Source organism: Streptomyces sp. NPDC085937, from assembly GCF_044540535.1.
Taxonomy (GTDB): Bacteria; Actinomycetota; Actinomycetes; order Streptomycetales; family Streptomycetaceae; genus Streptomyces.
The window spans coordinates 113,271-170,210 of the sequence record NZ_JBITSH010000007.1; the positions used below are offsets into that span (position 1 = coordinate 113,271).

The window sequence follows — 56,940 nt, forward strand, 5'->3', positions numbered from 1 at the left end:
CCGTTGACCACGACCACCCGGTCGGCGGCGTGGTTGACGATCCACGCGAGCTGCTCGGCCGGAAGGCGCAGGTTCAGGGTGTGGAGCACGGCTCCCATGGAGGGGATCGCGAAGTACGCCTCGACGTGCTCGGCGTTGTTCCACATCAGGGTGGCGACCCGCTCGTCGCCCGTGACACCGAGGTCCTCGCGCAGGGCGTGCGCCAGCTGGGCCGCGCGGGCGCCGATCTCCGCGTAGGAACGACGCTGCGGGGCTCCCTCGCCGGTCCAGGTGATCACCTGCGAAGTGCCGTGGATCGACGACCCGTGGGTCAGGATCCTCGAGATCAGCAGCGGTACGTCCTGCATGGTGCTCAGCACGGCGTCCTCCTGGGCGACATTGCCTGGCGTCGGTACGGGTTGCGCTGATTGTGCGCACATACCGCGCGGTATGTCACTAGGGGAGCGGATGATCGATCACGCTCCGCCGGACGACGTTCTCCGTCAGGTTCCCCTCCTGTTCCCCCTCAGCTCCGAACAAGCCCCAGCTCAGCGTCCTCACGCAGCTTGCCGAGCGCCCTCGACACGGCCGACTTCACCGTCCCGACCGAGACGCCGAGCACCTCGGCCGTCTGTGCCTCGCTGAGATCCTCGTAGTACCGGAGCACGACCATCGCCCGCTGCCGTGCCGGCAGGCGCATGATCGCCCGCCACATCGCGTCGCGCAGCGCCTGCTGCTCGGCGGGGTCGTCGCCGCCGGGCAACGGGTCGGGCTCGGGCAGTTCGTCGCAGGCGAACTCGTCGACCTTGCGCTTGCGCCACTGCGAGGTGCGCGTGTTCACCAGCGCGCGGCGCACATAGCCGTCGAGCGCCCGGTGGTCCTCTATCCGCTCCCAGGCGACGTAGGTCTTGGCGAGCGCGGTCTGCAGCAGGTCCTCCGCGTCGCTAGGGTTACCGGTCAGCGACCGGGCGGTCCGCAGGAGCACCGGCTGGCGGGCCCTCATGTACGACGAGAAGGACGCGTACGGGAGGGTCTGCGTCGCCGGAGCAGCGGCGTTCGAAGCTCTGGTGCAGACGGGTGTGGTCATGTCGTCCACGCTATGAGCGGGCCCCGCCCGGCGGATCGCCCGCAGGTCCCGAAGCCGGATCCCCCTCAGGTTGTAGGGGTGGGGTCCGCCCCACCTACTGGAGGTGGACGAGCGGATGAGGGGTCCTGCGGGTCCCCCCTGACGTACGGCGCGCCGCCTTGAGGACCGGCCGCCCGGTGCGGCGGCGCCGAAGCGCCGCCGCGACCGACGTCCTCCCCCCCCTGTCCGGCATCCCCCTTGTCCCCCCGGATCTCCCCCATGCCTACGCGGTCAGAGCGCCGGCCACCAGAAGGGGGCGAAGCTGATGGCCACGTTGTCCTCGCCCTGGTTGACGGTCGTGAACGCGGAGCCGTTGACCTGGGCGGTATTGCTCTCGTTCTCGGCGCCGGCCCCTACGGCCTGCTGCTGTGTGGTGGCGGAGTTCCCGAAGTTGTCCCCGCCGACTCCGGTACCGAGGGCGCCTACGCCGTTGTCCGCCGTCGCGACTCCCGCGAAGAGCGCGGCGGCGAGCGGGAGAGCGGCGGCTGCGGCGATGACACGGGCGGTACGGATGCTTGCCATGTTGTGTTCCCTCCAGAACCAAGGACGCACCGGGTCAAGGCCGTCCATGTGTGCACTACGACTGTGAACTGCTGTTTTCACCAGGGAAGTTGGCCCCCCGCCCTGATGCTGTGCACGACGTCGCAAGATCAGGATTGCCCACCGGACGCCGCGGAACCACCTTGTAAGCCGTGATTCGCACGCAAGCGTGAGAAGTCGCCGATAAACCCCGAGTCGACCCTGATTCGGGGCCTGCCCGACCCGGGGTGGCGACGGCCCCGGCGCCCCAAGGGAGGAAGCGTTTCGGCGTCCGCCCGGCGGGAGCTCTCACCCTCGGGTGGCACCCCTTGCCCCCTTCCCTTCTTCGAACGCGTGTACGAACATAGAGCCATGGCCACCACCGACCGGCAGGCCACGACGCTGGCCCTCGCACACGCCCTGTCAGCCGCCGAACGCGGGCTGGCCGTCATCCCGCTGTCCCGCACCAAGCTCCCGGCCCTGCGCTCCCCCCACCGCGACGACCCGTCCCGCCCGCCCTGCCACGGCGAGTGCGGCCGCTTCGGCCACGGCGTGTACGACGCCACCACCGACCCGGCGCGCATCCGCGCCCTGTTCGCCGCCGCGCCCCGCGCGACCGGCTACGGCATCGCCTGCGGCCTGCCCCCGCACCACCTGATCGGCGTCGACCTCGACACGAAGAACGGCGCCGACCCCGGCGCCGCCCTCCGCGCCCTCGCCTCCCGGCACGGCTTCACCGTCCCGCCCACGGTGGTCGTCCTCACCCCGAGCGGCGGCCGCCACCTCTGGCTCAGCGGCCCGCCCGACGTCGTCGTCCCCAACTCCGCCGGCCGCCTCGCCCCCGGCATCGACATCCGCGGCGCCGGCGGCTACCTCGTCGGCCCCGGCTCCCGTACGGAACACGGCACGTACACGGCCGCCCCCGGCACCGCACACCTCGCGCCCGCCGCCTGCCCGCCCGCCCTGCTGCGCCTGCTCCTGCCGCCGCCCAGCGCCCACCACCCGACGCCCCCGTCGGCCGGTGACCACGGGCAGGGTCTGGTCCAGTTCGTGCTCGCGGCGCACCAGGGCCAGCGCAACACCCGGCTCTTCTGGGCGGCCTGCCGTGCCTACGAGGACGGCATCGGCCCCGAGCTGGCGGATCCCCTGGTCGACGCGGCACGCGCCACGGGCCTGTCCGAACGCGAGGCACGCGCGACGATCGCGTCGGCCGCGCGCCTGACCGGCCGCTGAGGCGACCGCCCCTCCCCTCCCCGTCCCCCCCACGCCCTTCCGCGCACGCGCCCGAAATTCGAAAGACCCGCATGCACCAGCGCCTTAAAGTGCCGACCATGGCACTCTCCCGCGTCGTCCTCGCCTCGGGCCGCTCCGTCGACCTGACCGAGCTGCACCTGTCGGCGACGTACGGGAACGTGCGCGAGGGATACCCGTGCAAGCCGCTGAACGACCTCGCGATCGCCGGGCTGCTCCGGTCCGCCGAGCGCTTCCACCCGGGCGCCCCGGTACATCTGATCCCGCCGCCGCGCGAGTACCCCGACCAGTTCGCGGGCGCGTTCGGCCCGGTGGAGGTGCTGCCCGCCGTGACCTGCGTGGGCAGCTTCCGGTCCGAACCCCTCGACCCCGGACACGACCGTGCCCTGTACCGCTCCCGCCTCACCGTGGCCTGGTTCCAGCCGACGTCGCGCATCCCCTCGGGGTACGACGCGGAGACGGAGCTGCTGGACGTGGACTGGGAGCAGCTCGCCACCGACGAGGAACTGTGACCGTACCCACCCCTTCCGCCGCCGGAAGGGTCGCCCTGCTCCGCTGGCAGTTCGACCTGACCTGGTCCCTGTTCGAGTACCACCTGGAACGTCTGGAGCCGGAGGACTTCCTCTGGGAGCCCGCCCCGCTCTGCTGGACGCTCCGCCGGTCGCCCGAAGGCGCGTGGGTCCCCGACTGGGCGGACACCGAGCCCGACCCCGTACCGGTGCCCACCGTCGCGTGGGTGAGCTGGCACATCGGCTGGTGGTGGAGCGTGACGCTGGACCACGCGCGCGGGGAGCGCCCGCGCGAGCGGACCGAGATCGTCTGGCCCGGCGCGGGGGAACCCACGCTCACCTGGCTCCGCTCCCTGCACACGGAGTGGCTCGCCCACCTCGGCACACTCACGGACGCCGACCTGGACACCCCGGCGCCCTTCCCCTGGCCCGACGACCCGTCCCACACGAAGGCGCACATGCTGGCCTGGGTGAACGCGGAGCTGATGAAGAACGCGACGGAGATCGGGCAGCTCCGCATGGTGCGGGCGGCGTCATGAACCGTGACGCCCCCACCCGGCGGCCGTGGTCCCTGCTCGACCTCGACAGGGCGTTCCGCGCCTGCTGGGCCGCCGACACGTGCTCCCGCGACGACCTGCCCGACTGGCGCCCGGACAACCCGTCCGTGGGCCACTGCGACATCACGACGCTGGTCGTCAACGACCTGTTCGGTGGCGATCTCCTCGTCGCCGACGTCCGCCGGGCCGGCTCCCCGCACGGCTACCACTGGTGGAACCGCCTCCCCAACGGCGTCGACCTCGACCTGACGCTGGAACAGTTCCAGGCGGGCGAGACCCTCTCCCCACCCCGCACGGTGACACGCCCCCCGGGCCCACTGCCCCGCCGCCACCCCGAGTACGAACTCCTCCGCGCCCGCCTGACAGAACACTTGGGACCGCTGCCGTCGGCGGGTGGCGGGTAGGCTCGGCCGCGGGGCGGCGGATGGGGGATTTCCCGTGAACCAACGGTGGCCGGAAGGACGGTACGCCGACCCGGATGCGGCGAGGGCGCGCTACGAGGCCGACATGAGCGCGGCCCGCCGCTCGGCCGGGGAAGCACTCCGCGCCAACCTGCCCGCAGCCCACCTGGGCCTGGCAGTGTCCGTGATCGCGTGTCTCCTCGCAGGAGCGGCCTGGTCCCCCGCTGGGGCATGGACCGTCGCCGGCGCCTTCGCCGCGCTGTTCACCATCGTCCTGACGACGAGGCTCGTCACCGGAAAAGGAATCCGGTCCGCCGTGCGCACCGCCTACACGGCCACCTTCGGCTGGGCGAACTGGCTCTGATCGGCGCTCCACGGCCGGCCGCCCGCCGATGTTGTCACCCGGCCCCCATCGCGGAGACCAGCGCGGCCCCGGCGCCGAGGACGACCAGTTGGACGATGCCGGGGATGCGCCACCCCAGGGCGAGGAGGCCGCCGCCCGTCAGGACAGCGCCGCCGCCCAGGAGCCACATCGCCTGCGCCGCCGTCTGCGACGCACCCGACGCCCCGGAGCCGCCGCTCTCGTAGCCGTCGGCCCAGCCCGCTACTCCGACGCAGTACACCGACCCGGCGATGAGCATGAGGTCGACAACAAGCAGCGCCACGCCGACGCCGATCTGCGGACCGGCGGAGGGCCCATCCACCGGGTGCGTTCCTGCTGGGCTCATGCCGTCAGTGTGGTGGCGCGGTGGGCGTCGCACATGAGTTCAGGTACTCAGGTGTGCCGCTCTCATCGGCCCTCGGTCACCGTGCCCTCGAGGAAGGTCCGCACCGTCGCAGCGAACCCGGCAGGGTCGGTCTCGTGAACGGTGTGTCCTGTCGCGAGCTGTGCGAACCGGGTGTTGGGGCGGCTGGCTGCCATAGCCCTGTTAGCGACGCTGGGTGACGGGAATTTCTGTCTCGCGCGCACGCACGTGTGGTGACGGGCCGTCGCAGGGCCCGGCACCACCAAACCACCGCACTTGAGAGGAGGACTCGTGAGGTCAGTCTCACGTCTGGTGTACACACCGCCAATACGCCGCCACCGCCGCCTGCTGGACCGCCGACCGATGGCGCTGAAACTCGGAACGCCGCTCCCCCTGCGGGCCGAGCGCGAGCCGCCCGTCCACGACGCCCACTGTGCGCCGGCCACCGCGCGCGCCATCGACGCCGAGGGCGTCACCCCCCTGCACACCGCGCCGAGCGCGAGTTGCGCACGGTCAAGCGGCGCGTGGCGGAGCACGAGAGTGGGCCGAGGGGGCCTGATGCCTGGCCGCAGGTTGGCCGCACGCGCTGGTCGGAGGTGGGACACCGGCGATTCAGGGTGAGACAAGGTGCACGCAGAGAGGGTGCCCCGGTGGACGGGACACCCTCTCTGACCTGCACTGTCCATGACCTGCGCGGAGGCGGTGGGATTTGAACCCACGGTGACATCGCTGCCACGACGGTTTTCAAGACCGTTCCCTTAGGCCGCTCGGGCACACCTCCCCGCGCCGGCCGGTGATCGGCGGCGCGGGGACAAGGGTAACGGGTCCGACGGACGCAGGTGGGGTCAGCTGTCGCCCACGCGGGAGCCCAGCGTGAGTTCCGTGGTGCGCTGCTGGCCGCCGCGTTCGTAGGTGAGCGTGACCTCGTCGCCGGGCTTGTGGGTCCAGATCTCGCCGATCAGGGTGGGCCCGGAGTCGATGACCCGGTCGTCGAGCTTGGTGATGACGTCACCGGGCCGCAGGCCGGCCTTGTCGGCGGGGCCGCCCGGGTCGACGGGCTCGGTGCCGCCCACGCCGTCCTCGGTGATCTTCGCGCCGCTCGCCGTGTCCTCCAGGGAGACGGACGCGCCGATCTTGGCGTACACCGGCTTGCCCGTCCTGATCAGTTCCTGGGCGACGTACTTGGCCTGGTTGATCGGGATGGCGAAGCCCAGGCCGATCGAGCCGGCCTGCCCCGTGCCGAAGCCGCCGTTGCCGGTCGACTGGATCGCGGAGTTGATGCCGATCACGTTGCCCTGCGCGTCCAGCAGCGGGCCTCCGGAGTTGCCCGGGTTGATGGACGCGTCGGTCTGCAGGGCGCTCATGTAGGAGGCCTGGCTGCCGCTGCCGTCGCTGGACGCCACCGGACGGTTCTTCGCGCTGATGATGCCGGTGGTCACCGTGTTGGACAGGCCGAAGGGGGCGCCGATCGCGATGGTCGAGTCGCCGACCGCCACCTTGTCGGAGTTGCCCAGGGTGAGCGGGTCGAGGTCCGACGGCGCGTTCTTCAGCTTGATGACGGCGACGTCGTACCCCTGCGCGTTGCCGACGACCTCGGCGTCGTACTTCTTGCCGTCGGGGAACGTCGCGGACAGCTTGCCGCCGTCGACGGCGTCCGCCACGACGTGGTTGTTGGTGACGATGTGGCCCTGCTTGTCGAAGACGAAGCCGGTGCCGGTGCCGCCCTCGCCGCTGCTGCTCGCGGCCTCGATGGTGACCGTGCTGGGCAGCGCCGCCGCGGCGACGGCGGCGACCGTGCCCGGGTCGCGCTTGACGTTGCCGCCGCTGGTGGACGACGAGACGGTCGTCGAGCCGCCGCTGTCGTTCTCCCGGGCGAGCGTGTAGCCGAGGCCGCCGCCCAGACCGCCCGCGACCAGCGCGGCGACCAGGACCGCGGCGACGACGCGTCCGCGCCCGCCGCCGCTCTTCGGCGCGGGCTGCTGGTACGGGGTGCCCCAGCCGCTGCCCCAGCCACCGCCGTGGCCCGCGGAACCGTGTCCCGCACCGCCGTCGCCGCCGTACGCCGGGGTGGACGGCGGCGGGGGCGGGGGCCAGGAGGCGTCGGGGGCGGAGGAGGACTCGCCGGGGGGAGGACCGGCCGGGGCGCCGCCGGCGGGGTCCTGGTGTGCGGGGGAGCCCTGGGTGGCGTAGGGGCCGCCGGCCGCCGGAGCCGCCCCCGGGTGCGCGCCCTGGGGAGCGGAGGCAGCGGGAGCATCCGCCGGCGGGGGCGGCGGAGCGGACGGGGCCGGGGGTACCGCGCTGCCCTCGTTCTCGGTGCTCACAGCTTCTCTCCTCGATCCACGGCTGTCGTTCTCGGTCGCAACGGCTGACGTCGGTCGCACGGGGGCTCGCATGTCACGCGCGCCTCGCGTACGGCGCGACGCGGATGCAGCTGTGCACGTCTCCTTTGTATGACGTCAGCTTTTCCCACACGCCGTCAGGGCACCGTAAGCCGTTCCTGTGGGTCCGGGGCCATTCTTTATATAGGGCATTACTCACGTAAGGCGCGCCACCTGATGGCTCCGACCGGACTGCCGTGCCGTTCACGTCACACCGCCCGCACGTCGGCCGACGAGCGGTGGCACCATGACGCGGTGACCCACGCACGACAGCACCTGACCCGAGTCGTCGCGCACCGCGGAGCCTCCGAGGACGCCCCCGAGCACACCCTGGCCGCGTACCGCAAGGCGATCGAGGACGGCGCGGACGCACTGGAATGCGACGTACGCCTCACCGCCGACGGCCACCTTGTCTGCGTACACGACCGTCGGGTCAACCGTACGTCGAACGGGCGCGGTGCGGTCTCGGCGCTCGAGCTCTCCGATCTCGCCGCCCTCGACTTCGGCTCCTGGAAGAGCCGGGACGCGGCCGGCGGGCCCCGCGTCGAGGAGCCCGACTGGGAGCACCGCCCGGAGGACCGCGAGGCGACCTCCGTCCTCACCCTGGAGCGGCTGCTGGAGCTCGTCTCGGACGCCGGGCGCCGGGTGGAGCTGGCGATCGAGACCAAGCACCCCACGCGGTGGGCGGGTCAGGTGGAGGAACGGCTGCTGGGCCTGCTCAAGCGCTTCGGACTGGACGCGCCCGCCGCCCGCGAGGACTCGCCGGTGCGCGTGATGAGCTTCTCCGCCCGGTCCCTGCACCGCGTGCGGGCCGCCGCCCCGACGCTTCCGACGGTCTACCTGATGCAGTTCGTCACACCGAGGCTGCGCGACGGGCGGCTGCCCGTCGGGGTGGACATCGCCGGTCCGTCGATCCGCATCCTGCGCAGTCACCCCGAGTACATCGAGCGACTGAAGCGATCCGGCCGTCAGGTGCACGTCTGGACGGTGAACGAACCACGGGACGTGGACCTCTGCGTCGACCTGGGCGTGGACGCCATCATCACCAACCGCCCTCGCGCGGTGCTCGACCGGCTGGGCCGCTGACCAGGCAGGAGCCGGGCAGGAGCCAGGCACGATGCCGGACCGGAGGTGCCGGCGCGGCTGTCGGGGCGGTAGCCGCAGCCGCCCCGTCCGCCCCATACGTCTCAGAACTCCCGCACACCCCTTGACCCACGGGACCTGCCGCACACATCCTCACATCTCGGCCACACCGACGACATCAAGCCACACGACTACGGGGAGTGCTCCGGCGCGTTCGGTACGTGTTCACCCGTTCCGAGTGCGTCACCGCGCACGGATCGGCCGGTTTCCGGTTCAGGCCGTTGGGGCATCCACACCGTGGCGTGGGGCGAAGGAGGTCTCGGGGGTGGCGTTGGTGGTGGCACAGGAGGTGCCCACGTCGTCGAGCATGGCCGTGCCCCATGGCCCTGCGGGCGTGGGCAAGGCGAGGCGCCGGATGCGCGCACAGCTGCGCGACGGAGGCGTGCCGGAATCGGTCGTCGACGATGCCGTACTGATCCTTTCCGAGCTGTTGAGCAACGCGTGCAAACACGGGCGGCCTCTGGGCGACGCTCTCGCCGGGGACGGCGACGTGCGGGCGGCCTGGCGGGTGGATCCGCGCGGCCGGCTCGTCGTGGAGGTCACGGACGGCGGCGGCCCGACCCGCCCCGCACCGGCCACCCCGTCGGTCACGGCGCACGGCGGGCGCGGGCTGAACATCATCACCGCGCTGTCCGACGACTGGGGCGTACGGGACGAGGTGCCCGGGGAGGTCACGGTGTGGGTCGTCGTCCACGACGACGTGCACGACCCGGACGCCGGGAGCTGTCACCGCCGTGAGGACTTCGCCGCGCGGGTGACCGCCCCGCCCGTCTCGCACATCGCGGGCCTGGACTTCGCGGACGTCTTCGACGACCTGGACTGAGGCGGGCACGGCCCGGGGGCGGCGGGCGGGAGAGTGCGGGGACCTGAACACCCCGGTTGTCCACAGGTCGGCACGTCGTCCACAGGTTCCCGTCGGCCGTGGCACGAACGGCTAGGCTCGCGCCCGTACCAGACGAGCCGTAACCGGGAGACACCCACGATGGCCAAGAAGCGACCTCAGACAAAGGCCAAGCGCCCGCAGCTCACGGACGGGCAGATCCCGGTCGTCGGCGCCCGCGAGCCCTGCCCCTGCGGCAGTGGCCGCCGCTACAAGGCGTGTCACGGCCGCGCCGCCGCGCAGGCGGTGACGGAGCTGGTGCACCGTCCCTTCGAGGGCCTGCCGGGCGAATGCGACTGGGTGGCGCTGCGCGAGCTGGTGCCCGCCGCGACCGTCGAGCTGACCCTGAAGGACGGCCTGCCCGAGGGCGTCCCCTCGGTCACCCTCGCCACGGTGCTGCCGATGGCCTGGCCGGCGCTGCGCCGCGACGACGGTTCGGTCCTGCTCGGCCTGCAGAACGACACCTCCTCCGGCGACATCAGCCGCGACCTGGCCGACACGCTGCAGCGTGCCCTCACCGCCGACCCGGGCACCCCGGTGCAGGCGCGGCGCGCTCCCGCCGACGGCCCCCGGCTGCAGGACCTGCTCGCCCCCGAAGGACCTTTCGAGCCAGTGGTGCACGAAGGCTTCGAGTTCTGGGTGCCGGACCCGGAGAACGCCACACCGGACGTCACCGCCTCCCTGGAGCGGGCCAACGCGGCGGCCATCCCGACCGTCAAGCTGACGGGCGTGGACTCGGCGTACTGGTGCGAGACGCCGGAGAAGAACCACCTGCGGTGGGTCATGCCGCACCCCGAGGAGCAGCTTCTGGACGCTCTCGCGCGGCTGCACGCGGCCGGGCAGTCGTCCCTCGGCGAGGGCACCCGCCTGGTCGGTTCCTTCCGCGCCCACGGGCTCACCGTGCCGGTGTGGGACCTGCCCAGCGAGATCCGTGCCGAGGACGTGGAGAAGCCGGCGGCCGAGTTCGCCGAGCGGCTCGCCACCGCGCTGGCCGCCGACGCGCCGCTCACCGCGGACGAGCGCCGGGCCCGTGGCGGTCTGACGAACCGCCAGGTCACGCTGAGCTGAGGGGCCGCCGTACGCGGCGCTCCACCCGTGTCCCGGGCGGCCGAACCGCCCGGGACGCACCACCCGCCCCATGCGCAACTCCCGGCGGGGACAGGCCAGTCGGTGACCGGAAACGCCGAGTTCGAATTTGCGAACCGCCGATCTCTTGTTACCGTTCCAGTAGCCCGGTTGCTGGTGCATCCCCCGTCGCCAGCAACCGGGTCTTTGCGTGCCCGTCACCGGTGCCGCGGAAGGGCCCTTGGGCGTCCGTCGCCGCCCGCCGGACGGGCTCACCGGCCGCCTGCGCGAGCGGTCCCGTCCCGACACGTCCGGTCACCGGACCTCCTCCGTCGCAGAGTTGCTCCCGGACCGCAGCAGCAGCCGCCCGTCCCCGTCCCCCGCGCCGTCCCCGTCCCCCGCGTCGCCCGCGGACGCGGCGTACCGCGCGAACTCCGCGACCGCCGTGTACACCAGCGGCGCGCCGGCGATCCGTACGCGCGGGGTCTCGCACAGGGACGGATCGTCCCCGGCGGACACCACGCACCGGCTCCGCACGCTGCGCCCGTCCGGGCCGAGGAGGGCCAGCGCGGCGTCCAGGGTCCTGCCGGTGAGATTGCGGTGGTAGGCCCGCGCCCAGATGTCCTCCCCGCGCACCACCACACAGGTCTGCGCCTCCACCCCCTCGGGCGAGGACAGGGCGGGACCGCAGCGCAGGGCGGTGGACAGATGCCCGCCGGGCGGCACGGGGTCCGCCGTCGACGCGCGCGTCGACGCGTCGGCGGGAGGTGCGGCAGCCGCGGCCCTTCCGGGCGCCCCGGGTACGGAGGACGGGCCGGGGACGTCGGGGCCGACGGCGGCCCGGCGTGGGGTGTCCGGACCGGCGGAGGTCCCGTGCACCGAGGCCTCACGCAGGACGTCCGGGCCGGCCACCGCCTGACGCCTCGAGTCCTGCCCCGCGGACGCCGCCGCGAGCGGCAGCACGAGGGCGCAGGCCGCCGCGACGCCCGCGAGGGCCGTCGGACGGGCTCTTCGGGACGTCCGGACTCGGCCCCCGGCATGACGCGGCATGCCCCGGGAAGATAGCGGTCCGGAACGGGCCGCCGGTCGCGGCGCGCGACGGCAGCCCCTACATCTCGGGCGCGCTCACACCCGTCCGGGTGAGGGCGTCGACCACGGCGTCCACCACGGCCTCGACATCGGGCACCCACGGCGCCGCCGAGCCGGGCAGCGGCGCCCGCTCCCAGCGGACCTCTCCCTGCGCGGTGGTGGACGGCGGCAGGGCGAGGTAGCCGCCCTCGCCGTGGAAGCGGAGCGAGCCGGGGACGAAGTCCTTGGCGTACAGCAGCTCGCCCAGCTGCTCCAGGGAGTAGGGCTTCACGAGGATTGCCCAGCGGGCCGGCGAGGCGACGACCGGGCCGAGCCGCATCCCCCGGCGCTCCAGCGCGGCGAGCGCGCGGGCGGCCGGCGGGGCGGGCAGGGACACGGCGCACGGCGCCTTGCCGCCGGTGGCGAGCACGACGGGCGCCGTCGGCCGGTTGGTCCACCACCAGCGCACCATGCGCGGGTCGGTGGTGGCGGCGAGGAGGCCGGGGTCGAACGGGTGGGCGCCCGGGACCGTGCACTCCGGGTCGGGGCAGGCGCAGCGGGACCCGTTCTGCGGGTCGGCCGCCACACCGGGGAGTACGGGCCACTGCCACTGCGCGGCGAAGGTCAGGGCCGCACCGATCAGATCGGGCCCTCCGTCACCGCGGCGGGACAGGAGCCTGCGTCGCCTTCCGAGGATCTCGCGCATGAGCGCTCGTTCCTTTCCGTTGCACGCCTGGCAACACCGTGGACCACATCACGTCATGTGTCGATCACTTCACTGTGCGTACCTGTTGGCGCATCACACCCCCGCGCCGGGCAGGGGGAACCCCTATGGGCCGGGCATGGGCTGCCTCCGCGGCCGTTCCACCCATACAGCGTCTATCAGAAGTACGGGTACGGCGTGGGGTGGCGAAGTCTGGCGTTTGCCGTCGCGCGTGTTTCTCTCCGCCTCCGCCACGGGAGGATGGGGCACGGTCGTCGGTGGTTAAGACGCCCGGGTCCGTCGCCAGGTTCCCGAGCGGTTCCCAACCGCCCCTGGCCTTCTCCGAGTACGTACCCATCACGACCGCTGTGACGCTCCGTCGAGCAAGGCCAGTCGACCGCAGTGAGCCTCCCCCTGAGGCAGTTTCAAGCCAACCTCGAATTTCGGCAAGAGGTCCAACGGGAGTTCCTCCCGCCTCACGGACACCAGTAATCCCAGCAGGACAATGCTGGACATCTCCTCACGAGTACGTGTACATGTGGAGACACTGCCGGCGACGCAGAATGACATGGGGGTTTGCGATGCTTTTGAGCAGTACGTACCGGTCGGAAAGCCGGACGCCATGAACGCCCCGCACCCTCCGAAAGTGGCCGGAATCGATTCAACGGTTCCCGCCCCCGCACACACTGTCGCGCCCGCCACGAGTACCTCCCCGTCCTCTGCGGCAAACCCCCAGAACGCCCCAGGTGCGCTGCTCCAGGACCGCCTCGCCGGCTGGGTCTCGGACCTCACCACGCTGCACGAACTCACCGAACGGCTGGTGCGCGCCGGCACGCTCGACGAAGCGCTGAAGGAACTGCTGCGCGCGGGTGCCGCGCTGGTCGGCGCCCGGCGCGGTCTCGTCTCCCTGGAGCCGGCCGACGGCCACGGCCAGGCCGCCACCGTCGGGCTCGGGCTCGGCCGCGCGGACCTCGGCCACATCGAGACGGTGCCGCGCAGCTCCCTGCCGTACGGCCGGATCCTCGACGGGCTGCCCGGCGGGGACGACGGCGTCGCCGAGCCCGACCTGTTCGCCGAGAAGGGCCTCGACCCCCGGCACCGCGAGGTCGCCGCCCGCCTCGGCTACGCCGCCAGCTACACCCTCCCCCTCGCCACCGGGCCCGCCGGACGCCTGGGCGCGGTCGTCTGGCTCTACGACGAACCCGCCGAGCCCGCGGAGCGGCAGCGCCACCTCGTCGGCCTGTACGTCCGTCAGGCCGCGGAACATCTCGCCCGGCTCCTGGAACTGGAGCACACGCGCGCCTGCATGGCCACGATGACCGAGGAGCTGCTGCCCTCCCGCCTCCCCCGGGTGGCGGGCGTGCAGCTCGCCGCCCGCCACCGCACCTGCCCGAGCGGCGGCGGCGACTGGTACGACGCGCTGCCTCTGCCCGACGCCGCGCTCGGCCTCGCCGTCGGCTCGGTCACCGGCTCCGGTCCGAGCGCGGTCGCCGCGATGGGACGGCTGCGGGCCTCACTGCGCGCGTACGCCGTGATGGAGGGCGAAGACCCGGTCGCGGTCCTGTCCGACCTGGAGCTGCTGCTGCGGCTGACCGAGCCGGCCCGCTCGGCCACCGCCCTGTTCGGCTACTGCGAGCCGGCGCTGCGCCGGATCACGCTGGCCGGGGCGGGCCACAGTCCGCCGCTGCTGCTCGGCGAGCGCCGCACCGAGTTCGTGGAGACGTCCGTCTCGGCGCCCCTCGGCATGCTCGCCTGCTGGGAGGCGCCGAGCGTGGAGGTCCAGGCCGAGGCGGGCGAGACGGTGCTGCTCTACACCGACGGCCTGCTGCACCGCACCGGCGACCCGACCGACCGTGCCTTCGCCCGGCTGCACGCCGCCGCGGCCGGGGTGCCCCGGGCGCTGCGCCGCGACCCCGGCGCCGTCGCCGACCACGTGCTGCGGGCGGTGCTGCCGGAGGGCGCGGACACCGAGGACTCCGCGGAGGACGTGGTGCTCCTGGCGGCGCGCTTCGACTAGCCGGCGCCGGCCGGCGCCCCTCACCGCGCGTACGCCTTCGGTAACAGGCCCTTCCCCGGTTCGTCCGTTTCCGCCCGACCGTACGATGGGGGGTGGTCCAGTGCCGTATCGAGGAGGATGACCGTGGCGGAGGAGCTGCCGGAGACCCCGGAGACTGCCGACGAGGAGCCCGTCAAGCAGCGGAAGAACGGCCTGTACCCGGGCGTGTCCGACGAGCTGGCCGCGAACATGCAGAGCGGCTGGGCCGACACCGAGCTGCATGACCTGGAGCCGGTCGCGCAGGCCGCCGAGACGGCCGCCCGCCGTGCGGCGCTGTCGGCCCGTTTCCCCGGCGAGCGCCTGGTGATCCCGGCGGGCAATCTGAAGACCCGGTCGAACGACACGGAGTACCCCTTCCGCGCGTCCGTCGAGTACGCGTACCTCACCGGCAACCAGACGGAGGACGGCGTCCTCGTCATGGAGCCGACGGCCGACGGCCACCAGGAGACGATCTACCTCCTTCCCCGCTCCAACCGTGAGAACGGCGAGTTCTGGCTGGACGGGCAGGGCGAGCTGTGGGTCGGCCGCCGTCACTCCCTGACCGAGGCCGAGAAGCTGTACGGCATTCCTGCCTCCGACGTCCGCGAGCTGGCGGGCGCGCTGCGCGAGGCCACCGGCCCGGTCCGCGTGGTGCGCGGTTTCGACGCCGGCATCGAGGCGGCGCTGACCGACAAGGTCACCGCCGAGCGCGACGAGGAGCTGCGGGTCTTCCTCTCCGAGATGCGGCTCGTCAAGGACGAGTTCGAGGTCGGCGAGCTGCAGAAGGCCGTCGACTCCACCGTGCGCGGCTTCGAGGACGTCGTGAAGGTCCTCGACAAGGCCGAGGCGACCAGCGAGCGCTACATCGAGGGAACGTTCTTCCTGCGCGCCCGTGTCGAGGGCAACGACGTCGGCTACGGCTCCATCTGCGCCGCCGGCCCGCACGCCTGCACCCTGCACTGGGTGCGCAACGACGGCCCGGTCCGCCCGGGCGACCTGCTGCTGCTCGACGCCGGTGTGGAGACGCACACCTACTACACGGCCGACGTCACGCGCACCCTGCCGATCGACGGCCGCTACACCGAGCTGCAGAAGAAGATCTACGACGCCGTGTACGACGCCCAGGAGGCCGGGATCGCGGCCGTGAAGCCGGGCGCCAAGTACCGCGACTTCCATGACGCCGCGCAGCGCGTGCTGGCCGAGCGGCTGGTCGAGTGGGGCCTGGTCGAGGGCCCGGTGGAGCGGGTGCTGGAGCTGGGTCTGCAGCGCCGCTGGACGCTGCACGGCACCGGTCACATGCTCGGCATGGACGTGCACGACTGCGCCGCCGCGCGGACCGAGAGCTACGTCGACGGCACGCTGGAGCCCGGCATGGTGCTCACGGTGGAGCCGGGTCTGTACTTCCAGGCCGACGACTTGACGGTGCCCGCGGAGTACCGGGGCATCGGCGTGCGCATCGAGGACGACATCCTCGTCACCGAGGACGGCAACCGGAACCTGTCCGCGGCGCTGCCCCGCCGTTCGGACGAGGTCGAGGTGTGGATGGCGGGCCTGAAGGGCTGACGCCGGCGGCGAGAAACGCGTAAGGGTCCCTCCCGGCATCGGGAGGGGCCCTTCGCCTGTGCGCTACACGGCCGTCAGCGGCGCGTCCTCACGCCATTTGAGGATCTTGTCGAAGCTCACCACGGCACCGCCCCGGCCCGGCTTGTTGCCGATGTGGACATGGTCGGCCAGCTCCTGGATGAGACACAGGCCCCGGCCGTGCTCCGCCTCGGAGGGCGCGGGTCTGGCGGGCGTGCGGGAGCGGCCGGCCGCGACGGCCGGGAAGCCGGGTCCCGCGTCGGCGACCTCGATGCGGCACTTCTCGCCGTCCAGGTAGGCGGTCACCCGGAACGCCTCCGAGATGCCGTCCCGCGCGGTGTCGCCGCCGTGCTCCACGGCGTTCGCGCAGGCCTCGCTGAGGGCGACGGACAGGTCGTAGGAGATCTCCGGGTCCACGCCCGCGGTCTCCATGGTGCCGAGCAGCAGGCGCCGGGCGAGCGGCACGCTGGCGGCATCGCGCCGCAGATGGAGTGACCACCAGATGCTCATGCTCCAGCCTCCTGGCTGCGGCTCGACATACCGTTACGTATTGCCCTGTGTGCCCGCCTGTAAGCGCAAAGTTGACGTGACACCGCCCATTTGGCGGGTGTACGGGGGAGCCGATCGGTGTATGTGGGACGCCGCACCACACAGGTGATCTTACGGTCGTACCTCATCTTGCGGACCTGCCGTACGGCGCCGGGGGTGCTGGTGCGATGATGAGGCCGCCATGTCTGCCCCCCACCGGCGCACGATGCGCTCCGGACGAGGACTCCGGATCCTGCGGGCCGCGGTGTTCGCCGCGGTCTGCGTCGTGCTGGCCGGCGCGGGCCACTCGCTCGCCTCCTGCGACACCGTCCCGCTCTGGACGCTGGGCGCGGGATTCCTCGCGGCCGTCGCGGTCGCCGCGCCGCTCGCCGGACGTACCCGTCCGCTGCCGGTGATCGCGGCGCTGCTGGCCTGCGGGCAGACCGCACTGCACACGCTCTTCGGCCTCGGCCAGCACGGCGCGCCCTCCGGTGGCTCCGCCTCCTCCGACGCCGCCCTGATCGCCCAGGCCGCGCGCCTGCTGTGCGGGCCCGGCGCGATCAGCCCGGCCGAGGCCGAGCGGGTCCTCACCGACGCCCGGATCGCACCGCACGGTCACGGCGCCCACGCGGCGGACGCCGTGGCGGCGGGACCGGCCGGAGCGCTGCTGCCGTCGCTGCCGATGCTGCTGGGGCACGTCCTCGCCGCCCTGGCCGCGGGATGGCTGCTGCGTCGGGGCGACCTGGCCCTGCTGCGCCTGGCCGAACTGTCTGTGCACGGCGTCGCCGAAGGCGCCCTCGTGCGGTCCCTGCGCGCGGCGCTGGCCCTGGTGCGGACCCTGCGCGCCGGGCTCCCCGGCGCGCCCGAGGCGGGTCCGGTCACTCCGCGCACCGCGCTGCTCGCACCGCTTCCGCCGCCGTGCGCCGCCCTGCATCACACGGTGATCCGGCGGGGCCCGCCGGCGGCCGTCTCCGCACTCGCTCTCGCCGCCTGACGCGGGGCGACCCACCGGCCGGGGTTCTCTGGCCGCGCTGAGGGACGTCCCGTGCGGCACGCGCGTGCGCCGGTCCCCCGTGTGCGCCCGGCCGTCGTCCCGCCGAAGGGAGCGACCGGCCGTCCGCGCCACGTATCCCTCACCGTCAGTGAAACCTCAACGAAGCGGAGCACCCTCTGCCATGAAGGCTTCCCGTATCGCCGCCGCCGGCGCCGTCGCCGGTGCCGCCGTCCTCGCCGTGTCCACCCCCTGCTTCGCGCACGTCAGCGTGCAGCCCGAGGGTGAGGCCGCGAAGGGCGGCTACGCGGTCGTCGGCTTCAAGGTCCCCAACGAGCGGGACAACGCCTCGACCACCAAGGTCGAGGTCACCTTCCCCACGGACCACCCCCTGGCGTCCGTGATGCCGCAGCCCGTCGACGGCTGGGACATCAAGGTCACCAAGTCGCGCCTGGCCAAGCCGCTCGAGATGCACGGCAAGAAGATCGACGAGGCCGTCTCCAAGGTCACCTGGACCGCCAAGGACGAGGGCATCCGGCCGGGCTTCTTCCAGAAGTTCCCGGTGTCCGTGGGCACCCTGCCCGAGGACACCGACGAGCTCGTCTTCAAGGCCCTGCAGACGTACTCCAACAAGGAGGTCGTCCGCTGGATCGAGGTGCCGCAGGACGGTCAGGAGGAGCCCGACAACCCGGCTCCGGTGCTCGCCCTGTCCGCGCCCGCCGAGGACGGTCACGGGCATGGCGCCGCGGCCGACGACAAGGCGTCCGGCGACGCGGAGAAGGCCTCCGCGCAGACCTCCGCCGCGTCGGACGACGACGGCTCCGGCGGCACCGACACCACCGCCCGCGTCCTGGGCGTCGTCGGCATCGTGATCGGCGCCGCGGGCGTCGCCTACGGCGTCCTCGCCGGGCGCCGGCGCACCGCCTGAGCCTCCCCTCTCCACGGCGCGCATCGGGGCCGGCCACGGACCCGCGGCCTCCCGGTGCGCGCCGCAGCACCCACCTTTCAGGACCATTCATGCGCAAGAAGACCTTCGCGGCGGCGGCTCTGCTCGCCGTCGCCTCCCTGACCCTCACCGCCTGCGGCGGCGGTGACGGGGACAACGGCGACCCGGTCGCCGTGGTCTCCGAGGAGACCGGCGCCCGCCAGGCGGCCACCGTCCTCGACAAGCCCTTCGAGAAGCCGGACCTCGTCCTCACGGACACCGAGGGCAAGCAGTTCGACCTCCGCAAGGAGACCGCGGGCCGGCCCACGCTGATCTACTTCGGCTACACGCACTGCCCCGACGTCTGCCCGCTGACGATGAACAACATCGCGGTGGCCAAGAAGCAGCTGCCGAAGGACCAGCAGGACCAGCTGCGGGTCGTGTTCGTCACCACCGACCCCGAGCGGGACACCCCCGCCGAACTCGGCACGTGGCTCAAGGGCATCGACACCCAGGTCGTCGGCCTGACCGGTGACTTCCCCACCATCCAGGCCGGTGCCCGCACCCTCGGCATCTCCATCGACCCGCCGCGCAAGGACGACAACGGCAAGACCGTCTCCGACCACGGCACGCAGGTCATCGCCTTCTCCCCGAAGACGGACGGCGGTTACGTCCTCTACGGCGAGGACGCCACCGTCGAGGACTACACCGAGGACCTCCCCAAGATCATCAAGGGGGAGAACCCGTGAGGCACCGCACGGCCGCCGGGCCGGCCGTGGCCGGGGCGCTGGCGCTGGCGCTGGCGCTGACCGGGTGCGCCGGTTCGGACGACGGCACGGCGCGGCTGTCGGTCGCGTCCGCGTACATGCCGCAGCCGGTCTCCGACCTGGCCGCGGGCTTCCTCACCATCACCAACGAGGGCGACGCCGCGGACCGGCTGACCTCGGTCAGCAGTGACGTCGCCGGCCAGGTCACCGTGCACGAGACCGTCGACGGGTCCATGCGGGAGGTCGAGTCCCTCGACATCCCGGCCCACGGCAGCCTCGTGCTGGAGAGCGGTGGCAACCACCTGATGTTCGAGCAGCTGAAGCGCAAGCCGACGCAAGGTCAGAAGGTGGCCGTGGAACTGCGCTTCGCCCACTCCGACCCCGTCACGGTCGAGCTGCCGGTGAAGCCGGCCACCTACCGCCCGACGACCGGACACTGAGGGAGACACCCCTGTGACCCAGACCATCGCCCCCCGCGTGCGGACCCTGGTGCTGCTGCTCCTGGCCGTCACCGGCGCCCTCCTCGCCGGGGCCGCTCCCGCCTCCGCGCACGCCGCGCTGACCGGAAGCGACCCCGCGCAGGGGGCGGTGGTCGACACCGCGCCCGCCCAGGTCTCGCTCACCTTCTCGGAACCGATCGCGGTGAGCGACGACTCCGTGCGGGTCCTCGATCCCAAGGGCGAGCGGGTCGACAAGGGTGCTCCCGCCAACCCCAGCGGCACCACGTTCAGCGTGCGGCTGCTGAGCGGGCTGCCCGACGGCACGTACACGGTGGCCTACCAGGTGGTGTCCGCCGACAGCCACCCCGTGGCCGGCGCGTTCACCTTCTCCATCGGGGCCCCCTCGGAGACGACCGTCTCCGTCTCCGCGCAGGGGTCCGACGACGGCCTCGTGGGCTGGCTGTACGGCTTCGGCCGGTACGTCTCCTACGCGGGCTTCGTCGTCATGGTGGGCGGAGCCGCCTTCGTGCTCGCCTGCTGGGGGCCCGGCGCCCGGGTCCGCCCGGTCCAGCGTCTGGTGGTCTCCGGGTGGCTCGCGCTCACCGCGGCCACGCTCGGACTGCTGCTGATGCGCGGTTCCTACACGACGTCCGGCAAGGTCGGCGACATCTTCGACCTCAGCCTCCTCGGCGACGTGCTCCAGACCAAGTCGGGCGCGGCGCTGGTGTCCCGGCTGCTGCTGCTCGCCGCCGCGGCGCTGTTCATCGCGGTGCTGTTCGGGGCGTATGCGCGGACGGCGTCAGCCGGCGGCCCGGACGACGGTCCCGCGTCGGCGACGGCCTCCGACGACGACTCCGGTCCCGCCGCGAACTCGGACGGAGCCTCCGCCGCCTCCGCAGGGGAGGGGCTCGGTGGCGACGACGGCCCGGACGGGCGGGACCTGACCTTCGGGCTGGCCATCGGGGGGACGGTCGTGGCGGCCGGGCTGGCCGCGAGCTGGGCCATGTCCGAGCACGCCTCCCAGGGGCTCCAGCCGGGCGTGGCCATGCCGGTCGACGTGCTTCACCTGCTGGCCGTCGCCGTCTGGCTGGGCGGGCTCACCACCCTGCTCGTCGCTCTCTACCGGGCACCGGCCGCGTCACCGGTCGGCCGCGACGCCGTCCGGCGGTTCTCCCGCCTCGCCTTCGGCAGCGTGGTGACGCTCGCCGTCACCGGCGTCTACCAGAGCTGGCGGCAGCTCGGCTCCTGGTCCGCGTTCACCGACACCCGGTACGGGCAACTGCTGCTCGCCAAGATCGCGCTCGTGGCGGTGATGGTCGCGGTCGCCTTCGTCTCCCGCCGCTGGACGCAACGGCTGGCCGACGCACGGATACCCGTGGGGACCGAGCAGGAGATGCAGCCGGCCGGTGCCGTACCGGCGGAGGCGTCCGACGCGGAGAAGACCGGCTCCGACAAGGAGAAGGACGCCGTACGGGCCGCGCAGCTCGCCCGGCAGCGGGCCGCGACGGAGGCGGCACGGCAGAAGCGGCTGCGGGACGCCGACCCGAACCGCTTCGGGTTGCGCCGTTCCGTCCTCGCCGAGGCGGGCGTCGCCGTCGTGCTGCTCGCCGTCACCACCGTGCTGACGCAGACCGAGCCGGGCCGCACGGAGCAGGAGGCCCGAACGGCCGCGGACACCTCGGCCTCCGCCTCCACGGGCACCGGTCAGGGCAGTGGCGCGGTCAGCCTGACCATGCCGTTCGACACCGGCGGCGCCAACGGCAAGGGCGTCGTCTCGGTCGACCTGGACCCCGCCCGGGTCGGCGACAACGACATGCACGTCTACGTCGAGGGGCCGGGCGGCCGGGCCGTCGACGTGCCCGAGGTGAAGATCGCCCTCACGCTCACCGCCCAGGACATCGGCCCGCTGCCCGTCGCCCCCGACCACATCACCACCGGACACTGGTCGGCGAGCGGAGTGCAGATCCCCATGGCGGGCGACTGGAAGGTCGAGGTCACCGTGCGGACCTCCGACATCGACCAGGTGACCGTCTCCAAGAACGCTCAGATCGGCTGAATCACCCATGGCTGACCACTCCCTGTCGCAGACCCGCACCCCCGAGGAGGGACACCGGACCGAGTCCGACGGCACCGCCCCCGGGGCGGGCATCTCGCGGCGCCGCCTGCTCGGCACGGCCGGCGCCACCGGGCTCGTGCTCGGGGCGGCCGGCGGAGCCGTCGGCTACGCAGCGGCGCCCTCCGGAGCCACCCCGCTCACCTCGGTCGGTGCCACGCGGGTGCCGTTTCACGTGAAACACCAGCCGGGCATCACCGACCCGCTCCAGGCGCACGGCCATCTCGTCACCTTCGACCTGGCACCCGGCGCCGGCCGCAAGGAGGCGGCCGCGCTGCTGCGCCGCTGGTCCGACACCGCCCGCCGGCTGATGGCCGGTGAGCCCAGCGCCCAGGGCGACACCGACGTGGCCCGCGACGCCGGGCCCTCCTCTCTGACGCTCACCTTCGGCTTCGGGTACAGCTTCTTCGCGCGCACCGGGCTGGAGAAACAGCGTCCGGCCGCCCTGGACCCGCTGCCCGCCTTCTCCTCGGACCGGCTCGACCGGACCCGCAGCGACGGTGACCTGTGGGTGCAGATCGGCGCCCATGACGCCCTGGTGGCGTTCCACGCCCTGCGCGCGGTGCAGAAGGACGCGGGAGCGGCGGCCCGGGTCCGCTGGCAGATGAACGGCTTCAACCGCTCACCGGGCGCCACCTCCCGGCCCATGACCACCCGCAACCTGATGGGTCAGGTCGACGGCACCCGCAATCCGAAGCCCGCCGAACCCGACTTCGACGAGCGGATCTTCGTACCGGAAAAGGGCGAGCCCGCCTGGATGGCGAACGGCTCCTATGTGGTCGTACGCCGGATCCGCATGCTGCTGGACGACTGGGAGAAGCTGTCGCTCGCGGAGCAGGAGGGTGTCATCGGACGGCGCAAGTCGGACGGTGCGCCGCTCACCGGAGGCGGCGAGACCTCCGAGATGGATCTCGAGAAGACCGACGGCAAGGGCGACCTCGTCGTCCCCTTCAACGCGCACGCCAGGATCACCCGGCCCGACCAGAACGGCGGAGCGGCGATGCTGCGCCGCCCGTTCTCGTTCCACGACGGCATCGACGCGGACGGGGTGCCGGACGCGGGGCTGCTGTTCATCTGCTGGCAGGCCGATCCGTTGCGTGGCTTCGTGCCGGTGCAGCGCAAGCTGGACCGGGGTGACGCGCTGACGCCGTTCATCCGCCATGAGGCCAGTGGCCTGTTCGCCGTCCCGGGCGGCGCGGCGGAGGGCGAGTATGTGGGTCAGGCGCTGCTGGAGGGGTGAGAACCGCCCGGAGTCACCCCTGAGAGCGCTCCGGGATTCGCGGCCGGTGTGGGCCCATTAGGGTGAGGTCATGCCAGCGAGCTATGCGTATCTCGGTCCAGAGGGCACCTTCACCGAAGTCGCCCTGCGCACGCTTCCCGAGTCGGCCACGCGTGAGCTGGTCCCGTACGTGTCCGTGCAGTCCGCGCTCGACGCGGTGCGTGCCGGCGAGGCAGAGGCCGCGTTCGTCCCCATCGAGAACTCGGTGGAGGGCGGGATCACCACCACCCTCGACGAACTGGTCGCGGGCAGCCCTCTGATGATCTACCGCGAGGTGCTGCTGTCGATCACCTTCGCGCTGCTCGTCCGCCCGGGCACCAAGCTGTCGGACATCAAGACAGTGACCGCACACCCGGCCGCCCAGCCCCAGGTGCGCAACTGGCTCAGGGCCCACCTCCCCGACGCCCTCTGGGAGTCGGCCGCCTCGAACGCGGACGGCGCGCGCCTGGTCCAGGAGGGCCGGTACGACGCGGCGTTCGCCGGTGAGTTCGCGGCGGCCCGGTACGGCCTCGAGCCGCTGGAGACGGGCATCCACGACGCGGAGAACGCCCAGACCCGGTTCGTGCTGGTGGGCCGCCCCGCCCGCCCGGCGGCGCCCACGGGCGCCGACAAGACCTCCGTGGTGCTGTGGCAGCGTGACGACCATCCCGGCGGGCTGCGCGATCTGCTGGGGGAGTTCGCCACCCGGGGCATCAACCTGATGCTGCTCCAGTCGCGGCCGACCGGTGCCGGCATCGGCAACTACTGCTTCTGCGTCGACGCCGAGGGGCACATCTCCGACCGGCGGATGGCCGAGGCGCTGATGGGTCTGAAGCGCATCTGTCTGCAGGTGCGCTATCTCGGCTCGTACCCGAGGGCGGACGTGCAGCCCGGTGAGGTGCGGCCACCGTTCCCGGGGACGTCGGACGAAGAGTTCGTGGGCGCGGCGGACTGGGTGGCGCGCTGCCAGGACGGCCGGTTCTGAGCCGCCTCGCCTCCATGGTCGGGCCTTCTCCGTGGCCCCGTCCGCATGGACTCGTCCGCATGGACCCGTCCAAGCGGGCATGGCCCGTCCGCATGGACCCGTCCGTATGGACCCGTCCAAGCGGGCATGGCCCGTCCGTGCGGGCCCGGACCGGTCCTACCTGCCGATTGTCGTTATCCACAGAAGTTATCCACAGGTCCGCTTCTCGACCTGGGGACAAGTCGACACCGAGTCGCCCTTCGGTCGACAAATCGCCCTACGGGCCATGATCACGTTCATTCGCCCGCAGCTCACCCTTCGTCCACTCTTTTGCGGTGATCAACCCTATGGAGGGAGGTCTTTCCACTCGAAAGTGTCGGTAGAGGGAGTTTGTCCAGGGAATCCCCACCTTCGGCCGGGCCTTTCGGAGTGATCAATTCCGACGTCCACAGATCTTCCCCACAACCTGTGGATAACTTTTCCGACCGTGTGGACAGCTGTGGACAGTCGCACTCCAAGTCCCGTTCCACACAAGGATTTCAGGTCAACGCGGGCCACGGAACCGACTCTTTCAAGCGATGAGACCCCCTTTATTGACCTTGAAGAACACAAGGGAAATTTCACCAGCAAAGGGACACAGCTCGTGGCACCGCAATAGTCAGTCGTGAGCCGTCGTCCCGCACCGGTAGCCTTGACCTCGTGATTGACCTTCGCCTGCTCCGTGAGGACCCTGACCGTGTGCGCGCCTCGCAGCGCGCCCGTGGAGAGGACGTCGCGCTCGTCGACGCTCTCCTGTCCGCCGACGAACGGCGCAGGTCGTCCGGCGTCCGCTTCGACGAGCTGCGCGCCGAGCAGAAGTCGCTCGGCAAGCTCATCGGCCAGGCGGCCGGTGACGAGAGGGCCGAGCTGCTGAAGAAGGCCGACCAGCTCAAGGCCGACGTCAAGGCCGCCGACGCCGAGCGCGACGCCGCCGACGCCGAGACCCAGGAACTCCAGCTCAGGCTGAGCAACCTCGTCCACCCCGACGTCCCCGTCGGCGGCGAGGAGGACTTCACCACCCTGGAGACGCACGGCACCATCCGCGACTTCACCGCCGAGGGCTTCGACCCCAAGGACCACCTGGAACTCGGCCAGCTCCTCGGCGCCATCGACGTCGAGCGCGGCGCCAAGGTCTCCGGCTCCCGCTTCTACTTCCTCACCGGTGTCGGCGCGCTGCTCGAGCTGGCCCTGGTGAACGCCGCCATGGCACAGGCCACGGCGGCCGGCTTCACGCCGATGCTGACCCCCGCCCTGGTGCGCCCGCAGTCGATGGCCGGCACCGGCTTCCTCGGCCAGGCCGCCCAGGACGTCTACCACCTGGACAAGGACGACCTGTACCTGGTCGGCACGTCGGAGGTGGCCCTGGCCGCGTACCACATGGACGAGATCCTGGACGCCGACCGGCTGCCGCTGCGCTACGCGGGCTTCTCGCCCTGCTTCCGCCGCGAGGCCGGCTCGCACGGCAAGGACACCCGGGGCATCTTCCGCGTCCACCAGTTCGACAAGGTGGAGATGTTCTCCTACGTGGCGCCGGAGGACTCCCAGGAGGAGCACCGGCGGCTGCTGGAGTGGGAGAAGCAGTGGCTGACCTCGCTGGAGCTGCCGTTCCGCGTGATCGACGTCGCCTCGGGCGACCTCGGCTCCTCGGCCGCCCGTAAATACGACTGCGAGGCGTGGATCCCGACGCAGGGCAAGTACCGCGAGCTGACCTCGACCTCGGACTGCACCGAGTACCAGTCGCGCCGCCTGCAGATCCGGGTCCGTGAGGGCAAGAAGGTGCGCCCGCTGGCCACGCTCAACGGCACGCTGTGCGCCGTGCCGCGCACCATCGTGGCGATCCTGGAGAACCACCAGCAGGCCGACGGCTCGGTGCGCGTGCCCGAGGTGCTGCGTCCCTACCTGGGCGGCCGGGAGATCCTGGAGCCGGTCACCAAGTGAGCGCCTCTCCGTCCGCCTTCCCGTACCGGCTCGTCGCGACCGACCTGGACGGCACGCTGCTGCGTGACGACCACACGGTCTCCGGCCGGACCCGTGACGCACTCGTCGCGGCCGCCGCGGCGGGTGCCGCGCACATCGTCGTCACCGGCCGCGCGGTGCCCTGGACCCGTCCGATCCTCGAGGACCTCGGCTACGAGGGCCTCGCCGTCTGCGGCCAGGGCGCCCAGGTCTACGACGCGGGCGCGGACCGCCTGCTCACCTCCGTGACGCTCGACCGGCAGCTGGCCGGGGTGGCGCTCGCCAAGATCGAGGCGGAGGTCGGTCCGCTGCACCTGGCGGCGAGCCGGGACGGGCTGGACGGCGAGGTGCTGGTCGGGCCGGGCTACGACGTCATCGGCTCGCTGCCGGCGACGCCGTTCACCGACGCGTCCGACCTGTGGGCGGCCCCGCTGAACAAGCTGTACATCCAGCACCCTGAGCTGAGCTCGGACGAGCTGGCCGAGGCGGCGGAGCGCACCGCGGGCGGTTTCGTCACGGTCGTGATGGCCGGAGAGGGCATCGTCGAACTGCTGCCGCTCGGGCTGTCGAAGGCGACGGGGCTGTCGCTGGCCGCGCGCCGGCTGGGCGTGAAGGCGGCGGAGACCATCGCCTTCGGCGATATGCCCAACGACATCCCGATGTTCGCCTGGTCGGGGCACAGCGTGGCCATGGCCAACGCCCACCGCGATCTGCGGGCGGTGGCCGACGAGGTGACCGCCTCCAACGAGGAGGACGGCATCGCGGTGGTGCTGGAGCGCCTGCTGGGCTGACGCGCGGCGTCCCACGGGGCGCCTAACTGCGTGTGCGGCGGAGGATGCACGGATCGAACGTGCGCGGGCTCTCACCCGACCACGGCTTGAGCCAAGCCGGTGCCTTACCACTCGGCCAATCCTCCGGGTGGGCGGCCCGCGCGGCACGGATGCGCGCGCTCGAAGCGGCCGCCCCGGGCAGGTCCTCGGGGGGACTCGACGGAGCAGTAGGGATTACTCCGGAGTCCGCCGCGGACCGCCCCGACGGAAGCGGAACGTACTGCCGTGCATGGGCATCGTCCCGCTCCTCTCCCGGCTCACGGTCGCCGGGACGTTCCCGGCGATGCGGACACCCTCACTCTGCCCGGCCGCGTCCGCCCGGCGCCACCGAATAAATGACACCGGACGATCGTCGGACGAACGGCACCGGGCGAACACCGGACGAACGGCGCCGGACGCGGCACCGGACACGGCGCAGCGCGGCACCGGACACGGCGGAAGGCGGCACCGGACACGGCCGAGGGCGGCGCCGCCTTCCTCGGCGGCACCGCCCTCGTACACCGTGGGGCGTGCGCCCTCACTCCTCGCCGGCGAGCGTCAGCGTGCGCAGCTTCTGGCCCGCGTACCAGGTGGCCAGCACGGTGACGGCGGCCAGCGCGACCGTCGCCGTCGTCAGGCCCACGTCCGAGGTGACCAGATCGCCGCCGGACACCTTCTCCGCCACGGCCAGCGCCCACTGCTGGACGCTCAGCGTGCGCGCACCGGGCACCAGGGAACCGAACAGCGCCTCCCAGATCAGCGCGTAGACCAGTCCGAAGACCACGGCGTGCCGCGAGACCGTGCCGAGCAGCAGGAACAGCGCCGCGTAGGCGATGGAGGCGACCAGGGCGGCCACCGTGTAGGCGACCGCGACCTGCTGGCCGTTGCCGTTGAGGATGAAGCCCGCGATCAGCGTCGGCACGGCGGAGAACACCATGGTGACGGCGACGGCGACGATCAGCTTCGTGTAGATGATCGTGGGCCGCTTGATCGGCTTGGACAGCAGGTACACCACCGAACCGTCGTCGATCTCGGGGCCGATCGCCCCGGTGCCCGCGATGACTCCGATGAGCGGCACCATCGTGGCGAGCGCCAGCCCGCCGAGGATGTCGGCGGCGGTCTGGTCGTCGGCGCCCGCGAGGGCGCGCACCGCCAGCGAGATGACGATCAGCAGCAGGGGCAGTGCGCCCAGGATGAGGGCCCGGCGTCGGCCGAGCAGGGCCCGGTACGTGAGCCGGGCGACTGTGGGGTCGTACATCAGGGCCTCCTACGCCGCGACCAGGTACGAGAACACGGACTCGAGGGACTCGTCGGACGGCGAGACCGTGAGCAGGCGGATGCCGTGCTCCCTCGCGACCTTCGGCAGCAACGCGGTGAAGCGGCCGAAGTCGACGGCCTGGATGCGCAGGGCACCCTCCGTGACGTCCACCTCGATGCCGGCCGTGGACGGGTCGGCGATCAGCGCCGCCGCGAGGGCGCGGTCGTCGCTGGAGCGCACCAGGTAGCGGTGCGGGCGGTCCGTCATCAGGCGGCGGATCCGCCGGAAGTCACCGCTGGCCGCGTGCCGTCCGGCGACGACGACCTCGATGTGCCAGGCGAGCTGCTCGACCTCCTCGAGGATGTGCGAGGAGAACAGCACGGTGCGGCCCTCGTCGCCCATCCGCCGCAGCAGGTCCATCAGCTGCATGCGCTGGCGCGGGTCCATGCCGTTGAAGGGCTCGTCCAGCAGGAGCAGCGAGGGGTCGTGGACCAGCGCGGAGGCCATCTTCACGCGCTGCCGCATGCCCTTGGAGTAGGTGGCGATCTTGCGGTCCTGCGCATACTCCATCTCCACCGTGGCCAGCGCCTTCTGGGCGGCCTTGGCGCCCAGGCCGTGCAGCTCGGCGTTGGCGAGGACGAACTCGCGGCCGGTGAGGAAGTCGTACATCGCCTCGCGCTCGGGGACGATGCCGATGTGACGGTAGATCTGCTCGTTCCGCCACACCTGCTCGCCGTCGAGGGTGACGGTGCCGGTGGAGGGGGCGAGGAAGCCGCCCATCATGTTGATGAGGGTGGACTTGCCGGCGCCGTTGGGGCCGAGCAGGCCGGTGACGCCGGGGCCGATGGTCATGGTGACGTCGTTGACGGCGACCACGTTGCCGAACCAGCGGGAGACGTGGTCGATGCTGAGGGTTGTCACAGCCCCACCTTCTTGTAGCGGCGCACCAGGAGGGCGTAGCTGGCGGCGATCAGGCCGAGGGTGAACAGGACGTAGACGACGCCCTCGGCGTCGGTCGGGCCCACGCCGCCCGGGAAGGCGGAGGTCGCGCCGAGGAAGGCGGACTGGACCCCGTCAATCAGGGTGATCGGCGAGAACAGGCCGATCCAGGCGATGCCGTCGCCGCTGCTCTGCACCTCCGCGATCGCCTGGAGGGTGGAGACGGCGCCGTAGGAGATGGTCAGGACGGCGATCACGGCAGCGATGCCGAAGCCGCGGCGCGGCGTGACCGACGCGATGACCAGGCCGATGCCGGCGAAGAGCAGTGAGAGCAGGGCCACGGACACCAGTCCCTGTGCGAATCCCTTGGTCTGGTCGGTGAAGTCGAGCTTGGCCAGGAGCGCCCCGACGTACAGCACCAGCAGCGGCGCCGCGGTCAGGACGAACAGGGCGGAGGCCAGCGCGGCGTACTTGGCGCGGACGTAGTCGGCGGTCTCGATGGGCCGCGAGAAGTACAGCGGCACCGTCTTGAAGCGCAGGTCGCGGGAGACCGACTGGGGTGCCTGCGAGGCGACGTACAGGCTGATGACGGCCTGCATGACGATCGCGTAGCGCGTGTAGTCGAGCGGCAGGTCGTTCGCCTTGGTGGCGACCGCGACGGCCACCATGATCGCGGCGGGCACGCACATCACGACGAACAGCAGCATCGGCAGCACCTTGGACTTCACCGAGCGGCCGAGGCCGTAGGAGCCGCGCAGGGACTGCGAGTACAGCGAGAGCCTGGCGTACGAGCGGCCGAGGCGCGGCCCGTCGTAGGAGCGGTAGCCGATGTTGTGGATACGGGTGTCACCCGACGGGGTGACTGGTGCCTGCAAGGACTGCTCAGCCGCCATGGCCGACCGCCTCCTTCCGCTGCGCGTCGTCCGCGTCGTTCGTGAAGACCTCGGCGATCTGGTGCCGCCGCTGTTCCATGCGCACCAGGCCGAGTCCCAGGTCCGCGATCACGTCCCGGACCAGGTCGTAGGTGTCCTCGCCCTGCGCGGTGAGCAGCAGGATGTGCCCGGCGCCCGGCAGGCCGCCGCCGTCCTGGGCGGTCACCCCGCGCGCGTGGAGCGCCTCGCGCACCGCGCGGGTGCCGTCGGGGTGCTCGTCGGTGTCGGTGACCTCGATCGCGAGGGTCGTGGTGGTCTGGGTGAAGTCCCGGGTGGAGCTGGAGCGCAGCAGCTTGCCGCCGTCCACGACGACGACGTGGTCGCAGGTGCGTTCGAGTTCGCCCAGCAGGTGGGAGGTGACCAGGACCGAGATGCCGAAGTCCGTGTGGATGCGGCGGATCAGGCCGAGCATCTCGTCGCGGCCGACCGGGTCGAGGCCGTTGGTGGGCTCGTCCAGGAAGACCAGCTGCGGGTCGTGCACCAGGGCCTGCGCGAGCTTCACCCGCTGCTTCATGCCGGTGGAGTAGCCGCCGATGGGGCGGTAGCGCTCCTCGTACAGGCCGACGTGGCGCAGGGTGTCCGCGGTGCGCTCGCGCGCGGCGGTGGGCGGCAGGCCGGACATGCGCGCCATGTGGACGACGAACTCGGTGGCCGAGACGTCCGGTGGCAGGCAGTCGTGTTCCGGCATGTAGCCGACCCGTTCCCGGATGGCGGCTCCCTCGGTGGCGACGTCGAGGCCGAGCACTGCGGCGCGGCCCTCCGTGGCGGGGGACAGACCCAGCAGGATCTTGATCAATGTGGACTTGCCGGCTCCATTGGCTCCGACGAGTCCGGTCACACCGGGCCCGACGTCCACGGAGAGCCGGTCAAGAGCGGTCACCCGGGGGAACCGCTTGCTCAGGCTTTCGGTCGCGATCACAGTCACATCCATGACGGTAGTGACCCGCACCACTGCGGTCGTCAGACCGCGGGGCCGTCTTGGGGTCCCCCTGGAGTCGTACGCGCCCGTAGGGGACGCCCTGCCTGAGAGTTGTGCACAGCTCGGGGTGCGCTGTTGACGCGTTGTCTGACAGCTGCGAGATTCGCCGGTGTGACGGGATTCGAGGGTGCGCGGGAGCGCCGGGTGCGTACCGGCGGGGTGGAGCTGTGGGTGGCCGAGCTGGGCGATCCCGGCCGCCCCACGGTCGTCCTGGTGCACGGCTACCCGGACAGCAAGGAGGTGTGGTCGCGGGTCGCGCCGCGCCTGGCCGAGCGGTTCCATGTGGTGGCCTACGACGTCCGGGGGCACGGCCGTTCCACGGCGCCGCGTCCGCTGCGCGGCGGGTTCACGCTGGAGAAGCTGACCGACGACTTCCTGGCCGTGGCGGACGCGGTCAGTCCGGACGCCCCGGTGCACCTGGTGGGGCACGACTGGGGGTCGGTGCAGGCCTGGGAGTTCGTCACCGTGGCCCGTGCACAGGGGCGGATCGCGTCCTTCACCTCGGTCTCGGGCCCCTCGCTCGACCACTTCGGGCACTGGATCAAGCGCAGGCTGACGCGGCCGACCCCGCGCCGGGCCGTCCAGCTGCTGGGCCAGGGCGCCCGGTCCTGGTACGTCTACGCGCTGCACACGCCGGTGCTCCCCGAGCTGGCCTGGCGCGGCCCGCTCGGCCGGCGCTGGCCGCGGATGCTGCGGCGCATGGAGCGGGTGCCGGGCGACGACTACCCCACCTCCTCCCTGCCGTCGGACGCCGCGCACGGTGCCTGGCTCTACCGGGACAACGTGCGTTCGAGGCTGCGTGACCCGCGCCCCGACGCCTACGCGCACGTGCCCGTGCAGCTCGTCACGCCGCTCGCGGACCGGTTCCTCTCCGAGCGGCTCCACGACGGCCTGGAGGAGTGGGCGCCCCGGCTGACCCGGCGCACGCTGCCGTCGGGCCACTGGGTGCCGCGCAGCCGGCCCGACCAGCTGGTCACCTGGATCACCGACTTCGTGGACTCCGTCGAGGGCGGGCGGCCGGAGGCGGCTCCCCGCGGCCGGTACGCCGACCGGTTCGGCGGGCGGCTGGTGCTGGTCACGGGCGCCGGGAGCGGCATCGGGCGGGCCACCGCGCTCGCGTTCGCGGAGGCGGGCGCGCGCGTGGTGGCGGTCGACCGGGACGGCGGCGCCGCGGTCGGCACCGCCGAGGAGGCCCGGGTGCGCGGCGCCGCGGCGGCCTGGGCGGAGACGGCGGACGTGTCCGACGAGCGGGCCGTGGAGAAGCTCGCCGAGCGGGTCACCGCCGAGCACGGGGTGGTGGACGTGCTGGTGAACAACGCGGGCGTCGGGCTGGGCGGCTCCTTCTTCGACACCACGGCGGAGGACTGGAAGCGGGTCCTCGACGTCAACCTGTGGGGCGTGATCCACGGCTGCCTGTACTTCGGCAGGCGGATGGCCGAGCGGGGACAGGGCGGTCACATCGTCAACGTCGCCTCCGCGGCCGCGTTCCAGCCGTCCCGGGCACTGCCCGCCTACGGCGCGTCCAAGGCGGCGGTGCTGATGCTCAGCGAGTCCCTGCGCGCGGAGCTGGCCGGGCGACGGATCGGCGTGACGGCGGTCTGCCCTGGCTTCGTCAACACGGCGATCACCTCCACCGCGCGCTTCGCGGGCACGGACGCGGAGGAGGAGCGGCGCAGGCGGCGGAAGACGGCACGGCTGTACGGGCTGCGCAACTACCCGCCCGAGAAGGTCGCCGCCGCGATCCTTCGGGCCGTGGTGCGCGACGAGGCTGTCGTACCGGTGACCCCGGAGGCGCGGACCGCGTACGCCCTGGCTCGGTGGATGCCGGGGGCGCTGCGGCGGGTCGCGCGGGTGAAGCCGCCTGTGTGAGCGAGGCCGTGCTTCTGTGAGCGAGGCCATGCGTCGCGGGGTAGTTGTCCACAGAAGCCGCCGTTCCGCTGTGGATAACCTCACTTATCTGTGGATCAAACCTTCGGAAGTTAATCGATCGCGTGACGCGCGTCTCTCCCGGCAGTCTGAACAGATGAACGAAAGACGCACCGTTCAGGTGTCGAAGTACATCGCCCGGCATCTGCGCCATCAGCCCGGGCGGATCGGGCTGACGCCCGACGCGGCCGGCTGGGTCGAGATCGACAGCCTGCTCGCCGCGGCCTCCGCGCACGGCTTCCCGTTCACGCGCGAGGAGCTGGACCATGTCGTCGCCGCCAACGACAAGCGGCGCTTCGCCGTCGAAGGCACCCGGATCCGCGCCAGCCAGGGCCACAGCATCACCGTGGACCTCCAGCTGCCGCCGGCCGTTCCGCCGGCGTGGCTCTACCACGGCACCGTCGACCGGAATATGGAGGCGATCCGCGCCGAGGGGCTGCGGCCCATGAACCGGCACGCGGTGCACCTCTCCGCCGACCGGGAGACGGCGACCCGCGTCGGCGCCCGCCGGGGACGGCCGGTGGTGCTGTCGGTCGACGCGGGCGCCATGCACCGCGACGGTCACGTCTTCCAGGTCAGTGCCAACGGCGTATGGCTGACGGAGGCCGTACCGAGCCGCTGTCTGCGCCTCCCCGGCGGCCGGTAGGTAGGCCATGATCGGTGGCATGGACCACCTGCCGACCACCGAGGCCGCCGTCACCGCCCTTTGGTCCCTCGCCGACCGGTACGGGCGCGCGATCGAGGTCACCCACGACATCGGGGCGGACCGGACCTCGCGCCGCACCGCGGCCGGGGTCGGGGTGACCACCGACCCGGACGGCTCCCTGCCGCACGAGGCGTACATCGAGTTCGGCGGTCTGCCACGGGTGCGGGTCCGTCTCTACCCGGAGGACGACGCGTTGATCGACGTCGAAGGCGTCGAATGCCCCGACGTCCCCCGCGACGACGTCCCCGCCTTTCTGCGGTCCCTGTTCGACGGTCTGGCCTACGTCAAGGCCCGCCGTTTCCCGCCGGGCCACTTCCTGGTCGTGCCACTGCCGGGGGACCGCACACACAAGGAGTTCATCCCCTTGCTCGTCCTGACCCCGTGGCTGAGCGCACGGGTGCGGACGTCCTGATCGGAACGCGGCCCCGAAGACCACGAGAGCGCGGAATCGTGACGAGCATGCGATCGTCACGGGCCGCCCGGATGCCCTGACCTGCGCGGTGCCTGACGTACCCGGGGGCACGGAGCGTTTCACGTGAAACCGGTCGCGCCGCTTAGGCTCGGTGGCATGAGCCTGCGTCTGAGCACCGTGATCCTCCCGTACCGCCGCTGGCACGAGGGCACCCGTTCCGCCTGGGTGCGGGCCGAGGAGCTGGGCTTCCACGCCGGGTACACCTACGACCACCTGTCCTGGCGCAGCTTCCGTGACGGGCCGTGGTTCGGCGCCGTCCCGACCCTCACCGCCGCCGCGGCCGTCACCGAGCGCATGCGCCTGGGAACACTGGTGACCTCGCCCAACTTCCGGCACCCGGTCACCCTCGCCAAGGAGCTCATCTCCCTGGACGACATCTCCGGCGGCCGCGTCACCCTCGGCATCGGCGCGGGCGGCACCGGTTTCGACGCCACCGCCCTGGGCCAGGAGCCGTGGACCCCGCGCGAGCGCGCCGACCGCTTCGGCGAGTTCGTCCCCCTGCTCGACCGGCTGCTCACCGAGGACGCCGTGTCGTACGAGGGCGACTTCTACGCGGCGCACGAGGCGCGCAACATCCCTGGCTGCGTCCAGCGGCCCCGACTGCCGTTCGCGGTGGCGGCCACCGGACCGCGCGGACTGCGACTGGCGGCCCGCTACGGGCAGGCATGGGTGACGACGGGCGACCCGAGGCTGTACGAGAGCGGCACGCCCGAGCAGTCGGTTCAGGCCATTCGCGGGCAGGCCGAGAAACTCGCCGACGCCTGCGCCGAGACCGGCCGCGACGTCACCGAGCTGGACAAGATCCTGCTCACCGGCTTCACGCCGGACCGGGGCCGTCCGCTGGAGTCCCTGGACGCCTTCGTGGACTTCGCGGGCCGCCACGTCGAGCTGGGCATCAACGAGATCGTGCTCCACTGGCCCATCCCGGACTCCGACTTCGCCGCGGACCAGAAGGTCTTCGAACGCATCGCCATGGAAGCTCCGGCGCAGCTGCGGTGAGCGACGGAGGGTGCCGCCCGCCCGGGGCGGAGCGCGAAGCCGCTGGTGACGTCGGTAATCACTCAGATGTGCGGAGCCCCGCACGGGCGTGCGGGCATATGCGGGACAATGGCCGGGTGACCTCAGCGATCCGAGAGCCCGATTCCCTGGCCGCCACCACCCCGGCGCGGCTCATCGCCACCGACCTCGACGGCACCTTGCTGCGCGACGACAAGTCGGTGTCCCCGAGGACCGTCGCCGCACTGGCGGCCGCCGAGGAGGCGGGCATCGAGGTCTTCTTCGTGACCGGCCGCCCCGCCCGCTGGATGGACGTGGTCAGCGACCACGTGCACGGACACGGTCTCGCCATCTGCGGCAACGGCGCGGCCGTCGTCGACCTGCACGGCGGCCCCGGCGCGCACCGTTTCGTCAAGGTGCGCGAGCTGCCCCGCGGCAACGCGCTGGACGCGGTGCGCCTGCTGCGTGACGCCGCCCCCGGCACGGTGTACGCGGTCGAGCAGACCTTCGGCTTCCATCAGGAGCCGGCGTACCCGAAGCTGCACATGGAGGTCCCGGACAACCTGGCGCCCGCCGAGGAGCTGCTGGGCCCGGATTCCCCCGCCGCCGGTGAACCGGTGCTCAAGATCCTCGCCTACCACCCCGAGCTCGACCCCGACGCGTTCCTCACGCTGGGCCGGCTCGCCATCGGTGACCGCGCCAACGTCACCCGCTCCAGCCCCAGCGCCCTGCTGGAGATCAGCGGTCCCGGCGTCTCGAAGGCCAGCACGCTCGCGCTGTGCTGCGCCGAGCGCGGCATCTCGCACGAGGAGGTCGTCGCCTTCGGGGACATGCCGAACGACGTGGAGATGCTGACGTGGGCGGGCCGCTCCTACGCGATGGGCAACGCCCACCCGGACGTGCTCGCCGCCGCCTCGGGACGCACCGTCGCCAACAACGACGACGGTGTGGCCGTGGTGATCGAGCAGCTGCTGGACGAGCGGAGGTAGCGACGCGCGCCGGGGCCGTACCCCGGTCCCGGCCGGCCCGTTCAGAGGGGCACCCCGCGCCCTGACAGCCACTGCACGGGGTCCACGGCGGACCCCATCTCCGGGGTGACCCGCACCTCGAAGTGCAGATGCGGTCCCGTGGAGTTGCCGCTGGTACCGGACTGGCCGATCCACTGCCCGGGCGACACCCGGTCTCCCTGGTCCACGGCGACGGCGGCCAGATGCGCGTACTGGGTGTAGTAGCCGCCCGCGTGCTCGACCACGATCTCGATGCCGAAGGCACCGCCGCAGGACACCTTCACCACCCTGCCGTCACCCACGGCGCGCACCGGCGTCCCGATCGGCACGGCGAAGTCCTGTCCGGTGTGCCGCTTCGCCCAGCGCGCGCCGCCGCTGCCGTAGGAGGCGGACAGCTCGTAGGTCTCCACCGGTGCCACCCATCGGGTGGTGAACCCCGTCGGCGGCTGGTCGAGCCGGACGGCACCACGGCAGGCGCCCGCCGCCACGGAGGCGTCCGCCTCACCCTGGAGCCGCCACCGCGCCGTCTCCAGCTTCTGCTCGATGTCCCGCTTCAGGGTCGCCAGTTCCTCGTTGCGCTTCTCCAGCTTCTTCCACGCCGCCGCGGCCTCCGCCTCGTCCCGTGCCAGTGCGGCCTCGGCCTTCCGGCTGCGTTCGAGGGCCTGGTCCAGCGTCGTCTCCGCCTGGTGGACGACCCGCTGACCGCGCATCATCTGGTCCGGGTCGTCGGCGAGGAGCATGTGCGCCGTGAGCGGCAGCCCGCCGCCGTCCCGGTACTGGGAGCGGGCGATCCGGCCCAGGTCCTCGTGGAGCCCTGCCGTCTCCCGCCGTTCGCCGTCGAGCCGCTCCTCGAGTTCCTGCGCCCTGGCGCGCTGCTTCTCGGCCTCCTCCCGTCCGGCCTCGTACTGCTCGGTGGCTTTCGCCGCCTCCTCGTACAGCCGCGCCACCTCGTCGCTGACGGAGGAGGAGCCGTGTCCGGGTACGTGGTCGCCGTCGGCGGGCCTGGCCGCGAGCACGGCGAGCGCGCAGAACAGCACGGCGACGAGCAGCGGACGGCGGCGGGTGAGACGCATGACTGCGATCCTGGCCCCGCCCCGGGGCAAGAGGCTCGTTCACGTCGTGCACATGGGGGAGGACACACCCCCGGACGGATGCTTCGGCGACTTCCTGGACGTTCTGAGGCACTGACGGCGCGTCAACCTGGTGTCGCAACAACCACTTTTGAGAATCGAACTGAGGGTCAGACACTCCTCAGATCGAGTGTCCGACACCCGTGTGCCTGCGGAGGCCCGAGTGGTTCGGTGATTCTTGTAGCGCGCAAGCAACGGACTGCAGACCGACGGCTTGTGCATGTCCCCCGCGCGTCTCGGCGCGTGGAGCGTGCGTAGTCCCACGCACGTGATGCACACACAGGAGGATCTGCCATGAACGTTCTGACCGAGCTGCTCGCCGGTGTCGTCCACCTCGTGGGCTGGCTCGTCTGACGTCTCGGAGGGGGGGGGGCCGCCCCCCCCGCGGGGCGGCCCCCCCCCCCCGGCGGGGGGGCCGGGGGGGGCCGCGCCCCCCCCCCCCCCCCCCCCACCCCCCCCCCCCCCCCCGACCCCCCCCCCCCCCCGGGGTGAGCGCCAATCACGGGCCGGCCGGGGGGGGGGGGGGGGGGGGCCCCCGGGGGGGGGGGGGGGCGGGGCGGGGGGGGGGGGGCCCCCCCCCCCCCCCGGGGGGCCCGCCCCCCTCCTGCGTGCGGGCGCGCCGGCTAGGACAGCGCCACCAGAGATCCCGCCTGCTCCTCCCGCAGCGCCATGTCCCGCAACGGCCCTTCGGTGGAGACGAGGTCCGCGTACGTCCCGCGCTGCGCGACCCGTCCGCCGTCCAGCACGATCACCTCGTCCACCGCCTCCAGGCCGGCCAGCCGGTGGGTGACGAGCACAGTGGTACGGCCCTCGGTGGCGGCCAGCAGGTCGGCGGTGAGGGCGTCCGCGGTCGGCAGGTCGAGGTGCTCGGCGGGCTCGTCCAGGACCAGCACGGGGAAGTCGGCGAGCAGGGCCCTCGCCAGGGCGAGCCGCTGCCGCTGGCCACCGGAGAGCCGGGCGCCGTGCTCGCCGACGAGCGTGTCCAGCCCGTCGGGCAGCCCGTCGGCCCAGTCCAGCAGCCGGGCCCGGCCGAGGGCGTCGCGCAGCTCGTGCTCGGTCGCGTCCTTCCTGGCCAGCAGCAGGTTCTCCCGGACGGAGCTGTTGAACAGGTGCGCGTCCTGCGCGCACAGACCGACCAGCCGGCGCACGTCGTCCCCGTCCAGGGCGTACGCGTCCACACCCGCGAGCGTGTAGCCGCCGACGGCCGGGTCCAGGAACCGCAGCAGCACCTGGGCCAGCGTGGTCTTGCCGGACCCTGAGGGGCCCACCACCGCGACACGGCGCCCCCGCTCCAGCGTCAGGTCCAGCCCGGCGAGCGCGTCCCGGTCCTGCCCGGGATGGCGGGCCGTGAGCCCCTTGAGGGTGAGCGGGAACGGTGACGCGGGGGCCTGCCGGGGCGCGGCGGGCTCACGCACCGGCGCCGGGGCGTCCAGGACCTCGTACACGCGCTCGGCGCTGCGGCGCACCCGCTGCCGGTAGCGCACGGCGAGCGGCATGCCGAGAACCGCCTCGAACGCGGCCAGCGGGGTGAGGACCACCACCGCCAGGGCCACGCCGTCGAGCCGGCCGGATTCCACACCGTGCACCCCGACGAGGGCGGCGGCCGCAACGGTCAGACCGGATATCAGCGCGGTGAGCCCGTCGCCGAGCCCGGTGGCGGCGGCGGACCGCGAGGCGATGCGGGTAAGGGTGCCGTCGGCCCGGCGGGTCTCGGCCGACCGCGCGGGCAGGGCGCCGGCGACGGTCAGCTCGGGGGTGCCGGTGAGCAGGTCGGTGACCCGGGTGGCGAGAACGCCGCGGGCCGGTGCCAGCCTGCGCTCGGTGTGCCGGGCGACGGCAGCGGTGAGCAGGGGGACGCCGGCGCCCGCCGCCAGCAGCCCGGCCGCGAGCACGGCACCGGCCTCGGGCAGCAGCCACGCGGTGAAGCCGACGGACAGGGCGGAGACGGCGACGGCGGCACCGGCCGGCAGCAGCCAGCGCAGCCAGTAGTCCTGGAGCACGTCCACGTCGGAGACCAGCCGGGTCAGCAGATCGCCCCGGCGGGTACCGCGCAGGCCGGCGGGCGCCAGCCGTTCCAGCCGCCGGTACACCGCGACCCGGGTGTCCGCCAGCATCCGCAGGACGGCGTCGTGGGACACCAGCCGCTCGGCGTACCGGAACACGGCCCGGCCGATGCCGAAGGCCCGCGTCGCGGTGACGGCCATCATCAGGTAGAGCACGGGCGGCTGTTCCGAGGCCCGGGAGATCAGCCATCCGGACGTCGCCATGAGCCCGACGGCGCTGCCCAGGGCGAGCGTGCCGAGGAACAACGCGAGCGTGATCCTCCCCCGCCGGGCGCCGGACAGGGCGCGGACCCGGGTCAGCACACGGCTCCCGGAGGCGTCTCGCAGTGAGAAGTCGTTCCTCGACGGGTGGGGTGCCGGCGCAGGGCGGTCCTGCGACGCCGGGCCGACGCCCGGCCGGCTGCCGTCCGCCGGTGCGTGCTCCGTGATGGCGCCGGCAGCAGTGCCCGCCCCGGCACCGGCTGTCGTGGGCACGGGCTCGTCGTAGGCCTGTACGGCATCGGGTGCCGTCAGCCGGACCACCCGGTCGGCGACCGCGAGCAGCGCCGGACGGTGCACGACCAGCAGCACCGTCCGGCCGGCCGCCAGCCGCCGCACCGCCGCCACGACCTCGGCCTCCGTGGCACCGTCCAGGGCGGCCGTCGGTTCGTCGAGCAGCAGCACCGGCCGGTCCGCGAGGAACGCCCGGGCCAGCGCGAGGCGCTGCCGCTGTCCGGCGGAGAGTCCCGTGCCGTCCTCGCCCAGCATGCTGTCGGCCCCGTCGGGCAGGGCGTCCACGAAGTCCAGCGCCCCCGCGTCCCCCAGGGCCCGCCGCACCGCGTCGTCGTCGGCGTCGGGACGGGCCAGCCGTACGTTCTCGGCGATCGTCCCGGCGTACAGATGCGGCCGTTGCGGCACCCAGGCGATGTGACGGTGCCACTCGGCGAGGTCGAGTCCGGTGAGGTCGGCGCCGCCGACGCTCACCCGTCCCGCGTCGGGGCGGACGAAGCCCAGCAGCACGTTCAGCAGGGTCGACTTGCCGGCTCCGCTCGGCCCGACGAGGGCGACCGTCTCGCCGGGGGCGACGGTGAAGGACACGTCCGACACGGCGTCCGTACGCCGCCCGGGGTACCGGACCGTCACGTTCTCGAAGGAGACGGCACCCTGCGGCACCGCGTCCTTCCCGGCGGCGGGGAGGGGTGTCTCCAGCACCGTGAAGATCTCCTCGGCCGCACCGAGCCCTTCGGCCGCCGCGTGGTACTGGGCACCGACCTGGCGCAGCGGCAGGTACGCCTCCGGCGCCAGGATGAGGATGAGGAGACCTGTGTACAGATCCAGTTCGCCGTACACGAGGCGCATGCCGATGGTCACGGCGACCAGCGCCACCGAGAGGGTGGCGAGCAGTTCCAGTGCGAAGGACGAGATGAAGGCGATCCGCAGCGTCCGCAGGGTCGCCCGCCGGTACTCGTCGGTGATCCTGCGGATCGACTCGGCCTGGGCCTTGGCCCGGCCGAACACCTTCAGCGTCGGCAGCCCTGCGACGACATCCAGGAAGTGCCCGGACAGGCGGGACAGCATCAGCCACTGACGGTCCATGCGGTTCTGTGTGGCCCAGCCGATCAGCACCATGAAGACGGGGATGAGCGGCAGGGTGCCCACGATGATCGCCGCCGAGACCCATTCCTCGGTGACGATCCGTGCCAGGACGGCCGCCGGCACGACCACCGCGAGGCCCAACTGGGGCAGGTACCGCGAGAAGTAGCCGTCGAGGGCGTCGACGCCCCGGGTCGCCAGGGTGACCAGCGAACCGGTGCGCTGCCCGTCCAGCCACCCCGGCCCCAGCGCCGTGGCCCGGTCCAGCAGCCGGCCCCGCAGCTCCGACTTCACGGCGGCGCTCGCCCGGTGCGCGGCCCGTTCGGTCAGCCAGCCGACCAGCCCGCGGCCGGCCGCGACCGCGACGAGCAGCAGCAGCGGTGTGCGCAGCTCACCGACGGACCGGCCGTCCTGGAAGGAGCCGACCACGATCTCGGCGATGAGCATGGCCTGGGCGACGACCAGCCCCGCACCGACGGCCCCGAGACCGACGACCGCGGCGAGGAAGCCCCGGGTGGCGCGTGCGTACCGGACGAGGCGAGGGTCGATTGGTTTCACGTGAAACACACCTCAGTGCACGGGATCAGCGATGTGCTGGGTGCCGATCCGCTTACGGAAGACCCAGTAGGTCCAGCCCTGGTAGACCAGCACCAGCGGGGTGGCGATGACCGCGAGCCAGGTCATGATCTTCAGGGTGTACGGGCTGGAGGAGGCGTTGGTGACGGTCAGGCTCCACTCCGCGTCCAGCGTGGACGGCATGACGTTCGGGAAGAGCGTCAGGAAGAGCATGGCCACCGCGGCCACGATGGTGACGCCGGACAGGGTGAACGACCATCCCTCGCGCCCCGCCTGGTTGGCCACCAGGGCCGCGACCAACGAGGCGACCGCCACGACGAGGGCGATCAGGCTGGCCCCGTCACCCTTGTCGGCCTGCGTCCACAGCAGGAAGACCAGGGCCAGTGCGGCGGTGACGAGCCCTACGCGCAGGGCCAGCTTCCGTGCCCTCTCCCGGATGTCCCCGACCGTCTTGAGGGCCGTGAACACCGTGCCGTGGAAGGTGAACAGGGTCAGCGTGACCAGACCGCCCAGCAGGGCGTAGGGGTTGAGCAGGTCCCAGACGCTGCCCACGTACTCGAACCCGGCGTCGATCTTGACCCCGCGCACGATGTTCCCGAAGGCGACGCCCCACAGGAATGCCGGGAGCAGCGAGGTCCAGAAGATCGCCGTCTCCCAGTTGCGCTGCCAGTTCTCCTCGGGCCGCTTGGCCCGGTACTCGAAGGCGACACCCCGGACGATCAGGCAGATCAGGATGACCAGCAGCGGCAGGTAGAAGCCGGAGAAGAGGGTGGCGTACCACTCGGGGAAGGCCGCGAAGGTGGCGCCGCCGGCCGTGAGCAGCCAGACCTCGTTGCCGTCCCACACGGGTCCGATGGTGTTGATGAGCACCCGCTTCTCGGCGCGGTCGCGGGCCAGCAGCCGGGTCAGGACGCCGACCCCGAAGTCGAAGCCCTCCAGGAAGAAGTAGCCGGTCCACAGGACGGCGATGAGGACGAACCAGACGTCGTGCAGTTCCATGACAGTGCAGCTCCCTCGGCCTAGTACGAGAAGGCCATCGGCTTGTCGGCGTCACGGACGTCGCCGCCGAGCTTCGTGGGCGGGTTGAGGTCGGAGTCGCTGAGCTCGGGCGGCCCCGCCTTGACGTACTTGACGAGCAGCCGGACCTCGATGACGGCCAGGACGGCGTAGAGCAGGGTGAAGGCGGTCATCGAGGTGATGACCTCGGCCTGGGACACGCCGGGGGAGACCGCGTCCTCGGTGCGCATCACGCCGTAGACGACCCAGGGCTGACGGCCCATCTCGGTGAAGATCCAGCCCCAGGCGTTGGCGATCAGCGGGAAGGCCATCGTCCACACCGCGGCCAGCCAGTAGAGCCGGGTCAGCCGGGAGCCCAGCGGCTTCTTCAGCAGCACCAGGTGCGGGACCTCGTCCTCACCGGTCCGGTACGCGGCCGGCAGCAGGAACTTCTTCCGGGTCAGCCACAGCCCCAGCAGGCCCACCGAGAAGGAGGCCATGCCGAACCCGATCATCCAGCGGAAGCCCCAGTAGGCGACGGGCACGATGGGCTTGTAGTCACCGGGTCCGAACTTCTCCTGCAGTTCCTTGTTGGTGTCGTTGATGCCGGGCACGTACGACTCGAAGTCGCTGTGGGCGAGGAAGGACAGCAGACCGGGGATCTCCAGGGCGACCTCGTTGTGCCCCTTGTCGACGTCGCCGTAGGCGAAGACGGAGAAGGGCGCCGGCTCCTCGCCGTCCCAGAGGGCCTCGGCGGCAGCCATCTTCATCGGCTGCTGCTCGTACATGACCTTGCCGAGGGTGTCGCCGCTGATCGCGGTGAGCAGACCGCCGACCGCCAGGGTGACGAGGCCGAGCCGCAGCGAGGTGCGCATCACCGGGATGTGCTTCTTGCGCAGCAGGTGGAAGGCCGCGATGCCCACCATGAAGGCGCCGCCGGTGAGGAAGGCCGCCGAGAAGCTGTGGAAGACCTGGTTGAGCGTGGTGTTCTGGGTGAGCACCAGCCAGAAGTCGGTGAGCTCGGCGCGGCCCTTCTCCCCGTTGATCCGGTAGCCGACCGGGTGCTGCATCCAGGAGTTGGCCGCGAGGATGAAGTACGCCGACAGCAGCGTGCCGATCGAGACCATCCAGATGCAGGCCAGGTGAATCTTCTTCGGCAGACGGTCCCAGCCGAAGATCCACAGGCCGATGAAGGTGGACTCGAAGAAGAAGGCGATCAGCGCCTCGAAGGCGAGCGGGGCACCGAAGACGTCCCCGACGAACCGCGAGTAGTCGGACCAGTTCATGCCGAACTGGAACTCCTGCACGATACCGGTGACGACGCCCATCGCGATGTTGATCAGGAAGAGCTTGCCCCAGAACTTCGTCGCCCTGAGGTACTTCTCCTTCTCCGTCCGCACCCAGGCGGTCTGCAGCCCCGCGACGAGGGCGGCGAGCGAGATCGTCAGGGGAACGAAGAGGAAGTGGTAGACGGTGGTGATACCGAACTGCCATCGCGCCAGGGTCTCCGGCGCCAGAGCCAGATCCACGTCGTCGCTCCTTACTTCGCCGTGGTGCAGCAGTCGCGCGACCCCGTCATGCCCGGCCATCTCGGGAGGAACGGGATGCGCTTGTGAACGCGTTCACATTCACAAGCAATTATGACCTACTGCTTTTCCGACCCGGAAGGGGGGTGCCATGTGACGTCAACCCCCTTCCGGGCGGCTCCGGACACACGAAGGCGGCCGGCGGATGAACCGCCGGCCGCCCAGGAACCGCAGGGGCTCTCAGCCCTCCTGGCGGAAGTCCCCCGCCACCTTGAGGAAGATGTCGTTCGCCTCCGTCTCGCCGACGGTGACCCGCACGCCCTCCCCGGGGAACGGCCGGACCACCACGCCCGCCTGTTCACACGCCTGCGCGAACGGCACGGTGCGCTCCCCCAGCCGCAGCCACACGAAGTTGGCCTGGCTCTCGGGCACGGTCCAGCCCTGGGAGCGCAGTCCGTCCATCACCCGGTTGCGCTCGCAGACCAGGGAGCCGACCCGCCCGATCAGCTCGTCCTCGGCCCGCAGTGAGGCGATCGCCGCCTCCTGGGCGATCTGGCTCACCCCGAACGGCACCGCCGTCTTGCGCAGCGCCGCGGCCACCGGCTCGTGGGCGATGGCGAAACCGACGCGCAGCCCGGCGAGGCCGTACGCCTTGGAGAACGTCCGCAGCACGCAGACGTTGGGCCGCTCCCGGTAGATCTCCACACCGTCCGGCACCTCGGGGTCCCTGATGAACTCGCGGTACGCCTCGTCCAGCACCACCAGGACGTCGTCGGGCACCCGGTCGAGGAACCGCTCCAGCTCGGCCCGGCGCACCACCGTGCCGGTCGGGTTGTTGGGGTTGCAGACGAAGATCAGCCGGGTCCGGCCGGTGATCGCGTCGGCCATCGCGTCCAGGTCGTGCACGTCACCTTCGGTCAGCGGCACCTTCACGGAGGTGGCACCGCTGATCTGCGTGATGATCGGGTACGCCTCGAAGGAGCGCCAGGCGTAGATCACCTCGTCACCCGGGCCCGAGGTGGCCTGCAGCAGCTGCTGGGCGACGCCGACCGAACCGGTGCCCGTGGCCACGTGCGACACCGGCACCGCGAAACGCTCGGCGATCTCCGCCGTCAGGGCGGTGCACGCCATGTCCGGGTAGCGGTTGAAGACGGCGGCCGCGGCCGTCACGGTCTCCATCACACCGGGCAGCGGCGGGTAGGGGTTCTCGTTGGAGGACAGCTTGTACGCCACCGGCCCGTCGGCCGCGGCGGGCTTGCCCGGCTTGTAGGTGGGGATCCCCTCCAGCTCGGCGCGCAGCTTGGGGCTCGTCTCGCTCACCGCAGTCCTCCTCGCGAAGACCGGCGGCCCATGACCGCCGCCGACATCCAATACTCCTCACCTTATGAGGATTCGGCGCCGCTGCGTATAGGGGAGGCGACCGCTCCCGCTTTCCCGTCCGTCACAGTGACAACACGGGCAACATCGCCCGAACGGGTAGGAACGGCGTGCGACCCAGGGGCGCGCCGCACATATATCTACGCGCCGGTAGTTCGCGCCGTGGCGCGCATCGCCCGTGCAGGTGAGTTGAGACCTCTTCGCAACATCACACCCTCGCCAGGCGCGCATGCACGGACACGACAGGGACTGGTATTGGAACGTTCAACACCCATTGTTTCGCAGGCGATTGAGGTTAAATGATCATGCAGAAACGTGCCTGTCAACGCGTGCATATGCGTCCGCCCTACCCCACCGAATGAGCCCTACTATCGGCTCGCCATGACAGCAGCAGGGAAGCACCAGGTGAGCCGCGCGGAAACCTCACGCCGAGGCAGCCGGCCGGGTCGAGCGGGCATCAGGGACGTGGCCGCCGCCGCCGGAGTCTCCATCACGACCGTCTCCGACGCCCTCAACGGCAAGGGCCGGCTCCCGGACGCCACCCGGCGCCACGTCCGCGAGGTGGCCGACAGACTGGGGTACCGCCCCTCGGCCGCCGCCCGTACGCTCCGCACCGGGAAGTCAGGACTCATCGGCCTGACCGTGACGACGTACGGGGATGAACCTTTCACCTTCACCGAGTTCGCGTACTTCGCCGAGATGGCACGGGCCGCCACCTCCGCCGCGCTCGCCCGCGGCTACGCCCTCGTCATCCTGCCCGCGACCTCCCGTCACGACGTGTGGTCCAACGTCGCCCTGGACGGCACGGTCGTCATCGACCCCTCCGACCACGACCCGGTCGTCAGCGAGCTGGTCCGCCAGGGCTTACCCGTCGTCTCCGACGGCCGCCCGACCGGCTCGCTGCCGGTCACGGCCTGGGTCGACAACGATCACGAGGCCGCCGTCCTCGGCATCCTCGACCACCTCGCCGACGCCGGCGCCCGCCGCATCGGCCTGCTCACCGGCACCACCACCGACACGTACACCCACCTGTCGACCACCGCGTACCTGCGCTGGTGCGAGCGCGTGGGCCAGGACCCGGTGTACGAGGCCTACCCGGCGCACGACCCCTGCGCGGGCGCCGTAGCCGCCGACCGACTGCTCGCCCGGCCCGACCGCCCCGACGCGGTTTACGGCCTGTTCGACCCCAACGGCACCGACCTGCTCGCCGCGGCCCGGCGCTACGGCCTGCGTGTGCCGGAGGACCTGCTCCTCGTCTGCTGCAGCGAGTCCACCGTCTACGCGAACACCGAGCCGCCCGTCACGACGCTCTCCCTGAAACCGCGGCGGATCGGCACGGCGGTGGTGCAACTGCTGATCGACGCCATCGAGGGGGTCGACTCCGACCAGCCGGTCGAGCAGGTGATACCGACCGAGCTGATCGTGCGCACCTCCTCGCAGCGCCGGCCGCCGCGTACGACGGTCAGCCCGCCGAGGTCCCCGCGGGGGACATGAGCACCCGGGGGCGCGACGTGCGGGTGACCAGGGGTGGAGCCCCGCTTCCGGAGGGGTGAGGCGAGGCGGTCCCCCGGCCCGCTCGAGGGTTCCCGGGGAAGGAACGGACCGGCCCGTCCGCGGCAGGGCGGTCCGGTCGCCAGGGGCGGACGTCAGGGGGATGCCGGGTTCCGGGGGTCGGAACAGGATGATCGGATGATCACGGAATGGCCGGATCGAGCGGTCACGCCGACGGCCGGCCGTGGGAACGGATCCGCCTCCGGACGTCCGGAGACCGGAGCAAACGGGACGAAAACCCCGGCGAACCGGAGTCCTGTTCTGATTCACCACCCCTGGGTCATCACACGGCGCGATCCGCATTCCTATGATGGGCCCACGACACCGCGGGCCGCTGCGACCAGGCAGTCCGACGCGGTGCAGATGCGGCGCGATGGTGGAGGGGTCGATGACTCAGGGGGCCGGTCAGGGACCCGAGGTGGAGCGGACGGCGACGTTGCGCGACTTCCGGGTGCCCGCGTACGTCCACGAGACCGGTCCGTACGTCCAGAGCACGCACCCCGGCGACGTCGTCCCGCCGGCCGACGAGGCCTGTCCGGAGGGGTACACGCCCACCCAGCGGGACCTCCCCGTCATCAATCGGGGTGACACTGTCCAGGTGACCGTCGACCCCGTGCCCGTTCCCGCCCCGCAGCCCGCCAACGGCAAGGGCCCGCTGTACGTGGTCGGTGACGTCCACGGCTATCTGGACGAGCTGCTGGCCGCCCTGCGGGAACAGGGCCTCGTCGACTCCGCGGGCCAGTGGTGCGCCGGCACCGCGCGGCTGTGGTTCCTCGGCGACTTCACCGACCGCGGTCCGGACGGCATCGGCGTCATCGACCTGGTGATGCGGCTGTCCGCCGAGGCCGCGGCGGCGGGCGGCTACTGCAAGGCCCTCATGGGCAATCACGAACTGCTGCTGCTCGGCGCCAAGCGGTTCGGCGACACACCGGTGAACTCCGGCGCGGGCACCGCCACCTTCCAGGCGGCCTGGCTGCTCAACGGCGGACAGAAGACCGACATGGACCGCCTCCAGGACCACCACCTCGCGTGGATGGCGCGCCTCGACGCCGTCGAGGAGGTCGACGGCCACCTGTTGCTGCACTCCGACACCACCGCCTACCTCGACTACGGCCGCTCGATCGAAGAGGTCAACGACACGGTCCGCGAGACCCTCACCCGCAACGACGCCGACGAGGTCTGGAACCTGTTCCGCAAGTTCACCAAGCGCTTCTCCTTCCGTGACGAGGGCGGCGCCGAAGCGGTGCGCTCCCTCCTGGATACGTACGGCGGCACCCGGGTCGTTCACGGCCACAGCCCGATCCCGTATCTGCTGGGCGAAGTCGGCTCCGAGGACACCGAGGACGACAACGGCCCCGTGGTGGCCGAACCTCATGTGTACGCCGACGGTCTGGCCATCGCGATGGACGGCGGCGTGACGATGGCCGGGAAACTGCTGGTCCGGCAACTGCCGCTGCCCGTCTGAGCGTTGCGCGGGCCGTCCCCCGGCGGTCCGTGACCGCACGCCGGGGACGGCAATTTCGGTAAACCCCCTGTCACCGCGCGCCGTCACCGCTCTACCATCGGCTTATCCGTAGCAGGCTCCCCTCCGTTTCTGCCCGACGGCTCGTCAGCATGCCGAGCCCCAAGCCCTACGGAGCATCGGGGGATGCACATGAACAGCGTTCCGCAGCACCTGCTGAGCGAGGACCGCCAGGACTACGAGCGGATTCTCGATGAGGCGCTGCGCTCCGCACCACACAATCCGGAGCTGGCCGCTGTGGGACAGCGGCTCAACTCGGAGCAACTGCGCACGATGGCGCTGGGCGCCACCGCGCTCATCACCGCGGCCGCCGCGACCGAGTACCAGCACTACGTGAAGGTCCGCGAAGAGGTCCGCCGGCCGCCCTCGGCGGTCTCGCCTGCCGTCCGTGACTCCGGCAGCGGCGAACCGACCGCCGGAGCGGCGGGTCTCGCCGCCTCCATGGGCGAGGTGGCCGAGGCGGCCGGGGCGGGGGCGGCGGCCGTCGTCGCCGTCCTGGCACCCGTCCTGGCCGGTACCGCCGCCGCGATATTCCTGCTCGTCGGCTTCATCCTGAGGACGCTCGATCCCGAGGCCGCGTTCGCCCGGACGATGCTCACCACCGGCTGGGTGTTCGGCGCGGTCACCGCCGTCGCGATCGTCGTCGCCGGAACGGGTCTGCTGCTCACCGCCCTGCGCAACAAGCCATCGGCACTCGGCGGACGGTACCGGGAGCTCGACGGAGAAGTGGCCCGGGCGCGTGACGCCTGGCACGAAGCCCTGCTGGAACGGGGCATCGTGCCGTTCCTCCGGGACGCGCTCAGCGATCCCAAGGGAGACACGGCACTGCGGCACACGGTGCCGCCCGCGTCGGACAGCCGTATGCCGCACCTCGGGTACGGCCGGCCGGGCTTCTCCAGCCCTGAGGACAAGTCGGTGAAGGGCACCCGGCCGAGCTACTCCAGCCCGGACTACTCCAGCCCGGACTTCGGAGGGCCGGACCACCAGCCGGAGTAGCCGTTACGGCCTCGCCGGCCCGCGCCGCCTCCCCGCGGAGACCTCGCACCAGGACGTCTCCGCCCCGGGGGCGTGGGCGCGGCGGCGGCCTGTGCGCTCGCGGCGGTGGGGACGGTGACGGCGGCTGCGGCCAGCTCCGGCCGGCGCGCGCCGGGTGGCCGCGGTACAGCCGGGGAGAGGCGCGTCAGAAGATGCCCGCCGCCCGGGCGGCCCTGATCCACTGAGGGAACTCGGACAGCAGCCGGTCGTACAGCTCCGCGTCCGGGACCGTGCTGATGTCGTCGACGGAGAAGAAGCCGACGTTGTCGACGCGGCGCCCGGGCAGGGTGTCGAAACGCTCCAACACACCGTAGTTGGCGCGGCCGAGGCCCACGAACTGCCAGAAGACGGGCTCCTCCACGGCCTGGCGCAGCTGGTCCTCGATGTCGGCGTTGCGGTAGACACCGCCGTCGGAGAAGAACAGCACCAGCGTGGGGTCGGTGCTCGGACGGTCCCGCACGAACGCGCGTACCTCCGCGATGACCTTCTGCTCCTCGTTCTGGATGCCGACGTCCCGCATGTCGACCTGGCTCGGGTCGAGAGTCTTCTTCCGCTTGCGCCGGAACAGGCTGATCTCCCCCACCCGGACGTGCAGCCGCAGCCACTCGGGGAGGTCGCCGAGCCGCAGGTCCGGCAGCCGGGCCGGGTTCGTGGCGAACGTCCAGGCCTGCATCTCCCCGTCGTCGTCCAACTGGGCGGCGACCGCCGCCATCCGCTCGACGACATCGGCCACGACGCCCTTGGTGTACAGGAAGGACATGGAGCCGGAGGCGTCGAGGACCAGGATGACGCGCGCGGTGACCTCGCTCGCCCCGTGCTTGCGCAGGCTGACCGCGACCTGTTCCTTACGCAGGGACAGCCGCTTGCGCATGTCGACGGGCAGCCGCTCCTCCCCCTTGGTGAGGCGGGGGGCGCCGGACAAGGGCGGTGAGGCGGGGGCGGGGGGCGCCGGGGCGACAGGCGGGGACGGCGGGGGTGTCACGGCCGCCGGCCGGGCGCCGGGCGGTGTCGCGGCGGCGGGGGGCGGCGGCGTGACAGGCGAGGGCGGCGGTGTCGCGGCGGCGGGCGGCGGGATGACGGGCGAGGGCGGCGGTGTCGCGGCGGTGGCCGACGGGCCGGGCTCGTCGACGGTGATACCGAAGTCCGTGGCCAGTCCGGCCAGCCCGGAGGCGTACCCCTGACCCACGGCACGGAACTTCCACGCGCCCTGCCGCCGGTACAGCTCACCCCCGATGAAGGCGGTCTCGGACCCGGCCGCCATGTCGAAACGGGCCAGTTCGGTGCCGGACGCGGCGTCCAGCAGCCGGAGCACCAGCCCCGGCACCTGCCCGAACGTCCCGCCGTCGGCCGACGCCCCGAGCACGATCCGGTCGACGGCCGGCTCCACCGAGCGCAAATCCGCCTCGACGGTGTCGGTGGCGGCCCCGTCAACGTTCCGCTTCCCCAGGTGCCGTACGGCCCCCGAGGCGTGACGCGGCTGGTTGTAGAAGACGAAGTCCCCGTCGTCCCGCACCCGCCCGGCATCCGTGAGAAGCAGGGCCGACGCGTCGATGTCCGGCACCCCCGGCCCGGCCCCCCAGGCGAGCTCGACGCGCACGACGGGCGCCTCGACGGAGATGTTGGAACCCTTGCTCATCGACCTCGCGACCATGGCCCCAGTCTGCCCACCCTCACCGGAAAGCACGAGCAGACCCACGGCCCCGCTCCGGACGGGGCTTCACGACGATCATCGGAAGACGTCTCGGAAACCCGAGGCAGCCGCCCGGGCTCCAGCCCCTGCCCACCCACCGTCGCGCCCACCCGTGACGTCCTACGATGCGTCAGTCCTCCGGAATGTCCGGCTCATCGTGCGACAAGGAAGTCATGCGCCTGTCCAGTCACCTCAGCAAGGCCGCCGTGGGCGCGGCGGCAATGGCTCTCCTCACCGGGTGCACGGGGGACCAGGACGCGGGCGGAGCCGTGGCACAAGCTCCGGAGAGGCCGGCCTCCTGGACCGATCTGCCGGTGCGTGCCGGTGCACGGAACATCGTGCACCGGGACACCGACGAGGTCCGGATCACGGTCAAGAGCCTGGTGCGGGGCTCGGAGGAGGACATGCGCGGGGCACGCGTGGACGAGGAACTGAAGGGCAAGGTCCCTCACTACGTCACCTTCGAGGTCACCAACACCGGCCGGCGGACGATTCCGCACGCCTACATGGTGGACAGCAACTTCTCCCTCAACGGCACCGACTGGGAGCACGGGGAGGAGGTCAGAATCAGCGGCGGCAGACCCGGTGGGGTCGACCTGCCGTGCGCGGACACCGCGCCGAGGACGCTGGCGCCCGGCGCCTCGTTCGAGTCCTGCTTGACCTTCGTGCTGCCCGAGGGGGTCGGCGTGCTGTCCCTGACCCACTACGCCGGCGGTTACCACGACGAGGGCGGCTCGGTCGCCGTCTGGCCCGTCGAGGGCGGTCCCGAGGCGGTGTCCGCGAAGCTGGCGGAGCCGGGTGCCGTCCGCCGCGTCCGGCACGATGCCGACGAGGACGGCGTCCTCGAACTTCCCGCCACGCTGGTCTCCGTCCGCCGCGGCGACGCGGCCGACATCGAGGACCTGGACCTGGTCGCCACCGCGAGCGAGCGCCGCGGCGTCCCGTACTACGTGGTGATCACCTACACCAACCCCGGGCCGCACGACCTCTACACCGACCAGGGCAGTCGCGTCCGCCTCCTGACGCGAGGCGGACGGCAGATACCGGGGAAGACCCCCTTCGTCGACGACACCGGCATTCCTGGCTGCCCGTCCGACTGGGTCGCCACGATGGTGCCACCCGGCGACAGCGTGACGGAGTGCACCATCCACCTGGTGACAGGTGAGGGCGACGAACCGTTCGCCGTGGGATTCGACGAGGCGGACCGGCCTGGCCTGGTGACCTGGAGAGCCGACCTCCCACGCTCCCCACGGTGATCGTCGCGAGAGCAGCGCGACCCGTCCGGGCCCGCATCCCGGGACGGAGCGACCCCGCATCTGCGCGGCTCACCGGCGCTCACGCTCATCACGCACCCGACCGTACGAGGCTCACCGTCGCACACCAAGCCGGTTCCCCCACCGTCCGCCCGCCTCTCCTGAGCGGTGCGCACCCCGTGGCGGAGACCGGGTGGCTCCTTTGGAGCAAGGAGCCACCCGGCCGGCGCTCAGTCCGCGATGGGCAGGTAGACCCTGTTCCCGGACTGCGCGAACTCCTTCGACTTCTGCAGCATCCCCTCGGCGATCTCCTCGGCCGTGGCCCCTTCGGCCGCCTCACCGCCGAACCGCTCCGTGATGCTCTGGCTGATCTTCATCGAGCAGAACTTCGGGCCGCACATCGAGCAGAAGTGGGCCGTCTTCGCGGGCTCCGCCGGGAGCGTCTCGTCGTGGAAGGCGCGGGCCGTGTCCGGGTCGAGGGCCAGGTTGAACTGGTCCTCCCACCGGAACTCGAAGCGGGCGTCGGACAGGGCGTCGTCCCACTCCTGGGCGCCCGGATGACCCTTCGCGAGGTCGGCGGCATGAGCCGCGATCTTGTACGTGATCACGCCGGTCTTGACGTCGTCCCGGTTGGGCAGGCCCAGGTGTTCCTTGGGCGTGACGTAGCAGAGCATGGCCGTGCCCCACCAGGCGATCATCGCCGCGCCGATGCCCGAGGTGATGTGGTCGTACGCGGGCGCGACATCCGTCGTGAGCGGGCCGAGCGTGTAAAACGGGGCCTCCTCGCAGATCTCCTGCTGGAGGTCGATGTTCTCCTTGATCTTGTGCATCGGGACATGTCCGGGACCCTCGATCATCGTCTGGACGTCGAAGCTCTTCGCGATCCTGTTGAGCTCCCCGAGCGTGCGCAGCTCCGCGAACTGCGCCTCGTCGTTGGCGTCCGCGATCGACCCGGGCCGCAGGCCGTCGCCGAGCGAGTAGGTGACGTCGTACGCCGCGAGGATCTCGCAGAGCTCCTCGAAGTTCTCGTACAGGAACGACTCCTTGTGGTGCGCCAGGCACCACGCGGCCATGATCGAGCCGCCGCGCGAGACGATGCCGGTCTTGCGGTTCGCGGTGAGCGGGACGTACGCCAGGCGGACGCCCGCGTGGACCGTCATGTAGTCCACGCCCTGTTCCGCCTGTTCGATGACCGTGTCCTTGTAGATCTCCCAGGTCAGCTCCTCGGCCTTGCCGTCGACCTTCTCCAGCGCCTGGTAGAGCGGCACGGTGCCGATGGGGACGGGGGAGTTGCGCAGCACCCACTCGCGGGTGGTGTGAATGTTGCGGCCGGTGGAGAGGTCCATGACCGTGTCGGCGCCCCAGCGGGTCGCCCACGTCATTTTCTCCACCTCCTCCTCGATGGAGGAGGTCACCGCCGAGTTGCCGATGTTGGCGTTGACCTTCACCAGGAACCGCTTGCCGATGATCATCGGCTCCGTCTCCGGATGGTTGACGTTGGCCGGCAGCACCGCGCGGCCCGCCGCGATCTCCTCGCGGACCACCTCGGGAGAGACGTTCTCCCGGATCGCCACGAACTCCATCTCGGGCGTGATCTCACCACGGCGCGCGTACGTCAGCTGCGTGACCGCACGCCCCTCGCGACCCCGGCGCGGCTGACGCGGCCGACCGGGGAAGACGGCGTCGAGGTTGCGCAGGCCCCCGCGCGGCGAGGTGTGCTTGATTCCGTCGTCCTCGGGACGGACGGGACGGCCCGCGTACTCCTCCGTGTCACCGCGGGTGATGATCCAGTTCTCGCGCAGCGGGGCCAGTCCCCGGCGGACGTCGGTGTCGACGAGCGGATCGGTGTACGGGCCGGACGTGTCGTACAGCGTGACCGAACGCCCGTTGGTCAGGTGCACCTGACGGACCGGCACCCGCAGGTCGGGGCGGCTGCCCTCGACGTACGCCTTGTGCCAGCCGATGGACTTCCCGGCCTCCGTGGCCTCCGACGTCTCCGTCGGGTTCTGCGTGGAGGCAGGCGTGCGTGCGTCCTTGTTGGTCATGAGACCTACTCCCTACGCCGGCATTACCCGGTAACAGGTTCGGCGGTCGACGCAGCGGATTCCGTCTGCTGACGTTCCGTGTGAAACATCACTCGAAGTCGGTGATGTTTCACGTGGAACATCGCTGGGACGGAGGTCAGCGCCCTCTCAGCCCGGTGCTCCGAGCTCCCGCGTGTACAAAAGGTGCCTCCACGCTAGCGTCCTTTCTGGCGCGGTGAACAGAGGGCACCCTTCCTTCTTGCGATGATCGGGCGGTGACCTCGAACTCTCCGCCCCCGTATCCGCCGTCCGAGCCTCCGCACGGCGCCGACGCCCGCTCCGGGCACGTGCACGGCCCCGGCCCGGGGCATGTGGGCGCGCACGAACACACGGGTTCACACCGACGCCTGGACACACACGGCCACACCACGGGCCGCGGTCACGAGGGCGCGCAGGAGCCTACGGCCGGGACCCGGACCACCTCACACGGGCACAGTCACAGCCACGGACCTGCGGCGCCCGTCTCCCGGCACCTGCGCAAAGTCATCGCGGCGATCCTCATCCCCTTCGCCGGGGCCGTGCTGGTCGGGCTGGCCGTGTTGTGGCCGGGCGGTGCCCCGGCCCACGAGCGCACCGGGGTCGGCTTCGACCGGCAGACGCACGAGGCCACGGTCACCGAGGTCGTACCCGTGAACTGCGCGTCCGCCAATCCCTCGGCGGGCGTCCCGACCGGTGACACCTCCACGGCCGAGGGTTCCTCGGCCGAACAGCGGGCGAAGGGCACCTGCAAAAAGGCGACGATCCGGGTCGACACCGGCAAGGACAAGGGCCGCACGTTCAGCGAGCTCGTACAGCCGGACCAGTCCCGGCAGTTGAGCGAGGGCCAGGAGGTCGTGGTCGCCTACGAGCCCTCGGCGCCGGAGGACCTGCAGTACTCGGTCGCCGATGTGAACCGCCGCTTCCCGCTGGCGCTGCTGGCCGGCATCTTCGCGCTCGCCGTCGTGGCCGTGGGCCGGCTGCGGGGCGTCATGGCGCTGGTCGCGCTGGCGGTCAGCTTCCTGGTACTCAACTTCTTCATCCTGCCGGCCATCCTGGAGGGCTCGAACCCACTGGTCGTGGCGGTGGTGGGGGCGAGCCTGATCATGCTGCTCGCCCTGTACCTCTGCCACGGGCTGTCCGCCCGCACCTCGGTGGCGGTGCTCGGCACCCTCGTCTCGCTGCTCCTGATCGGCGTTCTGGGGTCGGTGTTCATCGGCTGGTCGGCGCTGACCGGCAACACCGACGACAACACCGGTCTGATCCACGGCCTCTACCCGGGTATCGACATGAGCGGTCTGCTGCTCGCGGGCGTCATCATCGGGTCGCTCGGTGTCCTCGACGACGTGACCGTCACCCAGACGTCCGCGGTCTGGGAGCTGCACGAGGCCAACCCGGCGATGGGACGCCGCGCGCTGTACCGCGCGGGCATCCGCATCGGCCGCGACCACATCGCCTCCGTGGTCAACACGCTGGTCCTCGCGTACGCGGGCGCCGCGCTGCCGCTGCTGCTGCTGTTCTCGGTCGCACAGAGCAGCATGGGGACGGTCGCCAACAGCGAACTGGTCGCGGAGGAGATCGTGCGGACCCTGATCGGCTCGATCGGCCTGGTCGCCTCGGTGCCCGTCACCACGGCCCTGGCCGCGCTGGTCGTCTCTGCCGACCGCACGGCGGACCGGGCCCCGGTGCCCGGGCAGGCCGGGAGCCACGAGCAGCCGGTGGGACACGCGCCGGAGCCCGGACCGGCAGCGGCACGCGGCGGACGCGGCCGGCGCCGCAAACGCTGACGTACGGTCCCGCTCGCGGGCGGAGGACCCGGGCCGCAGCGCTGAAGCGTTACGCCACCCCGACCCACCCGATCGGCGCAACGTTCAGCCGGCGCTCTGCTCCGCGAGGATCCGGTCCAGCGCGTCGTCGAGGTGTGCGTCGAAGTCGGCGAGCGCCCCTTCCTGCCCCAGCGGCACCAGCTTGTCGGTGCGGTCGAGGAAGGCCACGAGCGGTGCCGTGGAGGAGCGGAACAGCGCCTGGTCGCTGCCCACCTGGAGCCGGATCAGCACCTCGCCCAGGGTGTCGGGGTCGACCGGCGCGACCCGCACATCGCCCTCGCCGCAGGGCCTGCCCACGCCGTCGACCAGCAGTTCCCGCCCGAACGCCCACGTCACGGGAGCGTCGCCGGGCAGATGGAAGGTCAGCCGCACCGCGTAGGGATCGCAGGTGTCATAACGCAGCTCCACCGGAATGCGGAAGGAAAGCTCTTCCGACACGAGAAAGCTCATCATGACCTCTGCCTGTACGGATTCGCGCATCGCCTACCCCGTCATTCGCCGCGGACTGGCCGGGCATGGACCCTGACACTAGAGGGAATCTTGCTGAACGTACACAGCAGATCACAAGGAGTGAGTTTTCAGATACTGATAGACAGCGCGAGCGACCCGAGCAGACGGCGCATCTCGGACCGCAACTGCTGGACCGCGGGAGCGAGGCGGTCGGCCTGGTGCGCGGGCAGGGAGATGGCCACGGACGCCGCCATGGTGCCGATCGTGAGGGGGATCGCCGCACACACCGTCCCGAGCGCGTACTCCTGACGCTCGGTCACCAGATCGGTCCCCTCGGACCGTTCGAGACGCCGGAGCAGGCTGTGGG

The 56,940-nt window shown here is 71.9% G+C and carries 50 protein-coding genes, 2 tRNA genes and 1 riboswitch (2 of these 53 running past the window's edge); of the genes, 29 read left to right on the top strand and 23 right to left on the bottom strand.

The window, feature by feature from the left end:
* The 3 genes from ACIF8S_RS17075 to ACIF8S_RS17085 all read right to left on the bottom strand — a co-directional run.
* Nucleotides 1–419 carry the beginning of a long-chain fatty acid--CoA ligase gene (locus tag ACIF8S_RS17075; RefSeq protein ID WP_399999890.1) on the bottom strand. It extends 1,297 nt beyond the left edge of the window, so the window shows 419 of its 1,716 coding nt (coding positions 1–419); its start codon is at nt 417–419; its stop codon lies beyond the left edge, outside the window.
* Between the two features lie 86 nt (nt 420–505).
* Nucleotides 506–1,066: a SigE family RNA polymerase sigma factor gene (locus ACIF8S_RS17080; RefSeq protein ID WP_399999891.1), complete on the bottom strand. Its 561-nt coding sequence runs from the start codon at nt 1,064–1,066 to the stop codon at nt 506–508.
* A 270-nt stretch (nt 1,067–1,336) separates the two neighbouring features.
* The gene (locus ACIF8S_RS17085) at nt 1,337–1,627 is read right to left on the bottom strand and encodes a hypothetical protein (RefSeq protein ID WP_037640528.1); all 291 of its coding nucleotides are present in this window, start codon (nt 1,625–1,627) and stop codon (nt 1,337–1,339) included.
* A gap of 369 nt (nt 1,628–1,996) precedes the next feature.
* Here ACIF8S_RS17085 and ACIF8S_RS17090 point away from each other — a divergent pair, with 369 nt between their 5' ends.
* From ACIF8S_RS17090 to ACIF8S_RS17110, 5 genes are all read left to right on the top strand, one after another.
* The gene (locus ACIF8S_RS17090) at nt 1,997–2,857 is read left to right on the top strand and encodes a bifunctional DNA primase/polymerase (protein ID WP_399999892.1); all 861 of its coding nucleotides are present in this window, start codon (nt 1,997–1,999) and stop codon (nt 2,855–2,857) included.
* Between the two features lie 98 nt (nt 2,858–2,955).
* Complete coding sequence (locus ACIF8S_RS17095; RefSeq protein ID WP_399999893.1) at nt 2,956–3,387, top strand: hypothetical protein; 432 nt, start codon at nt 2,956–2,958, stop codon at nt 3,385–3,387.
* On the top strand, nt 3,384–3,923 hold the full coding sequence (locus ACIF8S_RS17100) for a DinB family protein (protein ID WP_399999894.1): 540 nt from the start codon (nt 3,384–3,386) through the stop codon (nt 3,921–3,923). Before ACIF8S_RS17095 ends, ACIF8S_RS17100 begins: the two co-directional genes overlap by 4 nt.
* On the top strand, nt 3,920–4,345 hold the full coding sequence (locus ACIF8S_RS17105) for a hypothetical protein (protein WP_399999895.1): 426 nt from the start codon (nt 3,920–3,922) through the stop codon (nt 4,343–4,345). Before ACIF8S_RS17100 ends, ACIF8S_RS17105 begins: the two co-directional genes overlap by 4 nt.
* Nucleotides 4,346–4,379: 34 nt before the next feature.
* On the top strand, nt 4,380–4,706 hold the full coding sequence (locus ACIF8S_RS17110) for a hypothetical protein (RefSeq protein WP_399999896.1): 327 nt from the start codon (nt 4,380–4,382) through the stop codon (nt 4,704–4,706).
* A 34-nt stretch (nt 4,707–4,740) separates the two neighbouring features.
* Here ACIF8S_RS17110 and ACIF8S_RS17115 read toward each other — a convergent pair whose 3' ends face one another.
* From ACIF8S_RS17115 to ACIF8S_RS17125, 3 genes are all read right to left on the bottom strand, one after another.
* Nucleotides 4,741–5,070 (bottom strand): hypothetical protein, encoded by a 330-nt coding sequence (locus ACIF8S_RS17115; RefSeq protein ID WP_399999897.1) that lies wholly within the window; start codon nt 5,068–5,070, stop codon nt 4,741–4,743.
* A gap of 712 nt (nt 5,071–5,782) precedes the next feature.
* A tRNA-Ser gene (locus tag ACIF8S_RS17120) sits at nt 5,783–5,869 on the bottom strand.
* 64 nt (nt 5,870–5,933) lie between these two features.
* On the bottom strand, nt 5,934–7,409 hold the full coding sequence (locus tag ACIF8S_RS17125; protein ID WP_399999898.1) for a S1C family serine protease: 1,476 nt from the start codon (nt 7,407–7,409) through the stop codon (nt 5,934–5,936).
* Between the two features lie 312 nt (nt 7,410–7,721).
* On the opposite strand from ACIF8S_RS17125, the gene ACIF8S_RS17130 reads away from it, so the two are divergent.
* From ACIF8S_RS17130 to ACIF8S_RS17140, 3 genes are all read left to right on the top strand, one after another.
* Nucleotides 7,722–8,552: a glycerophosphodiester phosphodiesterase gene (locus ACIF8S_RS17130; protein ID WP_399999899.1), complete on the top strand. Its 831-nt coding sequence runs from the start codon at nt 7,722–7,724 to the stop codon at nt 8,550–8,552.
* Between the two features lie 235 nt (nt 8,553–8,787).
* Entirely contained in the window at nt 8,788–9,432 is a 645-nt protein-coding gene (locus ACIF8S_RS17135; RefSeq protein ID WP_399999900.1) for an ATP-binding protein, read from the top strand.
* A gap of 159 nt (nt 9,433–9,591) precedes the next feature.
* A complete protein-coding gene (locus ACIF8S_RS17140) occupies nt 9,592–10,557 on the top strand; it encodes a DUF5926 family protein (protein ID WP_024886192.1) in 966 nt (321 codons plus the stop codon).
* Between the two features lie 312 nt (nt 10,558–10,869).
* On the opposite strand, the gene ACIF8S_RS17145 is transcribed toward ACIF8S_RS17140, so the two are convergent.
* Nucleotides 10,870–11,466: a hypothetical protein gene (locus tag ACIF8S_RS17145; protein WP_399999901.1), complete on the bottom strand. Its 597-nt coding sequence runs from the start codon at nt 11,464–11,466 to the stop codon at nt 10,870–10,872.
* Between the two features lie 196 nt (nt 11,467–11,662).
* Complete coding sequence (locus ACIF8S_RS17150; RefSeq protein ID WP_349795743.1) at nt 11,663–12,328, bottom strand: bifunctional DNA primase/polymerase; 666 nt, start codon at nt 12,326–12,328, stop codon at nt 11,663–11,665.
* Nucleotides 12,329–12,830: 502 nt separating this feature from the next.
* Here ACIF8S_RS17150 and ACIF8S_RS17155 point away from each other — a divergent pair.
* Nucleotides 12,831–14,342, top strand: a complete 1,512-nt coding sequence (locus tag ACIF8S_RS17155; protein ID WP_399999902.1) for a PP2C family protein-serine/threonine phosphatase — start codon at nt 12,831–12,833, stop codon at nt 14,340–14,342.
* Nucleotides 14,343–14,459: 117 nt separating this feature from the next.
* Nucleotides 14,460–15,923, top strand: coding sequence for an aminopeptidase P family protein (locus tag ACIF8S_RS17160; protein WP_399999903.1), 1,464 nt, complete (start codon nt 14,460–14,462; stop codon nt 15,921–15,923).
* A 63-nt stretch (nt 15,924–15,986) separates the two neighbouring features.
* Here the strand turns inward: ACIF8S_RS17160 and ACIF8S_RS17165 are convergent, their stop codons facing one another.
* A complete protein-coding gene (locus ACIF8S_RS17165; RefSeq protein WP_399999904.1) occupies nt 15,987–16,451 on the bottom strand; it encodes an ATP-binding protein in 465 nt (154 codons plus the stop codon).
* Nucleotides 16,452–16,671: 220 nt separating this feature from the next.
* Between ACIF8S_RS17165 and ACIF8S_RS17170 the strand changes: the two genes are divergently transcribed.
* From ACIF8S_RS17170 to ACIF8S_RS17210, 9 genes are all read left to right on the top strand, one after another.
* Nucleotides 16,672–17,463: a hypothetical protein gene (locus ACIF8S_RS17170; protein WP_399999905.1), complete on the top strand. Its 792-nt coding sequence runs from the start codon at nt 16,672–16,674 to the stop codon at nt 17,461–17,463.
* A gap of 181 nt (nt 17,464–17,644) precedes the next feature.
* Nucleotides 17,645–18,388, top strand: a complete 744-nt coding sequence (locus ACIF8S_RS17175; RefSeq protein WP_399999906.1) for a YcnI family protein — start codon at nt 17,645–17,647, stop codon at nt 18,386–18,388.
* 89 nt (nt 18,389–18,477) lie between these two features.
* Nucleotides 18,478–19,134 (top strand): SCO family protein, encoded by a 657-nt coding sequence (locus tag ACIF8S_RS17180; protein WP_399999907.1) that lies wholly within the window; start codon nt 18,478–18,480, stop codon nt 19,132–19,134.
* Nucleotides 19,131–19,592, top strand: coding sequence for a copper chaperone PCu(A)C (locus ACIF8S_RS17185; RefSeq protein WP_399999908.1), 462 nt, complete (start codon nt 19,131–19,133; stop codon nt 19,590–19,592). Before ACIF8S_RS17180 ends, ACIF8S_RS17185 begins: the two co-directional genes overlap by 4 nt.
* Before the next feature lie 13 nt (nt 19,593–19,605).
* Nucleotides 19,606–21,648: a copper resistance CopC/CopD family protein gene (locus ACIF8S_RS17190; RefSeq protein WP_399999909.1), complete on the top strand. Its 2,043-nt coding sequence runs from the start codon at nt 19,606–19,608 to the stop codon at nt 21,646–21,648.
* 7 nt (nt 21,649–21,655) lie between these two features.
* The gene (efeB, locus tag ACIF8S_RS17195; RefSeq protein WP_399999910.1) at nt 21,656–22,945 is read left to right on the top strand and encodes an iron uptake transporter deferrochelatase/peroxidase subunit; all 1,290 of its coding nucleotides are present in this window, start codon (nt 21,656–21,658) and stop codon (nt 22,943–22,945) included.
* A 70-nt stretch (nt 22,946–23,015) separates the two neighbouring features.
* Nucleotides 23,016–23,948 (top strand): prephenate dehydratase, encoded by a 933-nt coding sequence (pheA, locus tag ACIF8S_RS17200; protein ID WP_399999911.1) that lies wholly within the window; start codon nt 23,016–23,018, stop codon nt 23,946–23,948.
* Between the two features lie 678 nt (nt 23,949–24,626).
* Nucleotides 24,627–25,904 (top strand): serine--tRNA ligase, encoded by a 1,278-nt coding sequence (gene serS, locus ACIF8S_RS17205; protein WP_399999912.1) that lies wholly within the window; start codon nt 24,627–24,629, stop codon nt 25,902–25,904.
* Complete coding sequence (locus ACIF8S_RS17210; protein ID WP_399999913.1) at nt 25,901–26,713, top strand: HAD family hydrolase; 813 nt, start codon at nt 25,901–25,903, stop codon at nt 26,711–26,713. The genes serS and ACIF8S_RS17210 overlap by 4 nt, the downstream gene beginning before the upstream one ends.
* 38 nt (nt 26,714–26,751) lie before the next feature.
* On the opposite strand, the gene ACIF8S_RS17215 is transcribed toward ACIF8S_RS17210, so the two are convergent.
* From ACIF8S_RS17215 to ACIF8S_RS17235, 5 genes are all read right to left on the bottom strand, one after another.
* Nucleotides 26,752–26,838: transfer RNA gene (locus tag ACIF8S_RS17215), tRNA-Ala, on the bottom strand.
* Nucleotides 26,839–27,269: 431 nt separating this feature from the next.
* Nucleotides 27,270–27,989, bottom strand: coding sequence for an ABC transporter permease (locus ACIF8S_RS17220; RefSeq protein ID WP_349795719.1), 720 nt, complete (start codon nt 27,987–27,989; stop codon nt 27,270–27,272).
* 9 nt (nt 27,990–27,998) lie between these two features.
* Nucleotides 27,999–28,910 carry an ABC transporter ATP-binding protein gene (locus ACIF8S_RS17225; protein WP_399999914.1) on the bottom strand — a complete coding sequence of 304 codons (912 nt, stop codon included), beginning with the start codon at nt 28,908–28,910 and terminating at the stop codon, nt 27,999–28,001.
* Complete coding sequence (locus ACIF8S_RS17230) at nt 28,907–29,821, bottom strand: ABC transporter permease (protein WP_399999915.1); 915 nt, start codon at nt 29,819–29,821, stop codon at nt 28,907–28,909. The genes ACIF8S_RS17225 and ACIF8S_RS17230 overlap by 4 nt, the downstream gene beginning before the upstream one ends.
* A complete protein-coding gene (locus tag ACIF8S_RS17235; protein ID WP_024886210.1) occupies nt 29,811–30,779 on the bottom strand; it encodes an ABC transporter ATP-binding protein in 969 nt (322 codons plus the stop codon). Before ACIF8S_RS17235 ends, ACIF8S_RS17230 begins: the two co-directional genes overlap by 11 nt.
* A 171-nt stretch (nt 30,780–30,950) precedes the next feature.
* Between ACIF8S_RS17235 and ACIF8S_RS17240 the strand changes: the two genes are divergently transcribed.
* The 5 genes from ACIF8S_RS17240 to ACIF8S_RS17260 all read left to right on the top strand — a co-directional run bounded on the left by ACIF8S_RS17240 (nt 30,951) and on the right by ACIF8S_RS17260 (nt 35,928).
* Nucleotides 30,951–32,708: an SDR family oxidoreductase gene (locus tag ACIF8S_RS17240; protein ID WP_399999916.1), complete on the top strand. Its 1,758-nt coding sequence runs from the start codon at nt 30,951–30,953 to the stop codon at nt 32,706–32,708.
* Nucleotides 32,709–32,862: 154 nt separating this feature from the next.
* Nucleotides 32,863–33,411, top strand: a complete 549-nt coding sequence (locus ACIF8S_RS17245) for an RNA 2'-phosphotransferase (RefSeq protein WP_399999917.1) — start codon at nt 32,863–32,865, stop codon at nt 33,409–33,411.
* Between the two features lie 19 nt (nt 33,412–33,430).
* A complete protein-coding gene (locus tag ACIF8S_RS17250) occupies nt 33,431–33,883 on the top strand; it encodes a hypothetical protein (RefSeq protein WP_399999918.1) in 453 nt (150 codons plus the stop codon).
* Nucleotides 33,884–34,039: 156 nt separating this feature from the next.
* The gene (locus ACIF8S_RS17255; protein ID WP_399999919.1) at nt 34,040–34,942 is read left to right on the top strand and encodes an LLM class flavin-dependent oxidoreductase; all 903 of its coding nucleotides are present in this window, start codon (nt 34,040–34,042) and stop codon (nt 34,940–34,942) included.
* Between the two features lie 98 nt (nt 34,943–35,040).
* Nucleotides 35,041–35,928, top strand: coding sequence for an HAD hydrolase family protein (locus tag ACIF8S_RS17260; protein ID WP_399999920.1), 888 nt, complete (start codon nt 35,041–35,043; stop codon nt 35,926–35,928).
* Nucleotides 35,929–35,969: 41 nt separating this feature from the next.
* On the opposite strand, the gene ACIF8S_RS17265 is transcribed toward ACIF8S_RS17260, so the two are convergent.
* The 5 genes from ACIF8S_RS17265 to hisC all read right to left on the bottom strand — a co-directional run bounded on the left by ACIF8S_RS17265 (nt 35,970) and on the right by hisC (nt 45,129).
* The gene (locus tag ACIF8S_RS17265) at nt 35,970–37,019 is read right to left on the bottom strand and encodes a peptidoglycan DD-metalloendopeptidase family protein (RefSeq protein WP_399999921.1); all 1,050 of its coding nucleotides are present in this window, start codon (nt 37,017–37,019) and stop codon (nt 35,970–35,972) included.
* 680 nt (nt 37,020–37,699) lie between these two features.
* Nucleotides 37,700–41,269: a thiol reductant ABC exporter subunit CydD gene (cydD, locus tag ACIF8S_RS17270; RefSeq protein ID WP_399999922.1), complete on the bottom strand. Its 3,570-nt coding sequence runs from the start codon at nt 41,267–41,269 to the stop codon at nt 37,700–37,702.
* 12 nt (nt 41,270–41,281) lie between these two features.
* Nucleotides 41,282–42,286: a cytochrome d ubiquinol oxidase subunit II gene (gene cydB / locus ACIF8S_RS17275; protein WP_399999923.1), complete on the bottom strand. Its 1,005-nt coding sequence runs from the start codon at nt 42,284–42,286 to the stop codon at nt 41,282–41,284.
* Between the two features lie 20 nt (nt 42,287–42,306).
* Complete coding sequence (locus tag ACIF8S_RS17280; protein WP_349795697.1) at nt 42,307–43,812, bottom strand: cytochrome ubiquinol oxidase subunit I; 1,506 nt, start codon at nt 43,810–43,812, stop codon at nt 42,307–42,309.
* A gap of 237 nt (nt 43,813–44,049) precedes the next feature.
* Nucleotides 44,050–45,129 carry a histidinol-phosphate transaminase gene (hisC, locus tag ACIF8S_RS17285; protein WP_399999924.1) on the bottom strand — a complete coding sequence of 360 codons (1,080 nt, stop codon included), beginning with the start codon at nt 45,127–45,129 and terminating at the stop codon, nt 44,050–44,052.
* Between the two features lie 438 nt (nt 45,130–45,567).
* On the opposite strand from hisC, the gene ACIF8S_RS17290 reads away from it, so the two are divergent.
* From ACIF8S_RS17290 to ACIF8S_RS17300, 3 genes are all read left to right on the top strand, one after another.
* Nucleotides 45,568–46,680, top strand: coding sequence for a LacI family DNA-binding transcriptional regulator (locus ACIF8S_RS17290; RefSeq protein WP_399999925.1), 1,113 nt, complete (start codon nt 45,568–45,570; stop codon nt 46,678–46,680).
* Nucleotides 46,681–47,110: 430 nt separating this feature from the next.
* Nucleotides 47,111–48,202: a metallophosphoesterase gene (locus tag ACIF8S_RS17295; RefSeq protein ID WP_399999926.1), complete on the top strand. Its 1,092-nt coding sequence runs from the start codon at nt 47,111–47,113 to the stop codon at nt 48,200–48,202.
* Nucleotides 48,203–48,385: 183 nt separating this feature from the next.
* Nucleotides 48,386–49,255, top strand: coding sequence for a hypothetical protein (locus tag ACIF8S_RS17300; protein WP_399999927.1), 870 nt, complete (start codon nt 48,386–48,388; stop codon nt 49,253–49,255).
* Nucleotides 49,256–49,439: 184 nt separating this feature from the next.
* On the opposite strand, the gene ACIF8S_RS17305 is transcribed toward ACIF8S_RS17300, so the two are convergent.
* Nucleotides 49,440–50,945, bottom strand: a complete 1,506-nt coding sequence (locus ACIF8S_RS17305) for a VWA domain-containing protein (protein WP_399999928.1) — start codon at nt 50,943–50,945, stop codon at nt 49,440–49,442.
* A gap of 212 nt (nt 50,946–51,157) precedes the next feature.
* Between ACIF8S_RS17305 and ACIF8S_RS17310 the strand changes: the two genes are divergently transcribed.
* Nucleotides 51,158–52,240, top strand: coding sequence for a hypothetical protein (locus ACIF8S_RS17310; protein ID WP_399999929.1), 1,083 nt, complete (start codon nt 51,158–51,160; stop codon nt 52,238–52,240).
* Between the two features lie 227 nt (nt 52,241–52,467).
* On the opposite strand, the gene thiC is transcribed toward ACIF8S_RS17310, so the two are convergent.
* Nucleotides 52,468–54,282, bottom strand: coding sequence for a phosphomethylpyrimidine synthase ThiC (gene thiC / locus ACIF8S_RS17315; protein ID WP_399999930.1), 1,815 nt, complete (start codon nt 54,280–54,282; stop codon nt 52,468–52,470).
* Nucleotides 54,275–54,464: riboswitch (TPP riboswitch) on the bottom strand. (Overlaps the previous gene by 8 nt.)
* Before the next feature lie 72 nt (nt 54,465–54,536).
* On the opposite strand from thiC, the gene ACIF8S_RS17320 reads away from it, so the two are divergent.
* Nucleotides 54,537–56,084: a YibE/F family protein gene (locus ACIF8S_RS17320; RefSeq protein WP_399999931.1), complete on the top strand. Its 1,548-nt coding sequence runs from the start codon at nt 54,537–54,539 to the stop codon at nt 56,082–56,084.
* A gap of 84 nt (nt 56,085–56,168) precedes the next feature.
* On the opposite strand, the gene ACIF8S_RS17325 is transcribed toward ACIF8S_RS17320, so the two are convergent.
* Both ACIF8S_RS17325 and ACIF8S_RS17330 read right to left on the bottom strand, forming a co-directional pair.
* A complete protein-coding gene (locus tag ACIF8S_RS17325; protein ID WP_019525340.1) occupies nt 56,169–56,603 on the bottom strand; it encodes an SsgA family sporulation/cell division regulator in 435 nt (144 codons plus the stop codon).
* 98 nt (nt 56,604–56,701) lie between these two features.
* A protein-coding gene (locus tag ACIF8S_RS17330) for an IclR family transcriptional regulator (RefSeq protein ID WP_399999932.1) crosses the window boundary here: on the bottom strand, nt 56,702–56,940 show its end. 589 nt of this gene lie beyond the right edge of the window; only the last 239 of its 828 coding nucleotides appear in the window; the start codon falls outside the window, past its right edge — the gene reads right to left on this strand; its stop codon occupies nt 56,702–56,704.

What these genes read in the sequence shown, in the direction of transcription:
- thiC (WP_399999930.1), bottom strand. Translation starts at nt 54,282, where the DNA reads ATGACCAACAAGGACGCACGCACGCCTGCCTCCACGCAGAACCCGACG.
- ACIF8S_RS17105 (WP_399999895.1), top strand. Translation starts at nt 3,920, where the DNA reads ATGAACCGTGACGCCCCCACCCGGCGGCCGTGGTCCCTGCTCGACCTC.
- ACIF8S_RS17170 (WP_399999905.1), top strand. Translation starts at nt 16,672, where the DNA reads ATGTCTGCCCCCCACCGGCGCACGATGCGCTCCGGACGAGGACTCCGG.
- ACIF8S_RS17305 (WP_399999928.1), bottom strand. Translation starts at nt 50,945, where the DNA reads ATGGTCGCGAGGTCGATGAGCAAGGGTTCCAACATCTCCGTCGAGGCG.
- ACIF8S_RS17150 (WP_349795743.1), bottom strand. Translation starts at nt 12,328, where the DNA reads ATGCGCGAGATCCTCGGAAGGCGACGCAGGCTCCTGTCCCGCCGCGGT.
- ACIF8S_RS17255 (WP_399999919.1), top strand. Translation starts at nt 34,040, where the DNA reads ATGAGCCTGCGTCTGAGCACCGTGATCCTCCCGTACCGCCGCTGGCAC.
- ACIF8S_RS17155 (WP_399999902.1), top strand. Translation starts at nt 12,831, where the DNA reads ATGCTGGACATCTCCTCACGAGTACGTGTACATGTGGAGACACTGCCG.
- ACIF8S_RS17265 (WP_399999921.1), bottom strand. Translation starts at nt 37,019, where the DNA reads ATGCGTCTCACCCGCCGCCGTCCGCTGCTCGTCGCCGTGCTGTTCTGC.
- efeB (WP_399999910.1), top strand. Translation starts at nt 21,656, where the DNA reads ATGGCTGACCACTCCCTGTCGCAGACCCGCACCCCCGAGGAGGGACAC.
- ACIF8S_RS17160 (WP_399999903.1), top strand. Translation starts at nt 14,460, where the DNA reads ATGACCGTGGCGGAGGAGCTGCCGGAGACCCCGGAGACTGCCGACGAG.
- ACIF8S_RS17085 (WP_037640528.1), bottom strand. Translation starts at nt 1,627, where the DNA reads ATGGCAAGCATCCGTACCGCCCGTGTCATCGCCGCAGCCGCCGCTCTC.
- ACIF8S_RS17220 (WP_349795719.1), bottom strand. Translation starts at nt 27,989, where the DNA reads ATGTACGACCCCACAGTCGCCCGGCTCACGTACCGGGCCCTGCTCGGC.
- ACIF8S_RS17165 (WP_399999904.1), bottom strand. Translation starts at nt 16,451, where the DNA reads ATGAGCATCTGGTGGTCACTCCATCTGCGGCGCGATGCCGCCAGCGTG.
- ACIF8S_RS17175 (WP_399999906.1), top strand. Translation starts at nt 17,645, where the DNA reads ATGAAGGCTTCCCGTATCGCCGCCGCCGGCGCCGTCGCCGGTGCCGCC.
- ACIF8S_RS17115 (WP_399999897.1), bottom strand. Translation starts at nt 5,070, where the DNA reads ATGAGCCCAGCAGGAACGCACCCGGTGGATGGGCCCTCCGCCGGTCCG.
- ACIF8S_RS17090 (WP_399999892.1), top strand. Translation starts at nt 1,997, where the DNA reads ATGGCCACCACCGACCGGCAGGCCACGACGCTGGCCCTCGCACACGCC.
- ACIF8S_RS17260 (WP_399999920.1), top strand. Translation starts at nt 35,041, where the DNA reads ATGCGGGACAATGGCCGGGTGACCTCAGCGATCCGAGAGCCCGATTCC.
- ACIF8S_RS17250 (WP_399999918.1), top strand. Translation starts at nt 33,431, where the DNA reads ATGGACCACCTGCCGACCACCGAGGCCGCCGTCACCGCCCTTTGGTCC.
- ACIF8S_RS17300 (WP_399999927.1), top strand. Translation starts at nt 48,386, where the DNA reads ATGCACATGAACAGCGTTCCGCAGCACCTGCTGAGCGAGGACCGCCAG.
- ACIF8S_RS17290 (WP_399999925.1), top strand. Translation starts at nt 45,568, where the DNA reads ATGACAGCAGCAGGGAAGCACCAGGTGAGCCGCGCGGAAACCTCACGC.
- ACIF8S_RS17295 (WP_399999926.1), top strand. Translation starts at nt 47,111, where the DNA reads ATGGTGGAGGGGTCGATGACTCAGGGGGCCGGTCAGGGACCCGAGGTG.
- ACIF8S_RS17080 (WP_399999891.1), bottom strand. Translation starts at nt 1,066, where the DNA reads ATGACCACACCCGTCTGCACCAGAGCTTCGAACGCCGCTGCTCCGGCG.
- ACIF8S_RS17140 (WP_024886192.1), top strand. Translation starts at nt 9,592, where the DNA reads ATGGCCAAGAAGCGACCTCAGACAAAGGCCAAGCGCCCGCAGCTCACG.
- ACIF8S_RS17180 (WP_399999907.1), top strand. Translation starts at nt 18,478, where the DNA reads ATGCGCAAGAAGACCTTCGCGGCGGCGGCTCTGCTCGCCGTCGCCTCC.
- pheA (WP_399999911.1), top strand. Translation starts at nt 23,016, where the DNA reads ATGCCAGCGAGCTATGCGTATCTCGGTCCAGAGGGCACCTTCACCGAA.
- ACIF8S_RS17325 (WP_019525340.1), bottom strand. Translation starts at nt 56,603, where the DNA reads ATGCGCGAATCCGTACAGGCAGAGGTCATGATGAGCTTTCTCGTGTCG.
- ACIF8S_RS17095 (WP_399999893.1), top strand. Translation starts at nt 2,956, where the DNA reads ATGGCACTCTCCCGCGTCGTCCTCGCCTCGGGCCGCTCCGTCGACCTG.
- ACIF8S_RS17230 (WP_399999915.1), bottom strand. Translation starts at nt 29,821, where the DNA reads ATGGCGGCTGAGCAGTCCTTGCAGGCACCAGTCACCCCGTCGGGTGAC.
- cydB (WP_399999923.1), bottom strand. Translation starts at nt 42,286, where the DNA reads ATGGAACTGCACGACGTCTGGTTCGTCCTCATCGCCGTCCTGTGGACC.
- ACIF8S_RS17245 (WP_399999917.1), top strand. Translation starts at nt 32,863, where the DNA reads ATGAACGAAAGACGCACCGTTCAGGTGTCGAAGTACATCGCCCGGCAT.
- ACIF8S_RS17310 (WP_399999929.1), top strand. Translation starts at nt 51,158, where the DNA reads ATGCGCCTGTCCAGTCACCTCAGCAAGGCCGCCGTGGGCGCGGCGGCA.